The 53,685-nt window shown below is 70.6% G+C and carries 53 protein-coding genes and 1 pseudogene; 26 read left to right on the top strand and 28 right to left on the bottom strand.

Annotated elements, in window-relative coordinates:
- Positions 1 to 8: 8 nt before the first annotated feature.
- The 4 genes from ACEN9J_RS29205 to ACEN9J_RS29190 all read right to left on the bottom strand — a co-directional run bounded on the left by ACEN9J_RS29205 (position 9) and on the right by ACEN9J_RS29190 (position 5,524).
- Positions 9 to 764: a helix-turn-helix domain-containing protein gene (locus tag ACEN9J_RS29205; RefSeq protein ID WP_413762743.1), complete on the bottom strand. Its 756-nt coding sequence runs from the start codon at positions 762 to 764 to the stop codon at positions 9 to 11.
- Positions 765 to 870: 106 nt separating this feature from the next.
- Positions 871 to 1,803: a dimethyl sulfoxide reductase anchor subunit family protein gene (locus ACEN9J_RS29200; RefSeq protein ID WP_057597038.1), complete on the bottom strand. Its 933-nt coding sequence runs from the start codon at positions 1,801 to 1,803 to the stop codon at positions 871 to 873.
- Between the two features lie 5 nt (positions 1,804 to 1,808).
- Positions 1,809 to 2,588: a 4Fe-4S dicluster domain-containing protein gene (locus ACEN9J_RS29195; RefSeq protein WP_413762742.1), complete on the bottom strand. Its 780-nt coding sequence runs from the start codon at positions 2,586 to 2,588 to the stop codon at positions 1,809 to 1,811.
- Positions 2,585 to 5,524: a molybdopterin-dependent oxidoreductase gene (locus ACEN9J_RS29190; RefSeq protein ID WP_413762741.1), complete on the bottom strand. Its 2,940-nt coding sequence runs from the start codon at positions 5,522 to 5,524 to the stop codon at positions 2,585 to 2,587. Before ACEN9J_RS29190 ends, ACEN9J_RS29195 begins: the two co-directional genes overlap by 4 nt.
- An 82-nt stretch (positions 5,525 to 5,606) precedes the next feature.
- On the opposite strand from ACEN9J_RS29190, the gene ACEN9J_RS29185 reads away from it, so the two are divergent.
- Positions 5,607 to 6,548 (top strand): LysR family transcriptional regulator, encoded by a 942-nt coding sequence (locus tag ACEN9J_RS29185; RefSeq protein WP_413762740.1) that lies wholly within the window; start codon positions 5,607 to 5,609, stop codon positions 6,546 to 6,548.
- On the opposite strand, the gene ACEN9J_RS29180 is transcribed toward ACEN9J_RS29185, so the two are convergent.
- Both ACEN9J_RS29180 and xsc read right to left on the bottom strand, forming a co-directional pair.
- Positions 6,545 to 7,735, bottom strand: coding sequence for an acetate/propionate family kinase (locus ACEN9J_RS29180; protein ID WP_413762739.1), 1,191 nt, complete (start codon positions 7,733 to 7,735; stop codon positions 6,545 to 6,547). The genes ACEN9J_RS29185 and ACEN9J_RS29180 overlap by 4 nt on opposite strands.
- Before the next feature lie 16 nt (positions 7,736 to 7,751).
- Complete coding sequence (gene xsc, locus ACEN9J_RS29175) at positions 7,752 to 9,563, bottom strand: sulfoacetaldehyde acetyltransferase (protein ID WP_413762738.1); 1,812 nt, start codon at positions 9,561 to 9,563, stop codon at positions 7,752 to 7,754.
- Between the two features lie 184 nt (positions 9,564 to 9,747).
- On the opposite strand from xsc, the gene ACEN9J_RS29170 reads away from it, so the two are divergent.
- The 8 genes from ACEN9J_RS29170 to ACEN9J_RS29135 all read left to right on the top strand — a co-directional run bounded on the left by ACEN9J_RS29170 (position 9,748) and on the right by ACEN9J_RS29135 (position 19,148).
- Positions 9,748 to 10,569, top strand: a complete 822-nt coding sequence (locus ACEN9J_RS29170; RefSeq protein WP_413762737.1) for an IclR family transcriptional regulator — start codon at positions 9,748 to 9,750, stop codon at positions 10,567 to 10,569.
- Between the two features lie 22 nt (positions 10,570 to 10,591).
- Positions 10,592 to 11,566 (top strand): AAA family ATPase, encoded by a 975-nt coding sequence (locus ACEN9J_RS29165; RefSeq protein WP_413762736.1) that lies wholly within the window; start codon positions 10,592 to 10,594, stop codon positions 11,564 to 11,566.
- A gap of 12 nt (positions 11,567 to 11,578) precedes the next feature.
- Positions 11,579 to 13,306 (top strand): cobaltochelatase CobT-related protein, encoded by a 1,728-nt coding sequence (locus ACEN9J_RS29160; protein WP_413762735.1) that lies wholly within the window; start codon positions 11,579 to 11,581, stop codon positions 13,304 to 13,306.
- A gap of 284 nt (positions 13,307 to 13,590) precedes the next feature.
- Positions 13,591 to 14,382: an IclR family transcriptional regulator gene (locus ACEN9J_RS29155; protein ID WP_413762734.1), complete on the top strand. Its 792-nt coding sequence runs from the start codon at positions 13,591 to 13,593 to the stop codon at positions 14,380 to 14,382.
- Positions 14,379 to 15,371, top strand: coding sequence for a tripartite tricarboxylate transporter substrate binding protein (locus tag ACEN9J_RS29150; protein WP_261217494.1), 993 nt, complete (start codon positions 14,379 to 14,381; stop codon positions 15,369 to 15,371). Before ACEN9J_RS29155 ends, ACEN9J_RS29150 begins: the two co-directional genes overlap by 4 nt.
- Before the next feature lie 17 nt (positions 15,372 to 15,388).
- Positions 15,389 to 16,837 (top strand): acylating sulfoacetaldehyde dehydrogenase, encoded by a 1,449-nt coding sequence (gene sauS, locus ACEN9J_RS29145; protein WP_413762733.1) that lies wholly within the window; start codon positions 15,389 to 15,391, stop codon positions 16,835 to 16,837.
- A gap of 2 nt (positions 16,838 to 16,839) precedes the next feature.
- Positions 16,840 to 18,357, top strand: coding sequence for an AMP-binding protein (locus tag ACEN9J_RS29140; protein ID WP_413762732.1), 1,518 nt, complete (start codon positions 16,840 to 16,842; stop codon positions 18,355 to 18,357).
- Positions 18,354 to 19,148: a sulfite exporter TauE/SafE family protein gene (locus ACEN9J_RS29135; RefSeq protein WP_057594980.1), complete on the top strand. Its 795-nt coding sequence runs from the start codon at positions 18,354 to 18,356 to the stop codon at positions 19,146 to 19,148. The genes ACEN9J_RS29140 and ACEN9J_RS29135 overlap by 4 nt, the downstream gene beginning before the upstream one ends.
- Here ACEN9J_RS29135 and ACEN9J_RS29130 read toward each other — a convergent pair.
- From ACEN9J_RS29130 to ACEN9J_RS29115, 4 genes are all read right to left on the bottom strand, one after another.
- Positions 19,111 to 20,349 (bottom strand): DUF2252 domain-containing protein, encoded by a 1,239-nt coding sequence (locus tag ACEN9J_RS29130; protein ID WP_413762731.1) that lies wholly within the window; start codon positions 20,347 to 20,349, stop codon positions 19,111 to 19,113. The genes ACEN9J_RS29135 and ACEN9J_RS29130 overlap by 38 nt on opposite strands.
- 82 nt (positions 20,350 to 20,431) lie before the next feature.
- Positions 20,432 to 21,679: an acyl-CoA dehydrogenase family protein gene (locus ACEN9J_RS29125; RefSeq protein WP_413762730.1), complete on the bottom strand. Its 1,248-nt coding sequence runs from the start codon at positions 21,677 to 21,679 to the stop codon at positions 20,432 to 20,434.
- A 221-nt stretch (positions 21,680 to 21,900) separates the two neighbouring features.
- A complete protein-coding gene (locus ACEN9J_RS29120) occupies positions 21,901 to 22,182 on the bottom strand; it encodes a hypothetical protein (protein WP_413762729.1) in 282 nt (93 codons plus the stop codon).
- A 9-nt stretch (positions 22,183 to 22,191) separates the two neighbouring features.
- The gene (locus ACEN9J_RS29115; protein WP_413762728.1) at positions 22,192 to 22,509 is read right to left on the bottom strand and encodes a hypothetical protein; all 318 of its coding nucleotides are present in this window, start codon (positions 22,507 to 22,509) and stop codon (positions 22,192 to 22,194) included.
- Here ACEN9J_RS29115 and ACEN9J_RS29110 point away from each other — a divergent pair.
- Positions 22,469 to 22,741: pseudogene (locus ACEN9J_RS29110) on the top strand (helix-turn-helix domain-containing protein); the annotation flags it as partial. The gene ACEN9J_RS29115 and the pseudogene ACEN9J_RS29110 sit on opposite strands and share 41 nt — an antisense overlap.
- Before the next feature lie 99 nt (positions 22,742 to 22,840).
- On the opposite strand, the gene ACEN9J_RS29105 reads toward ACEN9J_RS29110, so the two are convergent.
- On the bottom strand, positions 22,841 to 23,230 hold the full coding sequence (locus ACEN9J_RS29105; protein WP_261217506.1) for a VOC family protein: 390 nt from the start codon (positions 23,228 to 23,230) through the stop codon (positions 22,841 to 22,843).
- Positions 23,231 to 23,251: 21 nt separating this feature from the next.
- A complete protein-coding gene (locus ACEN9J_RS29100) occupies positions 23,252 to 23,842 on the bottom strand; it encodes an NADPH-dependent FMN reductase (RefSeq protein WP_093340313.1) in 591 nt (196 codons plus the stop codon).
- A 157-nt stretch (positions 23,843 to 23,999) separates the two neighbouring features.
- On the opposite strand from ACEN9J_RS29100, the gene ACEN9J_RS29095 reads away from it, so the two are divergent.
- On the top strand, positions 24,000 to 24,968 hold the full coding sequence (locus ACEN9J_RS29095; protein WP_413762727.1) for a DUF2272 domain-containing protein: 969 nt from the start codon (positions 24,000 to 24,002) through the stop codon (positions 24,966 to 24,968).
- 10 nt (positions 24,969 to 24,978) lie between these two features.
- Here ACEN9J_RS29095 and ACEN9J_RS29090 read toward each other — a convergent pair whose 3' ends face one another.
- A complete protein-coding gene (locus ACEN9J_RS29090; protein ID WP_413762726.1) occupies positions 24,979 to 25,467 on the bottom strand; it encodes a DUF4124 domain-containing protein in 489 nt (162 codons plus the stop codon).
- Positions 25,468 to 25,560: 93 nt separating this feature from the next.
- On the bottom strand, positions 25,561 to 26,373 hold the full coding sequence (locus ACEN9J_RS29085) for an IclR family transcriptional regulator (RefSeq protein ID WP_409976600.1): 813 nt from the start codon (positions 26,371 to 26,373) through the stop codon (positions 25,561 to 25,563).
- A 95-nt stretch (positions 26,374 to 26,468) separates the two neighbouring features.
- Between ACEN9J_RS29085 and ACEN9J_RS29080 the strand changes: the two genes are divergently transcribed.
- On the top strand, positions 26,469 to 28,118 hold the full coding sequence (locus ACEN9J_RS29080) for a GMC family oxidoreductase (protein ID WP_413762725.1): 1,650 nt from the start codon (positions 26,469 to 26,471) through the stop codon (positions 28,116 to 28,118).
- A gap of 76 nt (positions 28,119 to 28,194) precedes the next feature.
- Entirely contained in the window at positions 28,195 to 29,514 is a 1,320-nt protein-coding gene (locus ACEN9J_RS29075; RefSeq protein WP_057594990.1) for an MFS transporter, read from the top strand.
- A 15-nt stretch (positions 29,515 to 29,529) separates the two neighbouring features.
- Here ACEN9J_RS29075 and ACEN9J_RS29070 read toward each other — a convergent pair whose 3' ends face one another.
- Complete coding sequence (locus ACEN9J_RS29070) at positions 29,530 to 30,210, bottom strand: DJ-1/PfpI family protein (RefSeq protein WP_057594991.1); 681 nt, start codon at positions 30,208 to 30,210, stop codon at positions 29,530 to 29,532.
- Complete coding sequence (locus ACEN9J_RS29065; RefSeq protein WP_413762724.1) at positions 30,207 to 30,560, bottom strand: DUF6616 family protein; 354 nt, start codon at positions 30,558 to 30,560, stop codon at positions 30,207 to 30,209. Before ACEN9J_RS29065 ends, ACEN9J_RS29070 begins: the two co-directional genes overlap by 4 nt.
- A 163-nt stretch (positions 30,561 to 30,723) precedes the next feature.
- On the opposite strand from ACEN9J_RS29065, the gene ACEN9J_RS29060 reads away from it, so the two are divergent.
- A complete protein-coding gene (locus tag ACEN9J_RS29060) occupies positions 30,724 to 31,704 on the top strand; it encodes a helix-turn-helix domain-containing protein (RefSeq protein ID WP_413762723.1) in 981 nt (326 codons plus the stop codon).
- On the opposite strand, the gene ACEN9J_RS29055 is transcribed toward ACEN9J_RS29060, so the two are convergent.
- Both ACEN9J_RS29055 and ACEN9J_RS29050 read right to left on the bottom strand, forming a co-directional pair.
- Complete coding sequence (locus ACEN9J_RS29055) at positions 31,683 to 32,585, bottom strand: transporter substrate-binding domain-containing protein (RefSeq protein WP_413762722.1); 903 nt, start codon at positions 32,583 to 32,585, stop codon at positions 31,683 to 31,685. The two genes, ACEN9J_RS29060 and ACEN9J_RS29055, sit on opposite strands and share 22 nt — an antisense overlap.
- A gap of 16 nt (positions 32,586 to 32,601) precedes the next feature.
- Positions 32,602 to 33,936, bottom strand: coding sequence for an aspartate aminotransferase family protein (locus ACEN9J_RS29050; protein WP_093340332.1), 1,335 nt, complete (start codon positions 33,934 to 33,936; stop codon positions 32,602 to 32,604).
- Between the two features lie 175 nt (positions 33,937 to 34,111).
- On the opposite strand from ACEN9J_RS29050, the gene ACEN9J_RS29045 reads away from it, so the two are divergent.
- A complete protein-coding gene (locus ACEN9J_RS29045) occupies positions 34,112 to 35,011 on the top strand; it encodes a LysR family transcriptional regulator (protein WP_413762721.1) in 900 nt (299 codons plus the stop codon).
- A 7-nt stretch (positions 35,012 to 35,018) separates the two neighbouring features.
- On the opposite strand, the gene ACEN9J_RS29040 is transcribed toward ACEN9J_RS29045, so the two are convergent.
- Entirely contained in the window at positions 35,019 to 35,921 is a 903-nt protein-coding gene (locus ACEN9J_RS29040; RefSeq protein ID WP_261217525.1) for a LysR family transcriptional regulator, read from the bottom strand.
- Between the two features lie 123 nt (positions 35,922 to 36,044).
- On the opposite strand from ACEN9J_RS29040, the gene ACEN9J_RS29035 reads away from it, so the two are divergent.
- Complete coding sequence (locus ACEN9J_RS29035) at positions 36,045 to 37,376, top strand: amidohydrolase (RefSeq protein ID WP_413762720.1); 1,332 nt, start codon at positions 36,045 to 36,047, stop codon at positions 37,374 to 37,376.
- A 22-nt stretch (positions 37,377 to 37,398) separates the two neighbouring features.
- Here ACEN9J_RS29035 and ACEN9J_RS29030 read toward each other — a convergent pair whose 3' ends face one another.
- Both ACEN9J_RS29030 and ACEN9J_RS29025 read right to left on the bottom strand, forming a co-directional pair.
- Positions 37,399 to 38,373, bottom strand: a complete 975-nt coding sequence (locus ACEN9J_RS29030; RefSeq protein ID WP_413762719.1) for a Bug family tripartite tricarboxylate transporter substrate binding protein — start codon at positions 38,371 to 38,373, stop codon at positions 37,399 to 37,401.
- 115 nt (positions 38,374 to 38,488) lie between these two features.
- Positions 38,489 to 39,172, bottom strand: a complete 684-nt coding sequence (locus ACEN9J_RS29025) for a Crp/Fnr family transcriptional regulator (RefSeq protein WP_413762718.1) — start codon at positions 39,170 to 39,172, stop codon at positions 38,489 to 38,491.
- A gap of 99 nt (positions 39,173 to 39,271) precedes the next feature.
- Here ACEN9J_RS29025 and ACEN9J_RS29020 point away from each other — a divergent pair, with 99 nt between their 5' ends.
- Genes ACEN9J_RS29020 through ACEN9J_RS29005 form a run of 4 tightly spaced genes read left to right on the top strand, consistent with a single transcriptional unit; the run spans position 39,272 to position 43,076 of the window.
- The gene (locus ACEN9J_RS29020; protein ID WP_057595000.1) at positions 39,272 to 39,802 is read left to right on the top strand and encodes a thiamine pyrophosphate-binding protein; all 531 of its coding nucleotides are present in this window, start codon (positions 39,272 to 39,274) and stop codon (positions 39,800 to 39,802) included.
- Positions 39,803 to 39,813: 11 nt separating this feature from the next.
- On the top strand, positions 39,814 to 40,443 hold the full coding sequence (locus ACEN9J_RS29015) for a thiamine pyrophosphate-dependent enzyme (RefSeq protein ID WP_413762717.1): 630 nt from the start codon (positions 39,814 to 39,816) through the stop codon (positions 40,441 to 40,443).
- Positions 40,440 to 42,071 carry a GMC family oxidoreductase gene (locus ACEN9J_RS29010; RefSeq protein WP_413762716.1) on the top strand — a complete coding sequence of 544 codons (1,632 nt, stop codon included), beginning with the start codon at positions 40,440 to 40,442 and terminating at the stop codon, positions 42,069 to 42,071. The genes ACEN9J_RS29015 and ACEN9J_RS29010 overlap by 4 nt, the downstream gene beginning before the upstream one ends.
- Before the next feature lie 27 nt (positions 42,072 to 42,098).
- The gene (locus tag ACEN9J_RS29005; RefSeq protein WP_413762715.1) at positions 42,099 to 43,076 is read left to right on the top strand and encodes a Bug family tripartite tricarboxylate transporter substrate binding protein; all 978 of its coding nucleotides are present in this window, start codon (positions 42,099 to 42,101) and stop codon (positions 43,074 to 43,076) included.
- On the opposite strand, the gene ACEN9J_RS29000 is transcribed toward ACEN9J_RS29005, so the two are convergent.
- From ACEN9J_RS29000 to ACEN9J_RS28990, 3 genes are read right to left on the bottom strand one after another with little or no spacing between them, the layout of a single operon-like run.
- Complete coding sequence (locus tag ACEN9J_RS29000) at positions 43,077 to 43,739, bottom strand: DUF6134 family protein (RefSeq protein WP_413762714.1); 663 nt, start codon at positions 43,737 to 43,739, stop codon at positions 43,077 to 43,079.
- Complete coding sequence (locus ACEN9J_RS28995; RefSeq protein WP_057595004.1) at positions 43,736 to 44,542, bottom strand: DUF1295 domain-containing protein; 807 nt, start codon at positions 44,540 to 44,542, stop codon at positions 43,736 to 43,738. The genes ACEN9J_RS29000 and ACEN9J_RS28995 overlap by 4 nt, the downstream gene beginning before the upstream one ends.
- A 10-nt stretch (positions 44,543 to 44,552) precedes the next feature.
- Positions 44,553 to 45,596, bottom strand: a complete 1,044-nt coding sequence (locus ACEN9J_RS28990) for an SAM-dependent methyltransferase (protein WP_057595005.1) — start codon at positions 45,594 to 45,596, stop codon at positions 44,553 to 44,555.
- A 182-nt stretch (positions 45,597 to 45,778) separates the two neighbouring features.
- Between ACEN9J_RS28990 and ACEN9J_RS28985 the strand changes: the two genes are divergently transcribed.
- On the top strand, positions 45,779 to 46,804 hold the full coding sequence (locus ACEN9J_RS28985; RefSeq protein ID WP_413762713.1) for a LysR family transcriptional regulator: 1,026 nt from the start codon (positions 45,779 to 45,781) through the stop codon (positions 46,802 to 46,804).
- Here ACEN9J_RS28985 and ACEN9J_RS28980 read toward each other — a convergent pair.
- From ACEN9J_RS28980 to tauA, 3 genes are read right to left on the bottom strand one after another with little or no spacing between them, the layout of a single operon-like run.
- Positions 46,722 to 47,603 (bottom strand): ABC transporter permease subunit, encoded by an 882-nt coding sequence (locus ACEN9J_RS28980; protein WP_057595007.1) that lies wholly within the window; start codon positions 47,601 to 47,603, stop codon positions 46,722 to 46,724. The genes ACEN9J_RS28985 and ACEN9J_RS28980 overlap by 83 nt on opposite strands.
- On the bottom strand, positions 47,596 to 48,384 hold the full coding sequence (locus ACEN9J_RS28975) for a taurine ABC transporter ATP-binding protein (RefSeq protein WP_057595008.1): 789 nt from the start codon (positions 48,382 to 48,384) through the stop codon (positions 47,596 to 47,598). The genes ACEN9J_RS28980 and ACEN9J_RS28975 overlap by 8 nt, the downstream gene beginning before the upstream one ends.
- Positions 48,385 to 48,410: 26 nt before the next feature.
- Positions 48,411 to 49,427, bottom strand: coding sequence for a taurine ABC transporter substrate-binding protein (tauA, locus tag ACEN9J_RS28970; protein ID WP_057595009.1), 1,017 nt, complete (start codon positions 49,425 to 49,427; stop codon positions 48,411 to 48,413).
- 502 nt (positions 49,428 to 49,929) lie between these two features.
- On the opposite strand from tauA, the gene ACEN9J_RS28965 reads away from it, so the two are divergent.
- The 5 genes from ACEN9J_RS28965 to ACEN9J_RS28945 all read left to right on the top strand — a co-directional run bounded on the left by ACEN9J_RS28965 (position 49,930) and on the right by ACEN9J_RS28945 (position 53,287).
- The gene (locus ACEN9J_RS28965) at positions 49,930 to 51,060 is read left to right on the top strand and encodes an IS481 family transposase (protein ID WP_413762712.1); all 1,131 of its coding nucleotides are present in this window, start codon (positions 49,930 to 49,932) and stop codon (positions 51,058 to 51,060) included.
- A gap of 171 nt (positions 51,061 to 51,231) precedes the next feature.
- Positions 51,232 to 51,747, top strand: coding sequence for a GNAT family N-acetyltransferase (locus tag ACEN9J_RS28960; protein WP_057597762.1), 516 nt, complete (start codon positions 51,232 to 51,234; stop codon positions 51,745 to 51,747).
- 39 nt (positions 51,748 to 51,786) lie between these two features.
- Positions 51,787 to 52,065, top strand: coding sequence for a DUF2277 domain-containing protein (locus tag ACEN9J_RS28955; protein WP_057597764.1), 279 nt, complete (start codon positions 51,787 to 51,789; stop codon positions 52,063 to 52,065).
- Positions 52,066 to 52,211: 146 nt separating this feature from the next.
- Positions 52,212 to 52,613, top strand: a complete 402-nt coding sequence (locus ACEN9J_RS28950) for a GFA family protein (protein WP_057597766.1) — start codon at positions 52,212 to 52,214, stop codon at positions 52,611 to 52,613.
- 47 nt (positions 52,614 to 52,660) lie between these two features.
- Positions 52,661 to 53,287 (top strand): LysE family translocator, encoded by a 627-nt coding sequence (locus tag ACEN9J_RS28945; protein WP_057597767.1) that lies wholly within the window; start codon positions 52,661 to 52,663, stop codon positions 53,285 to 53,287.
- A gap of 4 nt (positions 53,288 to 53,291) precedes the next feature.
- Here the strand turns inward: ACEN9J_RS28945 and ACEN9J_RS28940 are convergent, their stop codons facing one another.
- Complete coding sequence (locus tag ACEN9J_RS28940; protein WP_057597769.1) at positions 53,292 to 53,513, bottom strand: hypothetical protein; 222 nt, start codon at positions 53,511 to 53,513, stop codon at positions 53,292 to 53,294.
- Between the last annotated feature and the right edge of the window lie 172 nt (positions 53,514 to 53,685).

Genomic DNA, 53,685 nt, shown 5'->3' with positions numbered 1-53,685 from the left:
GGGCGCGCTCAGGAGAAGAACTTCACCGACTCGCGGTCGCGCGAGTACGACGGGCTCTGCCCGTACCAGTGCCGGTAGAAGTGCGAGAGATGGGCCGAGTCGCTCAGGCCCGCCTCGTGCGCGATGTCGGTGAGCGAGCGGCCCGAGTACAAGAGCTTGCACACGCGCACCTGCTTGCGCCAGCCCTGGTAGGCACGGAACGACAGCCCGAGCGAATCGGAGATCAGGTGCGACATGCGGTACGGCGAAAGCTCGAAGGCACGCGCGAGTTCGACCAGCGTGGCCTCGGGCTCCTCGTCGAGGTAGCGCAGCACCTGCATTACGCGCGCGTCGATGCGCTGCGTGCACGGCAACTGCTCCACCGCCGTCGAGACCAGGTCGCGAAAGATCTCCTCGGCCTGCGCGGGCTTGCGCGCGCCCTCGTGCATGCCCGCGAGAAAGCCGTCGAAGGGCCTGAAGGCCCTGCGCTCGAGCACATGCGCGCCCAGCGGCACGATGCCGCTGAAGGCGCTGAAGAAGGGCGAGGACGGCGGCAGGTTGATGCTCACCAGGCCCGCGTTCGACACGCTCAGCGTGCGCACCGTCTGCGGCGCCACCGCGATCGCGCCGCCCACGAACTGACGCCGCGGCGTGCGCAGCGTGAGCGGCGTGCCGTCGACGGAGAACAGCAGCACCGCATGGGGCCTGGAGGTGGCGGGGAAGTCGTCCTTGCGCGAGGCGTAGACGTAGGAATTCGCACTGAAGAAATACAGGTGGTCGGTCATCGGAGGGGGCAACCTGTCGTTCGGAAAGCAACGCGTGTTTGTGCATCACCACCCGGCATCCGGCCAGCGTGCTAACCCCTAGCGAGCCCGACGACGGGCGCTGGTCCTACGACACGACCTGGTAGTACAGGTTCTGCGGATGCCGTGCCTGCGCGAAGAAGAACCAGCGCTCGGCCAGCAAACCCGGCGCCTGCACCAGCACCGCGAGCAGCCACGGCAGCGCGGCCGCGCTCGCGAGGCCCCAGGCCAGCAGCAGCGCGGGCAGCGCGAAGGCCAGCAGCAGGAAGCCCAGCTTGACCTGGCGCAGCGCGAGCTGCGAGGCGCCATGGAAGAACTCGCGCGTGTTGAACGAGCCCGCCGACATGCCCATCGACTTCTGCACCAGCTTGTGCGTGCGGATGCCGGTGGCCGACTGCAGGGTCGAGCGCGGGCGCAGCCGCGCATTGCGGCGCAGCGTGAACGCGCGCACGGCCCAGGCCACGAGCGTGAAGGCCAGCGCCCACGGGCCGAAGGCCTGCACGAAGCGCGCCTCGCCGGCCACGGCGGCGAGCGCGCAGGCCAGCACCAGGCCCGACGACAGCCCGATCAGCATGAAGTTGGCGATGGTCAGCGGATGCGCCCACTCCTGGATGAAGCGCAGGCAGGCATAGATCATCGCGGTGCAGTACCACAGCGCGACGGCGCCCCCCAGCACCAGCACGGGCAGCAGCACCGACCACGGCGCGGCGACCCCGAGCCGCAGCGCGAGCCACCACAGCGCGACCAGCGCGATGAAGGCCGGCAGCACGATCACCTCGCGCGACATCCACGAGGTGCGCCACATCAGCACCGCGCGCCAGGCGCGCGTCTTGCGGCCCAGGTGCATGAACGAGGCCGCGAGGCCCGCGACCAGCAGCAGCTCGGCCAGCGCCAGCGCGCCGCCGAGGAAGGCCGGCGACAGCCCGAGGCCGAACAGCACCGCCAGCGCGAGCGCGGCCACCAGGCCCTGCGCGGCACCGGCCAGCGTGGTGAAGAAGAGGATCGAGAAGGCGGGATGCATGCGCGCTACTCCGGCGCGCCCTGCGCGGGCGCGGCCATGTTGCGGCGCGGCAGGTAGCGGTTGGCGGGGTTGGTCTCCCACTCGGGCATCAGCGGATAGCCGCCGCGCTCGCGGATCGCGCGCGAGACCTCGGAGTCGGGATCCTTCACGTCGCCGAACAGGCGCGCGCCGGTGGGGCAGGCCTTCACGCAGGCGGGCTTGCGGTCTTCCTGGGGCAGCTGCTCGTCGTAGATGCGGTCGACGCACAGCGTGCACTTGGTCATGACCTGGCGTTCCTCGTCGAGCTCGCGCGCGCCGTAGGGACAGGCCCAGGCGCAGTACTTGCAGCCGATGCACTTGTCGTAGTCGACCAGCACGATGCCGTCTTCCTTGCGCTTGTAGCTGGCACCGGTCGGACAGACCGGCACGCAGGGTGGGTCCTCGCAGTGCAGGCAGCTCTTGGGGAAGTGCACGGTGTCGGTGCCGGGGAACGAACCGGCCTCGTAGGTCTGCACGCGGTTGAAGAAGGTGCCCGTGGGGTTGGCGCCGTAGGGCTCGAAGTCCGCGAGCGGGCCCGCGCTGCCCGAGGTGTTCCACTGCTTGCACGAGGTCACGCAGGCATGGCAGCCGACGCAGACGTTGAGGTCGATCACGAGGGCGAGCTGCCTGGCGAGGGTTTCGCCGGGCTCGGCGCGCTGGCTCGTCGCCGCCCCGCCCGTGGAGGCCGGCAGGAATGCACCGGAGGCGCCGGCCACTGCCTGGGGCTGCGCGGCCCCCGCCACCAGGTCCTTCAACCACTGCATCATTTCCGCCCCCTCCCCGCAAAGTACGTCAACACCTGCGCCGCCTTGCCCCGCACCCCGGGCGCGCTCGGCATGCTCGCGAACTGCGGATAGCTCTGCTCGGGCTCGCCGGGCTCGGCCGGCCGGATGCGCACGCGCACGTCGTACCAGCCGGCCTGGCCGGTGATCGGATCCGAATTGCTGATGCGCCCGCTGGCCGTGCCCGCGCACGGCAGCTCCTCGCTGATCAGGTGGTTGAGCAGGAAGCCCTTGCGCGCCTCGTCGGCGCCCGGTGCGAGCTGCCATGCGCCGTCGGCCTTGCCGATGGCATTCCAGGTCCACACCGTGCCGGGTTCCACCGCCTCGCTGTAGCGCAGCATGCAGCGCACCTTGCCCCACTGGCTCTCGACCCAGCACCAGCCGCCATCGGCAATGCCCGCGGCTTCGGCCGTCACGGGATTCACGTGCAGGTAGTTGTGGCTGTGGATCTGCCGCAGCCACGCGTTCTGCGAATCCCACGAGTGGTACATCGCCATCGGCCGCTGCGTGAGCGCATTGAGCGGATAGGCCGCGGTGTCGGTCGCGGCCTCCTCGAGCGGCGCATACCAGAAGGGCAGCGGATCGAAGTAGGTGGCGATGCGCTCGCGCAGGCCCTCGGGCGGCTGGCGGCCCGGGCTCTTGCCCTGCGCGGCGAGGCGGAAGCTCTGCAGCGTGTCGGAATAGAGCGCGAGCTGCACCGGGTCGTTGCGCTGGCGCCAGCCCTTGTCCTTCGCGAAGTCGAGGTACTCGCGGTTCCAGTTGCGCATGTAGTGCATGGTCTCGGGCATGTGGTACTGGAACACGCAGTTGTTCTGCGCATAGGCCTCCCACTGCCTGGGATTGGGTTCGCCGCGCAGGTGCTCGGTGCCGTCCTTGCCGCGCCATCCCATCAGGAAGCCGATGCCCGGCTGCGGCTGGAAGTTGACGACGAAGTCGGGATAGTCGGCGTACTTGCGGCCACCCTCGGCCGTGGTGAAGGCGGGAAACTTCAGCCGCGAGGCCAGCTCGATCAGCACCTCCTGGAACGGCCTGCACTGCCCCGCGGGCGGCACCACCGGAATGCGCACCGAATCCACCGGCCCGTCGAACTCCGAGATCGGCCGGTCGAGCATGCTCATCGCATCGTGGCGCTCGAGGTAGGTGGTGTCGGGCAGCACCAGGTCGGCGAAGGCCACGGTCTCGCTCTGGAAGGCATCGCACACCACCAGGAACGGGATCATGTACTCGCCCTGGTCGTCCTTGCGGTTGAGCATCTCGCGCACGGCCATCGTGTTCATGCTCGAGTTCCAGGCCATGTTGGCCATGAAGATCAGCAAGGTGTCGATGCGGTAGGGATCGCCCTTCACCGCGTTGGTGATGACGTTGTGCATCAGCCCGTGGGCCGACAGCGGATGCTCCCACGAGAAGGCATGGTCGATGCGGATCGGCGAACCGTCGGGGTTGATCGCGAGCTCGTCGGGGCTGGCCGGGAAGCCCAGCGGCGCCGCATTGAGCGGCGTGTTCGGCTGGATCATCCCGGGGTCGTTGAAGGCCCGGTAGTTGGGCACGATGTGGCGCGGGTACGGCGCCTTGTGGCGAAAGCCGCCGGGCGCGTCGATGGTGCCGAGCACGCTCATGAGGATCGCGAGCGCGCGCACGGTCTGGAAGCCGTTCGAATGCGCCGCCAGCCCGCGCATCGCATGGAAGGCCACGGGCCGCGCCTGCGTGGTGGCGTGCCGCTTGCCCCAGGCATCGGTCCAGGCGATCGGCAGCTCGAAGGCCTGGCGCAGCGCGGTCTCGCCCATCTCGCGCGCGAGCTTGCGGATGCGCGCCGCATCGATGCCGGTGATGGCCTGCGCCCATTCGGGCGTGCAGCTGGCCACGCGCTCGCGCAGCAGCTGGAACGAGGGCGCGACGCGCGTGCCGTCGGCCAGCGTGTAGTGGCCCTCGAGCGCCGGGTCGCAGCCGTCCGCGATGCCCTCGGGGTAGGCCGGCTTCACGCTGCCGCTGGCCTTGTCCCACACCAGCTTGTTGTGCGGGTTGCGGCCGTCGCCCGGCGGGCCGCGCTCGGGGTCGAAGGCGAACAGGCCCTCGCGTTCGCAGTCGTCGAGCACCACCAGCTGCGGCGCGTTGGTGAAGCGCTTCAGGAACGCATGGTCGATCAGCTCGCTCGCGATCAGCTCGTGCAGCAGCGCCATCAGCAGCGCGCCGTCGGTGCCGGGCTTGATCGGGATCCATTCGTCGGCGATGGCCGAGTAGCCGGTGCGCACCGGGTTGATCGAGATGAAGCGGCCGCCATCGCGCTTGAACTTGCTGATGGCGATCTTCATCGGGTTGCTGTGATGGTCCTCGGCGGTGCCGATCATCACGAACAGCCTGGCGCGCTCGAGGTCGGGGCCGCCGAACTCCCAGAAGCTGCCGCCGATCGTGTAGATCATGCCCGCGGCCATGTTGACCGAACAGAAGCCGCCGTGCGCCGCGTAGTTGGGCGTGCCGAACTGGCGCGCGAACAGGCCGGTGAGCGCCTGCATCTGGTCGCGGCCGGTGAACAGCGCGAACTTCTTCGGATCGGTGGCGCGGATCTTCGCGAGCCGCTCGGTCAGGATCTCGAAGGCGCGGTCCCAGCCGATCGGCTCGAACTCGCCGGCGCCGCGCTCGCTGCCGGGCTTGCGCAGCAGCGGCTGCGTGAGCCGCGCGGGCGACACCTGTTTCATGATCCCCGAGGAACCCTTGGCGCAGATCACGCCCTTGTTGAGCGGATGGTCGGGGTTGCCGTCGATGTAGCGCACCTCGGGCCCGTTCTCGCCCTCTCGCAGGTGCACGCGGATGCCGCAGCGGCAGGCGCACATGTAGCAGGTGGTGGTCTTGACCTCGGTCCGGTCGGTCGGCGTGGGCGCCGCCAGCGGGTCGTGCACGGGCTCGCGGGACAGGAAACTGAACACTGGCGGTCCTTTGTTTTCAAGCGTGGCCCGGTCGATGGTAGGCAGCATCGATCGAACGGAAAAGCGCAGAATATTGCTCACGATGACCGGAAAATCAGATCAGCACTCCTCGACCCGCCTGCGCCTCAACCTGCGCCAGCTCGAGGTCTTCGTGGCCACCGCGCGCGGCGGCAGCACGCGGGCCGCGGCCGACCGCATCGCGCGTTCGCAGTCGGCCGCCAGCAGCGCGCTGGCCGACCTCGAGGGCTCGGTCGGCGCCCTGCTGTTCGACCGCATCGGCCGCCGGCTGGTGCTCAACGAGAACGGCCGCGCGCTGCTGCCCAAGGCGCAGGCGCTGCTCGACCAGGCCGCGGAAGTGCAGGCCCTGTTCAGCGGCGAGCATGCGGCGCCGCTGCGCGTGGCGGCCAGCTTCACCATCGGCGAATACCTGCTGCCCGAGCGGGTGTCGGCCTGGACCGCGCTGCATCCGCAGAGCCAGGTGCACCTGCACATCGCCAACACGCGCGACGTGATCGACGCGGTGGCGGGCTTCGATGTCGATGTCGGCTTCATCGAGGGGCCGCAGACCCATCCCGACCTGGTGGTGCGCGCCTGGCGCACCGACGAGCTCGTGATCGTGGCCGCGCCCGGCCATGCGCTGGCCGGCCGTGTCGCCACGCACCGGCAGCTGTCGCAGGCCACCTGGGTGCTGCGCGAGCACGGCTCGGGCACGCGCCAGGTCACCGATGCCTGGCTGATCCAGAACCTCGAGCAGGTGCAGGTGGGTTTCGAGCTCGGCAGCACCGAGGCCATCAAGCGCGTGGTGGCCTCGGGCAGCGGGCTGGCGTGCCTCTCGCGCTACACGGTGGCGCAGGCGCTGGAGGACGGGCACCTGATCGAGCTGCGCACGAGGCTGCCCGCGGGCACGCGCCGGCTCGCGACCGTGATGCACCGCGACAAGCTGCTGGGCCGCGCGACCGCGGACTTCCTGCGCCATTGCGGCGCGAGCGTGCCGCGCGGGGCGGTGGCGCCGCTGCCGGCTTAGGCCAGCACGCGCGCCGTGTGGCGCGCGATCACCGCTTCCTCGTCGGTGCGCAGCACCCACGCACCGATGCGACTGCTACCGGTCGAGATCCGCGCCTGCCCCCCGGCATTGGCGCCAGCATCGAGCTCCACCCCCATCCAGGCGCAGTCCTCGAGCACCCGCGCGCGCAACCCGGCACCGTTCTCGCCGATGCCGCCCGTGAACACGATCGCATCGACACCGCGCAGGGCCGCCGCGAGGCTGCCCATGTGCTGCACCACCTGCTCGACGAAATGGTCGATGGCCTCGGCGGCCGCGGGTGCGTCCGATGCTTCGAGCGCGCGCATGTCGCTCGACACGCCCGAGAGCCCGAGCAGGCCCGATTCGCGGAACAGCAGCTTCTCGACCGCGTCGGCCGACATGCCGCGCGAGCGCATCAGGTAGAGCACCACGGCCGCATCGAGCCGGCCGCAGCGCGTGCCCATGGTGAGACCGTCGAGCGGCGAGAAGCTCATGGTGGTGGCGACCGAGCGCCCCTGCGCGATGGCGCACATGGAGGCGCCGTTGCCCAGGTGCGCGACGATCACGCGGCCGTTCGCCACCTCGGGCGCCTGCCGCGCAAGCTGGTGCGCGATCGATTCGTACGAGAGCCCGTGGAAGCCGTAGCGCCGCACGCCCGCGTCGTGCAGTTCGCGCGGCAGCGCGAAGCGCCGGTTGAGTTCGGGCTGCACCGCATGGAAGGCGGTGTCGAAGCAGGCCACCTGCGGCACGCCGGCGAAGGCCTGCATCGCGGCGCGCACGCCCGCGAGGTTGTGCGGCTGGTGCAGCGGCGCGAGCGGCTCGAGCGCGGCCAGGTCCTCGAGCACGGCGTCGTCGATGCGCACCGGCGCCACGAAGTCCATGCCGCCATGCACGATGCGGTGGCCCACGCCCGCGATGCGGCCGGCACCGCCCTGTTGCGCATGCCAGTCGAGCAGCGCGGCCAGCGCGCCGCGGTGCGAGCGCGCATCGCCCTCGAGCTTCGCGTCGTGCAGCGTGCGGCCCTGCGCATCGCGGATGCGCAGCCGCGCATCGAGGCCCGCGCCCAGGCCATCGGCCTGGCCCGACCAGTGCGCGGCGGGCAGCGCGCCGTCGGCACCGGCCGCGTCGAACAGCGCGACCTTGATCGACGACGAGCCCGCGTTGAGCGTCAGCAGCTGGTCGGTCATGCGCGGCGCCGCCCGATCAGACGTAGTCCTTGTACTTGTCGAGGAAGCGCACGGGCTTCGCGAGCGCATCGCGGCGGAACGGATCGCCGAGCTCGCGCGTGCACATGATCTCGATCACGCAGGTCTTGCGCTGGTTCATCTGCAGGTCGATGGCCTTCTTGAGCGCCGGGCCCACGTCCTCGAGGCGGTCGACCACGATGCCCTCGGCACCCATGGCCTTGGCGATGCCCGCGAAGCTCTCGCTCTCGAGCTCGCCCGCGACGAAGCGGCGGTTGTAGAAGTCGACCTGGTTCTTCTTCTCGGCGCCCCACTGGCGGTTGTGGAACACGACCGCGGTCACGGGAATGTCGTGCCGCACGGCGGTCATGATCTCGACCATGCTCATGCCCCAGGCGCCGTCGCCCGCATAGGCCACGGCCGGGCGGTCGGGCGCGGCGCACTTGGCGCCGATCATGGTGGGCAGCGAGTAGCCGCAGTTGCCGAAGCTCATCGGCGCGAAGAAGGAGCGCGGCTCCTCGAAGCGCAGGTAGCTGTTCGACACGGCATTGATGTTGCCGATGTCGGTCGAGACCATCACGCGCGGCGGCATCGCCTTCTCGAGTTCGCGCAGCACCTGGCGCGGATGCAGGTAGGTGCCGCCGGTGGGCGTCTTCTCGCCCTTGGCTTCCTCGATGACGTCGAGGCTGAACTGGTCGCGCTCGTGGGTCCAGGCGTCGAGCTCCTTCTCCCAGGCCTCCTTCTCGGCCTTGATCTTCGCGGCGCGCTCGGCCTTGGTGGCGTCGCAGGCCAGGGTCTTGGCCGCGAGGCGCTCGAGCAGGGCCTTGGCCGTGGCCTTGGCGTCGCCGTGGATGCCGACGGTGATCTTCTTCACCAGGCCCAGGTTGGTGTGGTCGGCCTCGACCTGGATGATCTTCGCCTCCTTGGGCCAGTAGTCCATGCCGTGCTGCGGCAGCGTGCCGAAGGGGCCCATGCGCGAACCGAGCGCGAGCACCACGTCGGCCTGCGCGATCAGCTTCATCGCGGCCTTGCTGCCCTGGTAGCCCAGCGGGCCGGCCCACAGCGGATGGCTCGCGGGGAAGGAGTCGTTGCGCAGGTAGCCGTTGGCCACCGGCGCGCCCAGGCGCTCGGCGAGCGCCTTGCACTCTTCCACGGCATCGCCCATGACCACGCCGCCGCCCGAGAGGATGACGGGGAATTTCGCGGTGGCCAGCAGCTCGACCGCGGCGTTGAGGCTGTTCTCGCCGCCGGCGCCGCGCTCCACGCGCATCGGCTTCGGGATCTCGGTCGTGATCTCGCCGTAGAAGTAGTCGCGCGGGATGTTGAGCTGGGTCGGGCCCATCTCGGAGATGGCGCGGTCGAAGCAGCGCGCGGTGTACTCGGCCATGCGCTTGGGGTTGTTCACATGGCCCTGGTACTTGGTGAACTCCTGGAACATCGGCAGCTGGTTGGCCTCCTGGAAGCCGCCCAGGCCCATGCCCATGGTGCCGGTCTCGGGCGTGATCATCACCACCGGGCTGTGCGCCCAGTAGGCGGCCGCGATGGCGGTCACGCAGTTGCTGATGCCGGGGCCGTTCTGGCCGATCACCACGCCGTGGCGGCCCGACACGCGGGCATAGCCGTCGGCCATGTGGGCCGCGCCCTGCTCGTGCACCACGGGCACGAGGCGGATGCCGGCGGGCGCGAAGATGTCCATCGCGTCCATGAAGGCCGAGCCCATGATGCCGAAGATGTCGGTCACGCCATTGGCGACCATGGTCTCGACGAAGGCCTCGGAGGGCGTCATCTTCTGCACGCCGGTGACGGCTTCGCGGGTGGGTTGCTTGCTCATGGGTCGGTGTCTCCTGCGGATGAAGGGCTGGACGGCGGACTGCAAAAAGCCGGAACGGAAAGTTCCGTATTTCGGGGTTGGCGAATCGGGCGGACTATAGGACGGGTGCCCGGCGGAGTCAAACAAATTCCGAAAATCGGTACGTAATGTTCTATTTTTTGCAAAAGGACTATGATCCGCCGCCATGAAGATCGTCAAGTCGCTTCCGCCCGCCACCGAGGCCACGGGCGCCGACACCCCGGCGATGCGGCTGTTCGCGCTGCTCGAGGTGATCGCCGCCAAGGACCAGCGCTACTCGCTGCAGGGCCTGGTGGAGGAGACCGGCCTGCCCAAGCCCACGCTGCACCGCATGCTGCAGCAGATGGAGGGCGCGGGCCTCTTGCAGCGCGAGGGCGACGGGCGCCACTACGGCATGGGCACGCGGCTGCGCCGGCTGGCCGAGAACCTGCTGTTCAACGACAGCCTGCACGGCGCGCGCCACACGGTGCTGCGCCGGCTGGTCGAGGAGATCGGCGAGAGCTGCAACCTCACGGCCCTCTCGGGCAGCGAGGTGGTCTACCTCGACCGCGTGGAGACCGCGGCGCCGCTGCGCTTCTACCTGCACCCGGGTTCGCGCGTGCCGGTGCACTGCTCGGCCAGCGGCAAGATGTTCCTCGCGCAGATGGGCCAGGCGCAGCGCCGCCGGCTGCTGGCGAATGCTTCGCTCGAGGCCTACACGGCGAGCACGCTGACCGATGCCGCGGCGCTCGAGGCCGAGATCCAGCGCGTGCGCAAGAACGGCTTCGCGATCGACAACGAGGAGTTCCTGCCCGGCCTGCTGTGCATCGCCGCGCTGGTGCCGGCCACGGGCGAGAGTCCGTCGAACCTCTGCATCGCGGTGCAGGCGCCCGTGATGCGGCTCGACATCGCGAAGGCGAAGACGCTGCTGCCAGCGCTGCAGCGCGCGGCGCTGGCGCTGAGCCGCATCGATGCCGATGCGGCGCCCGCGCGCCGTGCGCAGGCCTGACACCCCCACACCCACCCGCCCCATGAACGACATCGCCGCCCTCCAACCCACGCGCCTCGTCGGCGTGCGCGAGACCTTCGGCATCGACGCCGACCTGCAGGTGCCCGCCTTCGCCGAACGCGACGCGCACGTGCCCGAGATCGACGCGGTCTACCGCTTCAACCCCGACGTGACGCTCGCGATCCTCGCGGGCTTCATGCGCGACCGGCGCGTGATGGTGCAGGGGCTGCACGGCACCGGCAAGTCGACCCACATCGAGCAGGTGGCGGCGCGGCTGAACTGGCCCTGCGTGCGGCTCAACCTCGACGGCCACATCAGCCGGCTCGACCTGGTCGGCAAGGACGCGGTGGTGCTGCGCGACGGCAAGCAGGTCACCGAGTTCCAGGAAGGCATGGTGCCCTGGGCACTGCAGCGGCCGGTGGCGCTGATCTTCGACGAGTACGACGCGGGCCGGCCCGACGTGATGTTCGTGATCCAGCGCATCCTCGAGCGCGACGGCCAGTTCACACTGCTCGACCAGAACAAGGTGCTGCGCCCGCATCCCTTCTTCCGGCTGTTCGCCACCGCCAACACGGTCGGCCTGGGCAACCTCAACGGCCTGTATCACGGCGCGCAGCGGCTCAACCATGCGCAGATCGACCGCTGGAACATCGTCGCCTCGCTCGACTACCTGCCCACGGCCGAGGAGATCGCGATCGTGCAGGCGCGCGTGCCCTCGCTGGCCGACGCGGCGGGCCGCGCCACGGTCGCGGCGATGGTGGCGGTGGCCGACCTCACGCGCAAGGGCTTCGCGGCCGGCGACCTGTCGACGCTGATGTCGCCGCGCACCGTGATCACCTGGGCCGAGAACCTCGAGATCTTCAAGGACGTGGCGCTGGCCTTCCGCCTCTCGTTCGTCAACAAGTGCGACGAGGCCGAGCGGCCGCTGGTGGCCGAGTACTTCCAGCGCTGCCTCGACCGCGAGCTCGCGGAATCGCACCGGCTCGCGGACGGCTGAGCGCGGCGCGCCATGACGCAGCAGGACATCCGCAAGGTTCGGCAGGAGGAACGCGTCGCCGAGCTCTGCGCGGGCGTGGTGCGCGCCTTCAGCGGCGAGCGCGACCTGCACTTCCGCGGCCGGCGCCTGCACCGCGGCCGCATGCCGCTGCCGTGGTTCGCGCCGCACCTGCATCCCTCGCCCGAGACCGACGACTTCGAATCGTTCCGCGGCGTGGCCGATGGCCTCGCGCTGCGCATCGCCGGCTCCGATGCCGCGCTGCACCGCACGCTGCAGCCCGAGGAGCCGGTGGAGCGCATGCTGTTCGAGATGCTCGAGCAGTTCCGCGCCGAGGCGCTGGTGCCCGAGGCCATGGCCGGCATGCGGCGCAACCTGCGCCATCGCCACGAACAGTGGTCGCTGGCCTTCCACCACTCGGGCCTGACCGAGACCGCGCGCGGCCTGCTGCTGTACGCGGTGGCGCAGATCTGCCGTGCGCGCGTGAGCGGCGAGCAGGTGGTCGAGGAAACCGAGGACATGCTCGAGGCCACGCGCTTCGCGCTGGCGCCGCGCATCGGCCATGCGCTGGGCGGGCTGCGGCGCGATCGCTTCGACCAGGCCGCGTATGCCGTGCATGCGCTGGCGATCGCGCGCACGGTCGCCGCGATGCTGCACGAAGCCGGCGGCGATGACGAAGCACCCGATGCGCGCCAGAACGACACCGACGACAAGCGCAGCGTGTTCAGCCTGGTCGCAGAGATGGACCGCGAGATCGTCGAGCAGCATGTCAGCGCGCAGTCGGGGCGCAGCCGGCTGCTCGAGGAGGCCGGCGCCGCCTACCGCGTGTTCACCACCGAGCACGACCGCGAGCACGAGGCCGCCACGCTGGTGCGCCGCGAGCTGCTGGCCGAGCTGCGCGAGCGGCTCGACCGCCGCATCGCGGCGCAGGGCGTGAACCTGGCGCGGCTCGCGCGCGAACTGCGCGCGCTGCTGGCCGAGCCCGTGCGCGAGGGTTGGGACGGCGGCCAGGAGGAAGGCCGCATCGACGGCCGCCGGCTCGCCCGGCTCGTGGCCTCGCCGGCCGAGCGGCGGCTGTTCCGCATCGAGCGCGAGGAGCCGTTGGCCGATTGCGTGGTCAGCTTCCTCATCGATTGCTCGGGCTCGATGAAGGAGCATGCCGAATCGGTCGCGATGCTGGTCGACGTGCTCGCGCGCGCCCTCGAGCAGGCCGGCGTGGCCAGCGAAGTGCTGGGCTTCACCACCGGCGCCTGGAACGGCGGCCGCGCGCAGCGCGACTGGCTGCGCGCGGGCCGGCCCGCGCACCCGGGCCGGCTCAACGAGCGCTGCCACCTGGTGTTCAAGGCCGCGGGCACGCCCTGGCGCCGCGCGCGCGCGCCGATGGCCGCGCTGCTGCGGCCCGAGCTGTTCCGCGAAGGCATCGACGGCGAGGCCGTGGACTGGGCCTGCGCGCGGCTGCGCGCGCGCGGCGAGGAACGCAAGCTGCTGCTCGTGATCTCCGACGGCTCGCCGATGGACAGTGCGACCCATCTCGCCAACGATCCGCACTACCTAGACCACCACCTGCGCGAGGTGCTGGCGCGCCAGGAGCAGCAGCGCGACATCGCGATCGCGGGCATCGGCGTGGGGCTGGACCTGAGCCCCTACTACAGCCATAGCCACGTGCTGGACCTCGCGGCTTCGACGGGCAACGCGATCTTCCGCGAGGTGATCGGGTTGATGGCGGGGCGGCATAGGCACTGAATACGGGGGCAGAACGCAGAGGGCGCGAAGGTTTCGCAGAAGTCGCAGAAAAGAAATCAAAAAATTTCTTTGGCTTCCTTCTGCGACTTCTGCGTCACTTTGGTTTTCCTTCTGCGTTCGGCTGTCCGCATTTGGCTGCTTGAATCCGACAGCCTCCCAGAGCCCATGTCAGCCGAAAGTGTCGCGTTGACAAGCGTCATCGGCGTTTGTACATTGAGTTTCAATTATCCGAACGCTGTTCCAACATTTGGAACAAGCAAAAAAAATCGGACGAACGGAGACGCATGGATTCCACGCTCGCCAAAGGCCTCGCCGTCATGGATTGGATGGCACGCCAGGCACGCGCCTGCCGCGTGACCGACGTCGCCAATGCCTTCGGCATGGCGCGCAGCAATGCCCATCGCACGCTGCAGACGCTGGTGGAATGCGGCTGGGCGGTGCAGGACGCCGACACCAGCGCCTACCGGCCGAGCCTGCGCTTGTTCGAGCTCGGCGCCATGGTCTCCGAGGCGGCCGACATCGGCGCGCTGCTGCGCCCGCACCTCGCGGCACTGGCGCAGGCCAGCGGCGAGACCATCCATCTCGCGGTGCTCGACGGCGCCGAGATCGTCTACCTCGACAAGTTCGACAGCCCGCTGCCCGTGGCCGCCTATTCGCGCATCGGCGGCCGCGCGCCGGCCTGCTGCGTGGCCTCGGGCAAGGCGATGCTGGCGGCCGCGCGGCTCGATGCCGCCGCGCTGCGGGCGCTGTTCGGCACGCTGCAGCCCCACACGCCGCACAGCATCGTCGACTTCGATGCGCTGCAGGCCGAGCTCGAGCGCAGCCGCGCGCGCGGCTATGCCGAGAACCGCGAGGAATGGCGCCTGGGCGTCTGCGGCCTCGGCGTGCCGGTGTTCGACGCGCGCGGCACGGCCGTGGCCGCCGTCGGCATGAGCGTGCCCTCCATCCGCTTCGCGCGCACCCAGGCGCGCGAACTCTCCGAACGCATCATGGCCTGCGCGCGCGACGCCAGCGCCACGCTGGGCTACCGCCCCGCCACCGCCCCCGCCACCACAACGAGAAGGAGACCCGCATGAGACTGTCCTTGTTCGCCCCCTGGTTGCGTGCGGGGCTGCTGGCCGCCGCGACGCTGGCATCGCCGCTGGCCGCGTTCGCGCAGAACGGGAGCGACTACCCCAGCAAGCCGATCAAGCTGATCGTGCCCTACCCGCCCGGCGGCGGCACCGACGTGATCGCGCGCATCGTGCAGGAGCGCTTCCAGGCGCTGCTGGGCCAGCCGGTCGTGATCGACAACCGCGGCGGCGCGGCCGGCTCGATCGGCACCGAACTCGTCGCCAAGTCGCCGGCCGACGGCTACACGGTGCTGTTCACGCTGTCCTCGCACACCATCAACCCCGCGATCTACGCCAAGCTCTCGTTCGACACCGCGAAGGACTTCGCGCCCGTGGGCCTGGTGGCCTCGCTGCCGCAGATCCTGGTGGCGAATCCGCAGTTCCCGGCCAGCACGGTGGCCGAGTTGGTCGCGCTGGCCAAGGCCAGGCCCGACAGCATCTCCTTCGCCTCGGTGGGCAACGGCTCGCCCGGCCACCTCGCGGGCGAGCTGCTGAAGCTGCGCACCGGCACGCAGATGACGCACGTGCCCTACCGCGGCGGCGGCCCGGCGGTCGTCGACGTGATGGGCGGGCAGGTGCCGCTGTTGTGGGTGTCGATTCCCGCCGCGGCGCAGTTCGTGAAGGCCGGCAAGCTCAAGGCGCTGGCCGTGTCGACCACCAAGCGCAGTGCCGCCTTTCCCGAGGTGCCGACGATGCAGGAGGCCGGCGTCCCCGACTTCGACGTCGACTCCTGGTACGCGGTGTTCGTGCCCGCGAAGACGCCGCAACCCGCGATCGACCGGCTCAACCGCGTGATCAACACGGTGGTGAAGGAACCCGACATCCGCGACAAGCTGCTGGCCCAGGGCAGCGAAGGCGTGGGCGGCACGCCCGAGCAGCTCGGCAAGGTGGTCTCCACGGAACTCGTGCGCTGGAGCAAGCTCGCCAAGGAAGCGAACATCCGCGTCGACTAGTTTTTCTTCTTCATGCCATGAATCCCTCCGCATCCTCCTCAGAAGCCTCCAGCCCCATCGTCGACCTCGTGGCACGTGCCCGCGCGGCACAGCGCATCTACGAGACCTGGTCGCAGGCCCAGGTCGACATGGCGGTGACGGCCGCCGGCTGGGCCATCATCGAACCCGCGCGCAACCGCGAACTCGCCGAACTGGCGGTGGCCGACACGGGCGTGGGCAACGTCGAGGACAAGGTGCGCAAGAACCACCGCAAGACCTTCGGCCTGCTGCGCGACCTGCAGGGCGCGCGCTCGGTCGGCGTGATCGCCGACGACCCGGCGCGCGGCATCGTCGAGATCGCGCGGCCGGTCGGCGTGGTGTGCGCGATCACGCCCTCGACCAACCCGGGCGCGACGCCGGCCAACAAGATCATCAACGCGCTCAAGGGCCGCAACGCGGTGATCGTCGCGCCCTCGCCCAAGGGCTGGAGCACCGCGGCGCGGCTCATCGAATTCATCCACCAGCAGTTCGACCGCATCGGCGCTCCGCGCGACCTGGTGCAACTCCTGCCCGCGCCGGTCAACAAGCAGTCGACGGCCGAGCTGATGCGGCTGTGCGACCTGGTGGTGGCCACCGGCTCGCAGGCCAACGTGCGCGCCGCCTATGCGAGCGGCACGCCGGCCTTCGGCGTGGGCGCCGGCAATGTCGCGGGCATCGTCGACGAGACGGCCGACACCGAGGCCGCGGCCGACCGCATCGTGCGCTCGAAGACCTTCGACAACGCGACCAGCTGCTCGTCGGAGAACAGCCTGGTGGTCGTCGATGCGGTGCGCGCGCGCCTGCTCGCCGCCCTCAAGGACCGTGGTGCCGTGATGCTCGGCGAGGCGCAGAAGGCCACGCTGCAGCAGCTGATGTGGCCCGGGGGCAAACTCTCGCCCGCGGTCATCGGCCAGTCGGCGCGCGCCATCGCCGAGCGCGCCGCCGAGGTGGACGGCGCCAACCGCGCGGCCTGGCAGGCAATCGCCGAGGCCGACCCGCGCATCCTGATGGTGGCCGAGGACGGCGTGGGGCATGACCATCCGTTCTCGGGCGAGAAGCTCAGCCCGGTGCTCGCGGTCTATGCGGCGCGCGACTTCGCGCAGGCGGCCTCGATCGTCGAGCGCATCTACGGCTACGAGGGCGCGGGCCATTCGGTGGGCCTGCATTCGGCCGTGCCCGAGCGCGCGCTCGAGCTCGGCCTGACGCTGCCGGTGTCGCGCGTGATCGTCGACCAGGCGCACTGCATCGCCACCGGCGGCAGCTTCGACAACGGCCTGCCGTTCTCGCTCTCGATGGGCTGCGGCACCTGGGGCCGCAACAACTTCTCCGACAACATGAACTACCGGCACTACCTGAACATCACGCGCGTGTCGCGGCCGATCGCCGAGCAGGTGCCGAGCGAGGAACAGATCTTCGGCGCCTTCTTCGCGCGGCACGGAGCGCACTGAGCATGGCGGCGGGCGACGGCGACACCGTCCATGGCCTGATCGAGCAGGTCGCCGCGCGCCAGCCGGGCGCGGTGTATGCGCTGTCCACCGAGAGCGAGGCGCGCATCGACTGCGCCGCGCTCGCGCAGGGCTGCCGCCGCGTGGCCGGCGCGCTGCAGGCCGCCGGCGCGCGGCCCGGCGACACCATCTCGGTCGTGATGCCCAACGGCCTGCAGACGCTGCGGCTGCTGCTGGGCGCGATGCATGCGGGCATGGTCGTGAACCCGGTCAACCTGCTGTCGCAGCCCGAGCAGATGCGCTACGTGCTCGCGCACTCCGACTGCCGCGTCGTCTGCGTGGCGCCCGAGTGGGAAGAACGCGTGCGCACGATGCTCGCGGACATCGGCCGGCCGGTGTCGGTGCTGGTGGCCGATCCCGACGGGCTCGCGCTGCCGGGAGAAGGCGAAGCGAAGGAGCATCCCGCGCCCTCGCCCGACGCGGTCGCGTTGCTGATGTACACCTCGGGCACCACGGGCCAGCCCAAGGGCGTGATGCTCACGCAGCGCAACCTCGCGGCCAACGCGCATGCCATCAGCGCCGAGCATGAACTGGGAAGCGCCGACCGCGTGCTCGCGGTGCTGCCGCTCTATCACATCAACGCCTTCTGCGTGACCATGCTGGCGCCGCTCGCGCACGGCGGCAGCCTCGCGATGCCGCCGAAGTTCTCGGCCGGCCGCTTCTGGGAGCAGGCCACGCAGGCCGGCTGCAGCTGGATCAACGTGGTGCCGACCATGATCTCGTACCTGCTCGAGGGCGAGGCGCCAGCGCGCGAGCGCACGGCCGCCATCCGCTTCTGCCGCTCGGCCTCGGCCGCGCTGCCGCCCGAGCACCACCGCGCCTTCGAGCGCCTGTTCGGCATCGGCATCGTCGAGACCATGGGCCTCACCGAGACCGCCGCGCCCTCGTTCTCGAACCCGCTCGACCCGGCGCGGCGCAAGCTGGGCTCGGTCGGCCGCGCCTCGGGCTGCGAGGCGCGCGTGATCGACGCGTCACTCGCCGAAGTGCCCGACGGCAGCACCGGCGAGCTCGCGATCCGCGGGCCCAACGTGATGCGCGGCTACTACAAGAACGAGGAGGCCACGCGCGCCAGCTTCACGCCCGACGGCTGGCTGCGCACCGGCGACCTCGGCCACCGCGATGCCGACGGCTTCTTCTTCGTCACCGGCCGCATCAAGGAACTGATCATCAAGGGCGGCGAGAACATCGCGCCGCGCGAGATCGACGAGGCCCTGCTGCGGCATCCCGCCGTGCTCGAGGCCGCGGCCGTCGGCGTGCCCGACCGCCATTACGGCCAGGAGGTCGGCGTGTGCATCGTGCTGCGCGAAGGCTGCGCCTGCGGCGAGGACGAGCTGCGCGCCTTCAGCGCCGAGGCGCTCGGTCGCTACAAGGCGCCGGGCCACTACCGCTTCGTGACCGACCTGCCGCGCGGGCCCTCGGGCAAGGTGCAGCGGCTCAAGCTGCTGCCGCTGTTCGCGGCATGAACCCGGCCGACCTGCTGACGCCGCCGCTGGCGCCGCTGCTGCTCGCCTACAGCCTGTGCGTGGTGTTCGCGGCCGGCGTGGTGCGCGGCTTCGCGGGCTTCGGCTTCTCGGCCATCACGGTGGCCGGCATGTCGCTCGTGGTCTCGCCCGCGCTGGTGGTGCCCGCGATCTTCATGCTCGAGATCCTCGCGAGCCTGAGCCAGTTGCGCGGCATCGCGCGCGACGTCGACATGCCCTGGCTGGGCTGGCTGATGCTCGGCAACCTGCTGTTCATCCCGCTCGGCGTGGCGTTGCTGGCCTGGCTGCCCGAGACGCCGCTGCGGCTTCTGATCGGCGCGCTGCTGATGGCCGCCGCGCTGCTGCTGCGCAGCGGCGCGCGCGCCACGCTGGTGCCCACGCGCGCGGTACGCTTCGGCGCCGGCCTGGCCTCGGGCTTCATCAACGGCGTGGCGGCCATCGGCGGCATCGCCATCGCGGTCCTGCTGAGCACCACCGCGATGGCACCGGCCGCCCTGCGCGCCACGCTGATCGCACTGCTGCTGTTCAGCGACGTGGTGTCGCTCGCGAGCGCCGCGCTGATGCCGGCCGCGCATGCCACCGGCAGGCTGCTCGGGCCCGACACCTTCAAGTGGGCGCTGTGGCTCGCGCCCGCGATGCTGGCCGGCATCTGGTGGGGGCAGCGCTCGTTCAAGGGGGTGTCGCCCGAGCAGTTCAGGCGGCATGTGCTGAACCTGCTGATCGTGCTGGCGGCGGTCAGCGTGGTGCGCTCGGTGGTCGGGCTGGTCGGGTGAGCAGCGCACCCGCGTCGTAGGCCTCGCAGTACAGCGCCCAGTCCGTCGCCACCTGCGCGGCGCACTGCTGCGCGGCGTCGAGCAGGTCCGCGCGCCACGACTTCGCCGAAGCGCCGAAGTCGACCAGGGCGTCCGCGATGGCCGAGCCCTGCCGGCCCGCGCTGCGCAGTTGCGCCCAGGCCATGAGCTGCCCCATGTCGTCGATCACCGCGCGGATGTCGGCGGGCCGCGTGCGGTGCGCGTCGAGGCTCACGCGGTCCTCGCTGGGCTGCAGGCCGCGCAGCACATACGAGCTCTTGCGCGTCACGATGGGATGCAGGAAGGCCATCGACACGGCCTGCATGCGGCGCTGCAGCGCGACCACGCGGTGCGCCTCCGATTCCCAGACGGGCTGCGCCGTCTTCCTCAGGTGCGGCGCGAGCGAGGACGGCAGTGCCTGCTTCAGGTCGAGCAGGTAGTTGGCATCGGGCGAGCCCTTGCCCTCGACCAGCACGATGTAGCGCTCCACGCCCAGGCTGCCGGTGCCGGCGATGCGCCGCGCCACGTCGAGCACCTTGAAGAAATCCGGATTCGGCTGCGAGGCCGCGAAGCGGTCGACCAGCTTGACGACGCGCTCGCGCTGCGCGTCGCTCGCCGGCAGCGCATGCCTGCCATCGCAGCGGATCAGGCGCCGGCGGCCCTTGCGCTCGGTGCGCCGGTCGAGGAAGGCGGGACGGGTGCGCGCCTTGAGGGTGTCGAGCAGTTCGCGCACGAGGCCGGTCGCGGTGTCGCGCTCGACCCAGCGGGCCTTGCCGAGTGCGAGCGCGCCCGCATAGGCGTCGACGAAGACCCTGCACAGCGCGGCGGACTCGGCGGCGCCGCGGCCCAGGCCATCGCCGGCCACGAGGATGCTCGTGAGGAAGCGCACCAGTTCCCAGGTCACGGGCGCGAGCGCGGCCTCGTCGAAATCGTTGAGGTCGAAATAGACCAGCCGGTTGTCGCCCTTGTAGCTGCCGAAGTTCTCGAGGTGCGCGTCGCCGCAGAGCCAGGCCGGCGGCGCCTTGGCGAACAGCGCGCCCGAGGGCAGGCGGTCGTAGAACAGGTGGCAGGTGCCGCGCAGGAAGACGAAGGGGCTCGAGCGCAGGTTGGCGTACTTCATCGCCAGGCGTTCGGGATCGCGGTCGGCGTTGAAGGCGCGGATGGTCTTGACGGCATTGGGCATGGTGCTTTGCTTCCCGCTTTCTTGGTGACGGGATTCTGCGGCCCCCATGCCCAGCCGAAGCTGACCGGCGCGTCACACCTTGTCAGGCGATGCCGGCGGCCGTGAGCGGGTCGTAGTCGGCCGCGCGCAGCAGCGCATGCAGTTGCCGCCGGCGCACGCCCATGTTGCCGCCGTCGAACAGCGGCAGCGCGATCGCGTCCTGCAGCAGGCCCGCGAGCGGCAGCTCGTGGTCGTAGCTGTCGATGCCCACCACGCGCATCAGGTCGGTGATCACGCGCACGGCCGCCTCGGAGCCGAAGATCTTCGACTGCAGCGCGAGCTCGAGCGCGCCGGGCAACTGGCGATCGATCGCATCGCAGGCCTTCCAGCCCAGATAACGCGCGGCCTCGATGGTGGTCTTGGCATCGGCCAGCGCATAGCCCACGGCCTGGTGCTCGACGATGGGCAGCGCGCCGCCGCGGCACTCGGTCTTCGCGAAGCGCAGCGCCACGTCGAAGGCCGCGCGCATCAGGCCCACGCCCATGATGCCGACCAGCGCCGCCGTGCCCGAGAAGCTGGCCTCGACGATGTCGCGCGCGCCGCCCACCGGACCGACCACGTCGGCGTCGGGCACGGCGACGCCGTCGAGCCTGAAGCGCGGCACGAGGTGCGCGCGGTGGCCCATGGCATCGATGTCGTGCAGCGGCACCAGGCCCGGGGCGCCGCGCCGCACCACGAGGATCGAGAGCGCGGCCTCGGGCGGCGCCTCGGGGTCGGTGCGACAGACCACGCTGAGCAGGTCGGCGCCCTCGCCGTCCCAGCCGGTGGCGGCCGACACCCACTGCTTGGTGCCGTGGATGCGCCAGCCGCCCTCGCCTCGCACAGCCGTCGTGCGCACGCCCTCGCCGGGCCGCGGCGCGGCGAAGTTCGCGCTGCCGCCCGGCTCGCTGTTGGCCAGCGCGGCCAGCGGCGCGCCCTCGCAGGCGAGGAAGGGCGCGAGCAGGCGCCGGTGCTGCTCGGGCGTGCCCGCGATGAACAGCGGCGCCAGGCCCAGCAGGTTGGCGAACAGCGTCAGCGAGACATTGCAGTCGACCGCATGGAACTCCTCGGCCACGATCGCGAGGTCGACCATGCCCGTGCCCTCGCCGCCGAAGGGCTGCGGCATGAGCCGGCGCAGGAAGCCGCGGCGGATGATCTCCTCGTACATCGGCCGCGTGGCGCGAAAGCGCTCGCCGGGCGTGTGCAACTCGCGCGTGGCGCCGCGCACCTGCGAGAGCACCTCGCTGGCGGCACGCCGCGCATCGAGCTGGAGCGCGCGGCGCGCGGGGTCGAGGGTGAAGTCGATGGTCATGGGAAATCCGGTCGGGTGATGGGTGGGGCCGCAGTCTGGCCGCGCCACCCCCGGTCGGCCTTGTCGTTTCGTGCACGGCGCCTTGCCGGAACGCGCAGCACGGGCGCGCGGCTTGCAAGGCCCGCGTGCCGTCGCGATGATGGGAGTCCCAACCGCCCGCCCACAGGTGCGCACATGAAGTCCTGGTCCACCGAAGCCGTCGCCGCGCCCGAGCAGTTCGCCTACTGGCGCGAGGTGGTGTGCGAAGCCTTCGCGGCGCTCGATCCGCGCTCGGCCGAGCGCGGCGCGGGCTTCGCGAGCCGGGTCGACATGGAAGGCATCGGCGCTATCAACGTGGCGCGCATCCGCGCCGAGGCCCACACCGTGGTGCGCGACTTCTCGCAGATCCGGCGCGATCCGCAGGACAGGCTGTTCGTCAACCTGCAGGTCGCGGGCCAGGGCATCGTGTGCCAGGGCCACCGCGAGACGCGCGTGACGCCCGGCGCCTTCAGCATCGTCGACACGGCGCGGCCCTACACGCTGCATTTCGACACGCGCTTCGAAGTGCTGTCGCTGCGCGTGCCGCGCGAGCTGCTGCTGCCGCGCGTCAGCGAGCCGCGCGCCCTGTTCGCGCGCGCGCTCGGCGGGCCGGCCGGCATCGGGCGCGCGGCCTCGGGCTTCATGCAGTCGCTGATGGACGGCGGCGGGCTACCCGCGGGGCCGGCGGCCGAGCGGCTGGCGGCGCTGCTGTGCGAACTCGTGGCCGAGTCGGCACGCGCGGCGGATGCCGGCGTGGCGCCTGCGCCGCCGATGCGCGATGCGCACCGCCAGCTGCTGGTGCGCCGGGTCAAGGCCCACGTGCTCGAGGCGCTCGATTCACCCGAACTCGACGTGCCCTCGATCGCGCGGCGCTTCGGCGTCTCGGTGCGCTACCTTCACCTGGCCTTCGCGCACGAGGGCAGCACGCCGGCCGCGTGGATCCGCGCGCAGCGCATGGCGCGCTGCGCGCAGGACCTCGCGAACCCCGCCGACCGGCGGCCGGTCTCGGCCATCGCGCTGCGCTGGGGCTTCCAGGACATTCCGCATTTCACGCGCACGTTCGGCGCGGCCTTCGGCTGCACGCCCTCGGCCTATCGCCTGCGGCACGGAGGCAGCCCCCCGGCGACGAAAGCAGCGCGCGCCTCAGGGCAGGTTGAGCTGCCACGAGACGCCGAAGCGGTCCTGCACCCAGCCGTAGAGGCGGCTGAACGGATAGGCATCGACCGGCATCAGCACCTGGCCACCCTCGGCCAGCCCGTCGAACAGGCGCCGCAGCTGCGCCTCGTCGTCGCAGTCGATGAACAGCGAGATCGACGGCGTGAAGCCGAAGGCATGCACGGGCGGGCTGTCGATGCACAGCAGGCTGTGGCCGCCGAGCTCGAAGCGCGCCTTGAGCACCGTGCCCTCGGCGCCCGGGCCCGCGGGGCCGTAGCGCTCGATCTCGGTGATGCGTGCCTCGGGAAACAGCGAGAGGTAGAAGTCCATCGCGGCCTGGGCCTGGCCGGTGAACATCAGGAAGGGCGTGAGCCGCATGGCGGGTCTCCTCGAAGAAGGTCAATAGGGCGGTGCCTTGCGCGCGCGCTGTTCGCGCGCCGCTTCGGTCCACCACGCGAGGTCGTCGGCGAAGCGGCCGAAGGCCCGGTCGAGCGAGGCGCCGGGCGCGCCGGTGGGCTGGCCCTGCGCGTCGAGCGTCTGCGAGATCGGGCCGACCGAGAGCGTGCTCGACACCACGATCATGCCCATCTCGGAGAGGATCGAATGCCACACCGTGCCCGAGCGCACGCCCGAGAAGCGGCCGGCCGAATAGCTCGCGATCGCCGCGGGCCGCCAGAACCACTCCTCGAGGAAGTGGTCGGTGAGGTTCTTGAGGCCGGGCTGCGGGCCCCAGTTGTATTCGCCGGTCACGAAGACGAAGGCATCGGCCGCGCGGATCTTGCGCGCCAGCGTCTCCATCGCCTCGGGCGCCGTGCCCGCCGGGTACTCCTTGTACATGCGGTCGAGCATCGGCAGGTCGACGGCCTTGGCATCGATCAGCTCCACCTCGGCGCCGCGCGCGGCCAGCCGCTCGACCAGATAGTCCGCGAGCCGCACGCCCATGCGGTCGGCACGGTAGGAACCGTAGAACACCAGGATCTTGTCTGCCATCGTCGCTCCGTTTCGCAGGGCCGCCGGGGTGCGGCCCTCTCGCGAAGGGTAACGCGCCGAGGTGGCAGCCCGATGCTTCGCCCAGCCGCATGGCGGGCTATGCTTGCCCGGCATGCCGCTGCTTCGCCGCCCTTCTCCTTCGTTTCGCTCCTGGCTCATGGCCACGTGCCTGCTCGTCGGCGCACCGGCCTTCGCCGCGACGTCCTGCCCGATGACGGCCGAAGCCCCGTCGCCGCCACGCGCCCTCGCGATGGCCGCCGCCGCGCAGCGCGAGCACGAGGCCTTCGGCGCCCAGACCCTCGATGCCGAAGGCCGCATGGTCGACGCGGGCAGTTCCGAGGCCGAGGACGGACGCGTCTCGCGCTTCGCGCCCGCGCCATGGCAGCGCGTGCTCGGCTACTGGGACGCGGTCGACCAGCCGCGCGTGAAGCTGCCCTCGCTGGTGCGCTTCGGTGCCCTGCGGCCGGCCGATCGCACGCTGCTGCTGGAGGCGCTGAACCAGGCCAGCGCCACGCGGCTGATGGGACTGGGCGTCGGGCCCGACCAGGGCCTCGACGCGGCCGAGCTGCATGCGATGGCGACGGCCGTGAACCGGGTCGCTGTGATCGACACGCCCTGGTCGGCCGCCTTCATCAGCTGGCTCGCGCGGCAGGCGGGCCTGGGCGCGGACGAGTTCGTGTTCTCCGAGGCGCACGTGGACTACGCGGGCGCGGCCTGGAAGGCCGGCGCCGACGAAGCGGCGGGCCGTGCCACGCGCTTCGCGCTGCGGGCCTGCGATCTCGCACGCACGCCGCCGCGCGTGGGCGACCTGGTGTGCCAGACGCGCGGCGCGCGTTCGGCGCTCGACAGCTTCGCCAAGATCGGCACGGTGCTCGCGACGCGGCCCACGGGCGGCGCGGCGCTGCCGATGCATTGCGACGTGGTGACGGCCGTCGACGCACGCGGCTTCGACGCGGTCGGCGGCAACGTGCTGCAGTCGGTCACCTTGCGCCGGCTGGACTTCGCGCCGGGCACGCGGACGCTCGATCCGAGCTACCTGCCCGAAGGCTGCGCGACGGACGCGGCGGGATGCATCGATCGGCACATGAGCCGGCAACCCTGGTCGCTGCTGCTGCAGTGGCGCTGAAGCGGGCGCCTCAGCAGTTGTTTCGGCGCAGCCCCGCCATGTGGGCGCAGGGCCGGCGACCCGGACCGGGGTCGTGCACATGCGGGGGCGAAGGCTGCACGCGCCGCCTCGGCGGCGGGTAGGCGTACGGATCGGGGCCCCAGAGATAGACCGGCTCGGGATCGGCCTGTGCCGCGCGCCCTTCGTCGGGATAGCGCGGAATGATCGACAGCCCCGGGTTCGAGGGCGGCGCCGGCGCGGCGGCGGCAGGCGGCGGCGCGTAGTCGGGCGCGCGCGCGGGCGGGGCCGGCTGCAGGGCCGAAGGCGGCGGCGGCTCGGCGATCTGCACGGGCCGCGACGAACGCGTGCCGCTCGGGCAGGCACCGTCGGTGTAGACGGTGGCGCCATTGGCGTCGAGGCAGCGCACCACCTCGGCCGAGCTCGCCGATGCGCCCAGCGCGAAGACCGCCGAGACGATCAGCGTGCGCAACGACGTGGCGGCGAGCAGAGGGGTTCGCATGAAGATGAGAAGGAGGCCGTGCCGGAACGACGCACGGGCAGGTTCATTTTGTGCGCTTTGTCGCGGCCCGCCAAGCGCCGCAGGCCCCGTCGCTCACAGCAAGCCGCCCATGCGCAGCGCCGCGGCCTTCAGCGCATCGATGCGGCGCTCGGCATCGGCCATCGACATGCGCGCGGTCGGCGCATGCACGGCGAGCGCGGCGCGCACCGCGCCGGCCGCGTCGCGCACCGGCACGGCCACGGCCACCAGGCCGGCCATGAACTCCTCGCGGTCGCGCGAGAAGCCGTCCTGCGCGATCGCGTCGCACTCCGCGCGCAATGCGGCGGGGTCGGTGAGGGTGCTGGCCGTCATGCGCGGCAGCGGCAGGCCGTCGATCATCGCGTCGCGCGCCTTCTTCGGCATCTGCGCGAGAAAGAGCTTGCCGCTCGCGGTGCAGTGCAGCGGCACGTGCGAACCCACGTCGAGCGTGAGCCGCAACGGCCACTGGGCCTCGACGCGGTCGAGGTAGAGCACGCGCGCGCCGTCGAGCGTGGTGAGGTTGCAGGTCTCGCCGACCTCCTGCACCAGCGCGGCCAGCACCTCGTGGCGCAGGCCGCGCACGCTGCCGTGGTTCAGCGTGTCGAAGGCGAGCTGGCGCAGCGCGGGGCCAACGACGAAGGAGCGCTCGTCGAGGTCGCGCGCGAGAAAACCGGTGGCCAGCAGCTGGGTGCAGATGCGGTGCGCGGTGCCCTTGGGCAGGCCCAGCTGCGCCGCGAGATCGGCCAGCGACAGCGCGCGGCCCTCGTGGGCCAGCAGCGCGAGCAGGCGCAGGCTGCGCTCGGCCGAGGAACCGGAAACGGGCTCCTCGACAGGGGCAACCACGGGCGCGGCAACAGGGGCGGCAGCGGAACGCGCGGGACGGGGCATGCGGGTAAACCTCTAAAGTGGAACATTGCGTTCCGAAAATCAATAACCTAGGATGCGACGGACCGAGGCCATTGTTCCATCGCCGGACCGCACGCATGCCTGACTCTCGCAGTGAAGAAGTCTTCGACTACATCGTGGTGGGCGCCGGCTCGGCCGGCTGCGTGCTGGCCGCGCGCCTGAGCGAGGACCCGGCCACGCGCGTGCTGCTGCTCGAGGCCGGGCCGCGCGACAGCTCGCCGTGGATCCACCTGCCGATCGGCTACGGCAAGACCATGTGGAGCCCGGTCTACAACTGGCGCTTCGAGACCGATCCCGATCCCAACATGAACGGCCGCCGCATCTACTGGCCGCGCGGCAAGACGCTGGGCGGCTCGAGCTCGATCAACGGCCTGATCTACATCCGCGGCCAGCGCGAGGACTACGACCACTGGGCCGCGCTCGGCAACCCGGGCTGGGGCTACGACGAGGTGCTGCCCTACTTCGTGCGCTCCGAGGGCAACCAGCGCGGCGCGAACGAGTTCCACGGCGGCGACGGGCCGCTCAAGGTGTCGGACATCGGCGCGCGGCACGAGCTGATCGAGGCCTTCATCGAAGGCGCCCGGCAGACCGGCGTGCCGCGCACCGAGGACTTCAACGGCGCCGCGCAGGAAGGCGCGGGCTACTACCAGCTCACCACGCACCGCGGCCTGCGCTGCAGCACCGCCAAGGCCTACCTCGCGCCGGCGCGCCACCGCCCCAACCTGCGCATCGAGACCGAGGCGCTGGCCACCGGCCTCGTGTTCGAGGGGCGGCGCGCGGCCGGCGTGCGCTATCGGCAGGGCGGCGTGGAGAAGACCGCGCACTGCCGCGCCGAGGTGCTGCTTTCGGCCGGCTCGATCCAGTCGCCGCAGTTGCTGCAGCTCTCGGGCGTGGGCCCGCGCGCGCTGCTCGATCGCTTCGGCATCGCGCCGGTGCACGAACTGCCGGGCGTGGGCGAGAACCTGCAGGACCATCTGCAGATCCGCCTCGGCTACGAGTGCACCAAGCCGATCACCACCAACGACCAGCTCAACTCCTGGGCCGGCCAGCTCGGCCTGGGCCTCGAATGGCTGCTGCACCGCAGCGGCGCGCTCGCGATCGGCATCAACCAGGGCGGCTGCTTCATGCGCGCGCTCAAGGACGAGGCGGGCCGCCCGGTGGCCGCAACGCCCGACATCCAGTTCCACGTGGCCACGCTCTCGGCCGACATGGCCGGCGGCAAGGTGCACCCCTACTCGGGCTTCACCTTCTCGGTGTGCCAGCTGCGGCCCGAGTCGCGCGGCCACATCCGCATCCGTTCGACCGACGCGGCCGAGCCGCCCGAGATGCAGCCCAACTACCTCGCGACCGAACTCGACCGCGCCACCGCGGTGGCCGGCGTGAAGGCCGCGCGCGCCATCGCCGAGGCGCCCGCGATGCGCCCCTACGTCAAGCGCGAGGTGAAGCCCGGCGCGCAGGCCGCGAGCGATGCCGAGCTGCTCGAGTTCTGCCGCAACAACGGCGCCACCATCTTCCATCCCACCGGCACCTGCCGCATGGGGCACGACCCGCTCGCGGTGGTCGATGCGCGGCTGCGCGTGCACGGCATCGGCGGCCTGCGCGTGGTCGACTGCTCGGCCATGCCCACGCTGGTGTCGGGCAACACCAACGCCCCCGCGGTGATGATGGCCGAGAAGGCCGTCGACATGATCAGAGAGGACCACAGGGCGGCTTCGGCCGCGCACTAGCAGCAACGCATCCCGCACGGCCCGCCGAGAGCGAAGACCAAGAGGCCGCCACGACAACACTCATCGGAGACAACACATGAGCAGTGCACGCGACGACGAGAAAACGATTCGCAGGGTGGTGATTTCGGCGCTGGTGGGCGCCACCATCGAGTGGTACGACTTCTTCCTCTACGGGGTGGTGGCCGGCATCGTGTTCAACAAGCTCTACTTCCCGGGCAGCGACCCGGTGGTGGCGACCTTGCTGGCCTACACCACCTTCGCCGTGGGCTTCGTCACGCGGCCCCTGGGCGGCGTGATCTTCGGCCACTTCGGCGACAAGATCGGGCGCAAGAGCATGCTGATCATCACGCTGATGATCATGGGCGTGGCCACCTTCCTGATCGGCCTGGTGCCCACCTACGCGCAGATCGGCATCGCGGCGCCGCTGCTGCTGCTGGTGCTGCGCGTGGCGCAGGGCATCGGCCTGGGCGGCGAATGGGGCGGCGCGGTGCTCATGGCCTACGAATACGCACCGAAGGAGAAGCGCGGCTTCTATGCCTCGCTGCCGCAGATCGGGCTGGCCATCGGCCTGTGCCTGGCCTCGGGCGTGGTCGCGCTGCTGTCGTGGCTGCTGACCGACGAGCAGTTCATGGCCTGGGGCTGGCGCATCGCCTTCCTGATCTCGGGGCTGATGGTGGCGGTGGGCATGTACATCCGGCTGCACGTGAAGGAAACGCCCGAGTTCGCCGCGGTGAAGGCGCGCAACGCCGAGCTGCGCATCCCGTTCATGGACATGCTGCGCCGCTACCCGGGCAATGTGCTGAAGGGCATGGGCGCGCGCTACATCGACGGCGTGTTCTTCAACATCTTCGGCGTGTTCTCCATCGCCTACCTCACGGGCACGCTCAAGCTCGGGCGCACCGACGCACTGCTCGGCGTGATGGCCGCGGCCATCGTGATGTGCTTCGCCATCCCCTTCTTCGGCCGCATGTCGGACCGGCTCGGCCGGCCCCGGGTCTACATGTGGGGCTCGCTGATCACGGCGGTGTCGGCCTTCCCGGGCTTCTGGCTGATGACGCACAGCGAGGGCAACGTGCTGCTGGTGTGGCTGTCGATCGTGATCCCCTTCGGCATCCTCTATGCCTCGGTCTACGGCCCCGAGGCCGCCCTGTTCTGCGACCTGTTCGACGCCAAGGTGCGCTACACCGGCATCTCCTTCGTCTACCAGTTCTCGGGCATCTTCGCCTCGGGCATCACGCCGATCATCGCCACCGCCCTGCTCAAGTCGGGCGGCGGCGAGCCGTGGCAGATCTGCCTGTACGTGCTGTTCGCGGGCGTGGTGTCGGCGCTGTGCGCCTGGATGATCGGGCGCAGTCCGTCGCCGGCGGATGCGCCGGTGGTGGCGCCCGCGCGCTGACGCGGCGCAGGACCACTACCTGCGCGCCGCCGCGACCCGCTCGATCGTGCCCAGCGGCATGAGCTCGCGCAGCGCCTCGCGCGCACCGGCCACCAGGGCCTCGTCGCACAGCTCGGGCCGCCCCGTGCCATAGGGCGGCTGCGGCGCGTATTCCATCAGCAGCTCCACCATGCGGCCCGTGGCCTCGCCGGCGATCTCGCCAACAACGCGCACGCCGAAGTCGATGCCGGCGGTCATGCCGCCGCCGGTCATGCGGTTGCGGTCGATCACGATGCGGCCGGGGCTCGGGATCGCGCCCAGCAGCGCGAGCCGGTCTCGCGCATACCAGTAGCAGCCCGCACGGTAGCCGTCGAGCAGCCCGGCCGCCGCCAGCAGCAGCGAGCCGTTGCACACGCTGGTGATCCACGTCGAACGCGCGCCGATACGGGCGAGGAAGGCCTTGGTCTCCTCGTCCTCGAGCAGCGCGAACAGTGCCTTGGTGTTGCCCGGTACGAACAGCAGGTCAGGCGCCTCCCAGCAATCGTCGAAGCCATGCGTGGCGACGACGCTGACGCCGGCATCCGAGGGCAGCGCGCCGGTGCGCTTCCACGCGAGCTGCGACTCGAAGCCGGGGATGAAGGACAGCGCCTGCAGCGGACCCGCGAGGTCGATCAGGGTCATGCCCGGAAAGACCAGCGACAGCACCTTGAAGCTCATGACGGGATCCCCGCCAGCAGTTCGAGCACCTGGGCCGGGGTCTGCGCCACGCCGGTCGTGTTGCGCTGCTCGAAGAGGGTGTACCAGCCCGAGGCTTCGACGCCCTGGCAAAAGCCCGCGACCGCCTCGGCGCTGTCCATCTCCCACACGGCCCAGAACGAGACGGCGGGATCCGCATGGTCGACGCCGCGGTCGGCCACGCCCCAGCCCAGCGTGCGGATGCCACCGGCCTTCATGGCTTCGATGGCGCCGAGCACGGCGTCGGCGAAGGCCCGGCGCTCGGCCGGCGTGCGGGCGATCCAGGCCGGCCTGGGTGTCCATTGTTCGATGAAGAGATGCTTGCTGCTCATGGGATTCCTCGGGTTGGATGAAGGGGCCGGCCGACGATAGCCAGCGCAGCGCCGGCGGCACGACTGCCGGTGCACCGTGTCTTGCACCAGCGTGCACGGCGTGGGGCCGCACGGCCCCGCCTCGCTTGTGGGGCGCCGCCAGACCGGCTGCAATGCCCGGACCATGCACGCCCAGTCCTGTTCCACGCTCGACGTTCCCGCCGCCCAGCGGATGCGCTACTGGGAAAACGCGATCGCGCCCTACTTCGGCCGGCTGCGCGGCGACGACGACGCGGGCGGTCCGGACTTCGAGGCCCGCTGCGACATCTACGACGTCGGCGGCCTGGGCGCGGTGCGCATGCAGGTGCCGCTCTCGCGCGTGACGCGCGAGGCCCGCGATGCGCTCGACAGCGGCGGCAGCTATTTCAAGCTCTCGATGCAGATCGCCGGCGCCGCCGACGTGCACGCGGCCAACCGCACGGTGCACCTGGGGCCGGGCGACTGGATCATGCTCGACCAGCGCCTGCCCTACACCTGGGAATCGGCCGCGCCGGCCTCGCTGTTCGGACTGCAGATTCCGCGCGAACGCCTCGCGGCGCTGGGCCTGCCGTCCCTGGTGTGTTCCAGCGACGAGGCGCTGGCCGACAGCGGCATGGCACCGATCCTCGGCGGCCATCTGCGCACGCTGAACACGCAGCTCGCGCACGTGACCGGGGATGCCGCCCACCTGCTGGCCGAGGCCTCGATCGGCCTGCTCGCGACCACTCTGTCGAGCGGTCGCCCGCATGCGCGCGCGCCGGTCGATGCGCTGGCCGCCGTGCGCCTGCGCGCGGTGCAGTACGTGCGGCTGCATGCGAGCGAGGCCACGCTCTCGGTCGATGCGATCGCCCATGCCCTGCGCTGCTCGCGGCGCTACCTCTACAAGGCCTTCGACGGCAGCGACGCGAGCCCCGAGCGGCTGATCTGGCAGACCCGGCTCGAGCGCTGCCACGAGGCGCTGCGCGATGCGCGCAACCATGCGCGCCCGGTCTCGTCGATCGCCTTCGAGAACGGCTTCAACAGCGATGCCCATTTCGCGCGCATGTTCCGCGCGCGCTACGGCCAGTCGCCCGCGCGGCTGCGGCGCAGCCTGCGGGCGCAGGCTCAGGGCAGCCGCTCCTCGTAGGCCTCGGCCGGCCGGTCGTTGGGCGACTGGAAGGCCGCCTTGAGCGAATCGCTCAGCGGGATGTTGATGACGGCGTTGCGCGGCGGGATCGGCGCCATGAACCAGCGCGCATAGAGCTTCTCGAGCGCGCCCGAGGCCATCGCGCTCGCGAGGTAGCCGTCGACCGCGCGCTTGAAGGCCGGGTCGTCCTTGCGGATCATGATCGCGATCGGCTCGATGCCCAGCGGCTTGCCGACGATGCGGAAGTCCGCCGGGTTGCGCGCGTTCGAGATGTTGCCCGCGAGCGTGTTGTCGTCCATCGCGAAGGCATCGGCGCGGCCACTCTCGAGCAGCAGGAAGCTCTCGGCATGGTCCTTGGCCAGCACGATGTTCAGCGCCATGCCCTTGTTGTCCTGCTCGAGCTTGCGCAGCCGCTGCACGAGCGTGGTGCCCACGGTCGTGACCACAGTCTTGCCCTTGAGCTGCTCCGCCGACTCGATGCCGCTGGCCGCACGCACCGCGAAGCGCGCCTCGGTGATGTAGGTGGTGCTGCCGAAGGCCACCTGCTGCTGGCGCGCGGCATTGTTGGTGGTGGAGCCGCACTCGATGTCGACGGTGCCGTTCTGCAGCAGCGGCACGCGGTTCTGCGAGGTCACGACCATCGGCCGCACCGCCACGCCAGGCAGCAGCTTCGCGAGCATCTGCTCGCAGAGCTCGACGTGGTAGCCGACGTAGCCGCCGCCCACCGCGTACGACAGCGGCGGCGAGGCTTCGCGCACGCCCATCACGAGGGTGCCGGCGGCCTTCGCCTTGGCGAGCGTGCCGCCGGGTTCCTGCGCGAGCGCGGCCAGCGCGGCGGTCGCGAGCAGCGCGCCCGCGAGCATCCGGTTCGGGGTCTTCATGGCGTCCTCCGGCGCGTCAGGCCGCGAGCGCCACCGGCGCGGGATGGGCGATCTCGTCCAGGCTCTCGCGCAGCGCGCGGTCGAGGATCTCGATGGCGCGGTCGATCTGCTCGTGCGCCACGTTGAGCGGCGGCGCGATGCGCCACACCGAGCCGCGCTCGGGCCGGCGCCGGATGTTCATGCTCAGGCCGAGCTCGAAGCACTTCTTCGTGGTGCGCGCGCCGAGCTCGTGATGGGGCAGCCGCGAGTCGCGGTCCTGCACCAGCTCCACGCCGAGCAGCAGGCCCTCGCCGCGCACGTCGCCGATCGCCTCGTAGCGCCGCTGCAGCTCGAGCAGTTGCCCGCGCAGGTAGGCGCCGGTGGTGCGCGCGCGCTCGATCAGGCCCTCGCTGCGGATGGTGTCGAGCACCGCCAGGCCGACGGTGGCGGGCAGCGGGTCGGAAACATGGCTGGTGTAGAAGGTGAAGCCCTTCTCGTGCACGTCCTGCTCGATGCGCGGGCTGGTCGCCACGGCCGCCAGCGGCAGGCCGCCGCCCATGGTCTTCGACACCGACATGATGTCGGGCACCACGCCGTAGAAGTCGGAGGCCGTGCGATGGCCGATGCGGCCGAACGCGGTCTGGGCCTCGTCGAAGATCAGCAGCATGCCGCGCTCGTCGGCGGCGCGGCGCAGCGCCTGCATGTACGACCGGGGCGGCACCAGCACGCCGCCCGCGCTGATGATCGGCTCGATGATGATCGCGGCGCGCCGGCCGGTCGAGGCCATGTCGTACATCTTGAGGCCGAGCTCGAGGCAGGCCAGCGCCGATTCCTCGCCCGACATGCCGCGGATGTAGGGCCGGTAGGCGTTGGGCTCGGGCATCAGGTAGACGCCGGGCACGTGCACGCCGTAGCCCTTGCGGTCGCTCGCGAACGACACCGCGCTGGTGCCGCCGGTCACGCCGTGCCAGGAGCCGCCCACGGCCAGGATCTCGAAGCCGCCGGTGTACATCTTCGCCATGCGCAGCGCGACCTCGTTGCTCTCGGAACCGGTGTTCACGAACAGCGACTTGCTCAGCGGCGCGGGCATCCAGTCGGTGGCCATCTTCTGCGCCAGCTCGGCCACCACCTCGGGGATCATGCCGCTGAACAGGTGGAAGGCCTTCTCGCCGGCCTCGTGCACCGCGCGCACGATGGCCGGATGGTTGTGGCCGATGGTGGCGCACATCTGGCCCGAGGTGAAGTCGAGGATCTCGCGGCCCGTGTCGTCGACCACCACCGCGCCGCGGGCGCTGCGGAACAGGTTGGGGAAGGTGTCGCCGCCGTAGCGCACCATGTATTCCTTGGCGGCCGCGCGCAGTTGTTCGCTCATGTCCGAATCCTTTGCTGAAGTGGTGAGTGGATTCGCCAATGGTCGCGAGGCCCGCGCACGCGGTCCAATGTCGAGTTTGCATCCGGGCGCGATGCGCCGCACGCATCGCCCATGCACGCAACCGATGGGCACGCGGCTTGCAGAATGCGCCGCACGCAAAGGAGCAAGAGGCGCGATGGACACACGCTGGTTTCAGGATTTCGTCACCTTGGCCGAGGTGCAGAACTTCACGCGCGCGGCCGAGATGCGCAACGTCTCGCAGGCCGCGTTCAGCCGCCGCATCCAGGCGCTCGAGCAATGGCTGGGCGCCAAGCTGATCGATCGCGCGGCCTATCCCACGCGGCTCACGCCCGCGGGCGAGCGCTTCCGCAAGGTGGCCGCCGGCCTGCTCGACCAGATCGCCGATGCGCGCGCCGAGATCGGCGACGCGCCCGCGCGCAACCACGTGCGCATCGCCTCGACCTATGCGCTGGCCAGCACGCGGCTGCCCGGCTGGTGGGCGCGCTGGTCGGGCGCGGGCGACCTCAGTTGCAGCCTCGAGGTCGGCAACGTGCACGACACGCTGACGGCCTTCAGCGCGGGCTCGGCCGACGTGCTGATCGGCTTCCACCAGGCGGCGCATCCGCTGCAGCTCGATGCGGCGCGCTTCGAGCGTCGCGAGCTCGGCCTCGAGCGCGTGCGGCCCTACGTGTCGCGCGCGCTCGCCGCCTCGGAACGCTTCGCGCTGCCGGGCAGCGCGGCCAGCCCGGTGCCGTTGCTGATGTACTCGCCCAGCGGCTACTTCGCGCGCGTGGTCGCGACCGCGATCGAGCAGTCGGCGCAACCGCTGACCGGCTACCGGGCTTTCGAATCAGAGATGACCGACGTGCTCGGCGACCTCGCGCAGCAGGGCATGGGCATGGCCTGGTTGCCCGACAGCTCCTTCGTCGCGGGCCGGCTCGGCGAACTGGTGCCGGTGGGCGACGGCGCCTGGGACGTGGAGGTCGCGATCGTGGCCTGGCGCGCGCAGCTCAATGCGCGGCCGGCGGTCGCGCGGCTGTGGGAGCGCATCGGCGCCGACGCGCTGCCTGCCTGAAACGACTTCAGCCGGGCTCGGCCGGCATGCGCTCGGCGATCACCTCGCGCAACAGCGGCAAGGCAGGCGCCTCGCTGCGGCCGGCCAGGGTCACGAGGCCGAAGCGCGCGCGGCCCAGCGGCGGGTGCACCGGCAGTGCGACGAGGTCGGGCGCCACCGCGCGCACCGCGAGCAGGATCGCGTCGCTGTCGCGCGCGAGCTCGACCAGGTTCGACAGCTCCGAGCAGCGCAGGGTCACGCACTGGTCGGGATGCGCCTCGGGGCCGTAGGCATCGACCATCGCGCGCACCACGTCGCGCCCAAGGCCGGTGGACGCGAGCGGGTAGTCCTTCAAGCTCTGGAACGTCATCGGCCCGCGCTTGCGCGCGAGCGGATGGCCGCGCCGGCACATGAAGGCGCCGCCCATCTCCACCAGCGGCTCGACGCGCAGATCGATGCTCGGCGTGACGGTGCGGAACTCCACCACCACCGCATCGAGCGCGCGCTGGCGCAACGCCTGCACCAGCCGGTCGGTGTCGCCGCGCAGGATGTCGATGCGCACCGGCGCGCCACGGTAGGCCATGCGCTGCAAGAGCGGCGTGGCCAGCAATGCGCCGGGCCCGGCGCCGAGCCCCACGCGCAGGTGGGCGCCGCCGCCGCCGCGCGCGCTGGCCACCAGTTCCTGCGCATCGCCGACCAGGTGGCGCGCGCGCTCGAGCATCTCGCGCCCGAAATGCGAGAGCTCGCTGCGCCGGCCCACGCGGTCGAACAGCGCGCGGCCGAGCACCTCCTCGAGCGCATGGATGCTGCGGCTCAGCGCGGGCTGCGTGATCGACAGCGCCTTGGCCGAGCGCGTGAAGGAGCCCGTTTCGGCCACCGACAGGAAGTGGCGCAACTGCACGAAGGTCATGGCATGGAGGGGCCTGTTCATGCATCGGAATTATGGCTGTGGATAGAACAATGCATTGGACGCCTGGCAAGCCATTGCCTAGATTCGCGGCCGGTCCCTTTCCAGAACAAGCAAACACACCTCACCCAGGAGACAGGTCCCTTCATGCATTCCCTTCGCCAGCTTTCCCTCGCCGCCTGCCTCGCCTGCGCCGCCGTGCCCGCCGCCATGGCGCAAGGCGCCGCCCCCAACGCCCAGCGCATCGAGTCGCTCGCGCGCGAGGCCTATCCGCAGCTCGACACGCTCTACAAGGACATCCACGCCCATCCCGAACTCGGCTTCCAGGAGGTGCGCACGGCCGGCAAGCTCGCCGAGCAGATGCGCGCCCTCGGCTTCGAGGTGACCGAGCACGTGGGCCGCACCGGCGTGGTCGCGGTCCTGCGCAACGGCGCCGGCCCCACGGTGCTGGTGCGCACCGAGCTCGACGCGCTGCCGATGCAGGAGAAGACCGGCCTGCCCTACGCGAGCCAGGCCAAGGCCACCTGGCAGGGCCGCGAGACCTTCGTCGCCCACAGCTGCGGCCACGACGTGCACATGGCGAGCTGGGTCGGCACCGCGCGCACGCTGCTCGCGCTCAAGGACCAGTGGCAGGGCACGCTGGTGTTCGTCGCGCAGCCGGCCGAAGAGGCCAGCGGCGGCGCCAAGGGCATGCTGGCCGACGGGCTCTACAAGCGCTTCCCCAAGCCCGATGCCGCCTTCGCGCTGCACACCTCGCCCTCGTCGTACGGCTACGTCGGCTACCGCGCGGGACCGATCACCTCGGCCTCCGACGGCTTCGAGATCGACTTCAAGGGCCGCGGCGGCCACGGCTCGGCACCGCACCATGCGATCGACCCGATCGTGCAGGCGGCCCATTTCGTGACCGACGTGCAGACCGTGGTGAGCCGCGAGAAGGATCCGGCCGAATTCGGCGTGGTGACGGTCGGCGCGATCCAGGCCGGCACCGCCGGCAACATCATTCCCGACTCGGCGCTGTTGCGCGGCACCATCCGCAGCTACAAGCCTCAGGTGCGCAAGCAGCTGATCGACGGCGTGCGCCGCACCGCGCTGGCCTCGGCCGCGATGGCGGGCGCGCCCGAGCCGGCCATCGGCCTCGACCCGGCGCGCGGCAACGCCGCGGTGATCAACGACCAGGCGCTCGCGCAGCGCACCGTGGCCGCGCTCAAGGCGCAACTCGGCGACGCGAAGGTGGTGCAGGTGCCGCCGATCACCGCCAGCGAGGACTTCTCGGACTTCGCGGTGGAGGGCGTGCCCACCTTCTTCTTCTTCATCGGCGTGAACGATCCGAAGGAGGTCGCCAACTCGCAGAAGGAAGGCGGCAAGCCCCTGCCCTTCAACCACTCGCCGTTCTTCGCGCCGGTGCCCGAGCCCTCGATCACGACGGGCGTGCAGGCGATGACGGCGGCGGTGTTGAGCGCGCTGGCGCCGAAGAGCTGACAGGGGCGCGCGGCGCGGCCGGCTACTCCACGCGGATGCCGGCCTCCAGGGCAACCTTGCTCATCCACGACCAGTCGGCCTGCATCAGCTGCGCGAAGGCCTCGGCGCTGGCGCTGGTCACCACGCTCGCGCCCCGGTCGGCCATGCGCCGCTTCATCTCGGGCTCGTCCATCACCGCGATCACCTCCCGGCGCAGCTGCTCCAGCACCGGCAAGGGCGTGCCCCGCGGCGCGGCCAGGCCGCTCCAGAACTCCATGGGCGGCATCGAGACGCCCTGCTCCTTGAGGGTCGGCAGGGCCGGCAGCGCGGGGGTGCGCTCATCCGACAGCACGCACAGGGCGCGCAAGCTGCCCTTCTGCACGAAGGGCAAGGCGGAGGACATCACGCAGGGCACGAAGTCCAGCTCGCCCTGCACCAGCGCCGTGATCGCATCGGGCATGCCCTTGAACGGGATATGGGTGAAACCGGCGCCGGTGGTTCGGCCGAGCATCGTGACCCACAGGTGTTCCAGCCCGCCCGTGCCCACGGAACCGTAGTTCAGGCGACCGGGATTCGCGGCGGCGAACGCGAGCAGCTCGGAGAAGCTGCCGAAACGCGATCGCGCCGGGACCACGAACAGCGTGGGCGTCTTGCTGTACTGGGAGACCGGTGCCAGCGACTTCAGCATGTCGTAGCGCTTCATCGTGACCTGCGCGGCCATCATGCCGGTGTTGATGGAGATCAGCGTCTGGCCGTCGGGCGGCGCCGTCGCCAGGGCCTGCATGCCGATGACGAAGCTGCCGCCGGGCTTGTTGTCGACGATGACCGGTTGCGCGATCCGGCGCTGCAGGCTGTTCGCGATCAGGCGCGTGCTGGTGTCGGCGGATCCGCCCGCCTGCAGCGGCACGATGATCTTCAAGGGACGGCGCAGGAAGCCGGACTGTGCCGCGGCCAGGCGGGGAATGGCCTGCGCCACCAGGGGCGCCAGGATCAGGGTGCGGCGTCGAATCGTTGCCAAGTTGCGCTCCTTTCTTGCGATGGAGCGCAGTCTGGTCGCGCCGGCCCGGCAAGACTGTCGGCGAGCCGACACAGCGCTTGGGGACAAACCATGAGCCGCGCGCCGCGGCCCCGCATCAGTCGGGGCCGCCGGCCAGCTCGAGCAGGCGCGCCCTGTCCCGGATCTCGATGCGGCCCCGGCCCAGGCCGATCATTCCCTCGCGCTCCAGGCGCTTGAGCTCGATGTTCAAGCTCTGGCGCGTGGTGCCTAACATGTCGGCCAGGTCCGCCTGGGTCATGACCAGCAGGCGCGTGGCGGCACCCCGCAGCTGCGACAGCAGCACGCGCGCGAGCCGGGTCGACAGGCCCGCGAGCGACTGCGCGGCCAGCGCCTGGTAGGTGTCGCGCGCCCGCGCGCACAGCAGCCGGATGATGCGGTCGTTCAGTTCGGGATGCGCGCGCATGGCCAGCCGCAGCGCGGCCTGAGGCACGCGCACGATCTCGCAGGCGCCGCGGGCCACCGCGTCGTGGATCGCGGCCGAGTCGTCGAGCACGGGAATCAGGCCGAAGACCTGCCCGGGCTCCTGCCGGTTGATGACATGCCGCTTGCCCTGCGCGTTGGTGATGCTGAGCTCGAGCGTGCCGCGCGCGGGGATCAGCAGGTGCGTCATCTGGTGCCCGCGCCACGTCACGGTGGTGCCGTCGGCCACCTGCTCCAGCGTGGCGTGCGCGGCGAGATGCCGCAGCGCCGCCTCGCCGCTGGCGGCGAGCCACGGCACGTTGGCGAGGACCTTCTCGATGCGGAGCGTTTCTTCAGGCACTACGAACAAACCCTCAGTGGCTGTGTCGGCCGGCCGACTGACCGAAGAGGGCTTGCATTTCCATACTGCGCGCACCCTTCACTCAGCGACAAGCTTTCCGTGACTCCAGCCTTTCCTTCCATTGCAGCCTCGGTGGCCGTTCGCGCGCTGCAGCGTGCCGACGTCGATCACGTGGTGACCGTTCCCGACTGGGTTCAATTATCGCTGCACGCCCGCCTGCAGCAGCCGGACACGGGCATCCGCGTGCTCAATGCCTGCAACGAGAACCAGTGCGTCACCACGGCCGCCGGCCTGGCGATCGGCGGCCGCAAGCCGCTGCTCGTGATGCAGAACCAGGGCTTCTACAACTGCATCAACACGCTGCGCGCCGTCTGCCTCGATGCGCGCATTCCGCTGGTGTTCCTCATCGGGCAGTTCGGACGCGAGTTCGACAACATCGGCCGCGATCCGCGCCAGTCGCGCCGCTCCATGGTCCGCCTCATGGAGCCGGTGCTCGCCGCGCTCGAGCTACCCTGGTTCGCCCTCGATTGCGATGCCGATGCCGGACGCATCGAGCAAGCCTGCGAGGTCGCGCAGCGCCGGCGCACCGCCACCGCCGTGCTCGTCGGCGCCCCCATGGCCTGGAGATGAACAAGATGACGATGAACGTACGACAGGCCTGCGCCGTGATCGCCGCGCGGCGCGACGAAGACTCCCTCGTGGTCGCGACCATGGGCGCCATGCGCGCCTTCGACCTGCTGGAGGCGGATCCGGCCTGCGCGGGCCGCGCGCCCCGGGCCTCGCGGCTCAGCTCGGTGCCGCTGATGGGCGGCGCCGCCGGCCTGGGCCTGGGACTCGCGCTGGCACGGCCGCGGCGCAAGGTGATCGTGGTGGATGGCGATGCCAGCCTGCTGATGGAGCTCGGCAGCCTGGTCACCGTGGCCCAGGCGGCGCCGGACAACCTGCTGCACCTGGTGATCCGCAACGGCACCCAGTTCACCGGCCTGGCCAACCTCGATGCGCCGGCGCGCGATTTCGATTTCGCGCAGGCCGCGCGCCATGCGGGGTACAGGCATGCGCGCAGCGTGGAGGACGAAGCGGCATGGGCCGCGTGCTTCGACGAGGTCCGGCAGCTGCGGGGTCCGGTCTTCGTGGAGCTGCGCGTGCAGCCGGCGCCGGCGCTGGCCGGCGAAGGCTTCGCGCAGTCCGAGATGCCCGACCATCAGTTCGAGCGCATGGGCCTGGAGGCGAGCGCCATGCGGGAGCTGCTGGGCGCGGGAGACGCACGATGAGCACGGCCGATTCCTTCGATTACATCGTCGTCGGCGCGGGTTCCTCGGGCGCCGCCGTGGCGCGCGGGCGGGCCGAGCGCCCCGGCACCCGCGTGCTGCTGCTGGAGGCCGGCGCGCCGCGCCACAACGACTTCTGGGTCCGCGTGCCGCTGGGGATCGGCAAGCTGCTGACGAACCCGAAGTACGTGTGGCCGTTCCACACCACGCCGCAGGACCGGCTCGACGGCCAGTCGATCTACTGGCCGCGCGGGCGCATGCCCGGCGGCTCGAGCTCGGTCAACGGCATGATCTTCGTGCGCGGCGAGCCGCGCGAATTCGACCACTGGCGCGAACTGGGCAATCCGGGTTGGGGCTATGCCGACCTGCTGCCCTACTTTCAGCGGCTGGAGTCCTGCCGCTTCGGCGATGCCGCACTGCGCGGGCGCGACGGCCCGATCGGCATCACCAGCCTCGCGGACGATCCGCATCCGCTGGGCACGGCCTTCGTGGCCGCCTGCGAACAGGCCGGTATCGCGCGCACGCCGGACTACAACGGCCAGGCCTACGAGGGCGTGTCCTTCCTCCAGCTCAGCACGCGCGGGGGCCAGCGCTGCAGCACGGCGCGCGGCTACCTCGGCGCCGGCGCTCCGGCGGGACTCGAACTGCGCACCGAATCGCAGGCCCTGCGCATCCTGTTCGAAGGGCGGCGCGCCGTGGGCGTGGAGTACCTGCGCGACGGGCAGCGCCGGCAGGCGCGCGCGCGGGCGGAAGTGATCCTCAGCGCCGGCCCGATCAAGTCGCCGCAGCTGCTGGAGCTGTCGGGCGTGGGCCAGTCGGAGCGCCTGCGCGAGCTGGGCATTCCCGTCGTCGCGCATGCGCCGGGCGTCGGCGAGAACCTCAGCGACCACCTGCAGGCGCGCATCACCTTCGAGGCCAGCCAGCGCGTCACGCTCAACGAAGTGATCGCGAGCCCGTGGCGCCAGGCGCTGATGGGCGCGCAGTATGTGCTGACCCGCCGCGGCATGATGACCTCGCCCTCGGCCTCCGCCCATGCGCTGGCCCGCACCGACGCGGCGCAGGACCGCCCGATGGTGAAGATCCAGATGCATCACCTCAGCGGCGCGGACCGCTACTCGCGCACCAAGGGCGCCGGCGCCGACCTGTTCCCGGGCTTCGGCATCGGCCTGTTCCAGCTGCGCCCCGCCTCGCGCGGCTGGGTCCATGCGAAGTCGCCTTCGGCGCTCGACGACCCGGTCATGGATCCGCGCTACCTCGACGCGCCCGAGGACGTGGAGGTCATGCTGTCGGCGCTGCGCCTGGCCCGCAAGGTCGCGGCCCAGTCCGCGCTCGCGCCCTACGTGAAGCGCGAGACCCGCCCCGGCATCGACGTGCAGGCCGAGCACGAGCTGCTGCGCTACATCCGCAGCTGCGGCCAGACGTCCTGGCATCCGATCGGCACCTGCAAGATGGGACCGGACTGCGATCCCGACGCGGTGGTCGATGCCGCCCTGCGGGTGCGCGGCGTCGCCGCCCTGCGCGTGGTGGACTCTTCCATCATGCCGACCATGCCCTCCTCCAACACCAACGCTGCATCGATCGCGATCGGCGAGAAGGCGGCCGACCTGCTGCGCGACGACGCGGGCCGCTGACCGACATCGCAAGTACCTGGAACCGACATGACAAGACTCCTCTCGCGACGCGCCGCCGTCGCCTCGCTCCTGTGCCTCTCGCTGGCCGCCGCCGCGCAGGCCGACAGCGGCTATCCGGCGCGTCCCATCAAGCTCGTGGTCCCGGCCAGCGCCGGCGGCGAGCCCGACATCCTCGCGCGCCTGGTCGCGCATCGCATGGCGGCCGACCTGGGACAGCCCATCGTCGTCGACAACAAGGTCGGCGCGGGCGGTTTGATCGGCGTCGCCTCCGTGGCCTCCGCCAAGGCCGACGGCTACACGATCGGCATCGTCTACCAGGCCGTGCTGGCGCTGTCGCCGCACCTGATCGCGAAGAAGCTCTTCGATCCGCTCGCCGACATCGCGCCGATCGGGCTGATCTCGGTCTCGGGCAATGCGCTGATGGTGCCGGCGAAGTCGCCCATCGGCTCCTATGCCGAACTGGTGGCGCGCGCCAAGGCCAGCCCCGGCAAGCTCAGCTTCGGCTCGTGGGGCGAAGGCAGCGCGGGCCACATCAGCGGCGAGATCATGAAGAAGGCCGCGGGCCTGGACATCCAGCACATCCCCTACAAGGGCTCCAACGAGGCGCTGATGGGCATGCTCGGCGGCGAGATCGACGCGATCTTCGGCGGCTGGGGCCTGGCCTCCACGCAGCTCAAGGCCGGCACGGTGCGCGTGCTGGCCGTCACCTCGCCGCAGCCGTCGCCGATGTTCCCGGGCGCGCCGACCTTCAGGGAGCTCGGCATTCCGTTCGGCCTCAACTCCTGGTACGGGCTCGTGGCGCCGCGGGACCTGCCGGCCCCGGTGCTGAAGCGGCTCGAGGGCGCCCTGCGGAAGGCCGTCGGCCAGCCGGAGATCGCGGCGAAGCTGCAGGACATGGGCATGCAGGCGCAGTCGTCGAGCGCCGCGCAACTGGGCGAGCGCATCCGCGGCGACCACGAGACCTGGGGCCGGAAGATCAAGGAGGTCGGAATCGAGGCACGCTAGCTACTTCAACCGGTAGCTGAGCTTCTTGCCGCCACGCACCTGGGCATCGAGGCCCAGCCATTCGCCGTCGGCCACGGCATACCAGAGGTCGATCGGCTGCTCGGGCCCGCTGACGCGCCAGCGCCGGGCCGCCACGCCGCGGCCGCGCACCTCGACGCGTCCCTCGTCGAGCGCGACGATGCGCACCGGCTCGAGCTTGCCGGTCTGCGCATTGAGCAGCTGCTGCTGCGCGCGCATCGCGGGGTTCCAGTAGGCGAAGCTCATCACGCAGCCCGGCAGCGCGCTGCGCCCGCGCGGCGTGACGACCACCAGCGCGGGGCCGTCGCCCTCCGCCTCGCGCTCGGCGCGCACCTCGGAGCGGTCGCCGCCGTCGTTGGTGTCGGCATCGAGCCGGCGCAGGCAGTCGCCGCGCCAGTGCTCGACCGCCGAATGCCGGTAGCGGTAGACCGTGACGCCCAGCAGCTTGACCGCGAACGCGGCCTCGCTGCTCAGCCGGCGCTCGTCGCCCGCGGCCGTGAGCACGAAGCGGTGCTCGCCGATCGGCGCGTCGTCGAGCAGCACGCGGAAATTCCATTCGCCCGTGGCGGGCGAGGCCACCGGCTGCGCGCCCGCCGCGAAGGCCAGCACGCACAGCAGCGCCAGGCCGGCATGGCGCACCCTCATTTCGGCGGCCGGCGCACCGGCCCCGGCACGAAGGCGTTGGTGCGCGCGATGTAGTCGCGGTAGGCCGGCCGCCGGTGGCCGATGTCGGCCTCGAGCAGGCGCACGCCCGACACGCGCAGCAGCAGCCAGGTCATGAGCAGCGGCGAGACCACGCTCCAGGCGCCGCCGAGGCCGGCCGCGCCCAGCGCCATCAGCCACAGTCCCCACCAGACGCAGGCCTCGCCGAAGTAGTTGGGATGGCGGCTGTAGCGCCACAGGCCGCGGTCCATCACCTGGCCGCGCTGCGAGGGGTCGGCCTTGAAGCGCGACATCTGGGCATCGGCGATGGCCTCGAAGCCGATGCCGAAGGCCGCCAGCGCGCCGCCCGCGATGTCGAGCCAGCCCAGCGGCCGCGCGCCCGCCATGCCGACGAACAGCGGCGCCGAGACGATCCAGGCCAGCACCGCCTGCAGCCCGAAAACGAGGTACAGGCTCTTGAGGCCGAAGCCCGGCTGGTTGCGCGCGCGGATCGCCTCGTAGCGCCGGTCCTCGCCGTGGCCCCAGTTGCGCGCGGCCACATAGAGCGCCAGCCGCAGCCCCCACAGCAGCGCGAGCACGGCCATGGCCAGGCCGCGCGGCTCGTGCAGCGGCGCGTTCGGCAGCAGCACCAGGTAGACCAGGCCCGCGCCCGCGATCAGCACCGGCCAGAAGCGGTCGATCAGGCTCGCGTCGCGCCGCGCCAGGCTCTCGAGCCAGACCACCAGCGCGACCGCGGCGGTGAAGGCGAGGCCGGCGAAGGCGGCTTCCGGTGCGCTGAATCTCATCGTGCCGGCTTCAGGCGCGCCGCTCGAACAGGTAGTGGCTGACCCACCAGCGCTGCCCGTGCTCGTAGCCGAACAGCTCGGCCACCGACATGAAGAACAGGCGCCAGCGCGTCCACCAGACGTTGGCCTGGTCGCCGTAGGTGGCCTGGAACAGCGGGCGCAGCGCCTCGCGGCGCTGGTCCATGTTGCGCAGCCAGGCCTCGGCGGTGCGCTGGTAGTGGCGGCCTTCCCAGCGCCAGCGGCGCAGCAGCCGCAAATCGTCCTGGCAGTGCAGCGCGAGGTCGTCGCTGGGCATCATGCCGCCCGAGAAGAAGTGCTCGCTCATCCAGTCGCTGGCGTCGCGCACCTCGAAGGGATAGGGCGCCTCGCGGTGCACGAACACGTGCATGAAGAAGCGCCCGCCGGGCCGCAGCCAGCGCGCCACGTTGGCGAAGGCCTGCGGCCAGTTGCGCAGGTGCTCGAACATCTCGACCGAGACCACGCGGTCGAAGCGCTCCTCGGTGTCGAACACGTTGATGTCGCGCGTGAGCACCCGCACATTGGCCAGCCCGCGCCGCGCGGCCTCGGCCTCGATGTATTCGCGCTGCGAAGCCGAGTTCGACAGCGCCGTGATCCGGCTGCCCGGGTAGTGCGCGGCCATCCACAGCGTGAGCGAGCCCCAGCCGCAGCCCAGCTCGAGGATGTCCTGCCCGTTGTCCAGCCCGGCGCGCTCGCAGGTGCTGGCCAGCGCAGCCGATTCGGCCTCCTCGAGCGTGCGCGTGCCCTCGGGCCAGTAGCAGCTGCTGTACTTGCGGTGGTTGCCGAGCACCTGGCCGAAGAAGGCGGCCGGCACCTCGTAGTGCTGGGCGTTGGCCTTCTCGGGCAGCGGCGCCAGGCTGGCCGAGCGCATGCGGCCGACGAAATCCTGGGTCAGCTCGGCCACGGCCGGGGTGTTGCCGGCATACAACTCCGACAGCCGGTCCTTGAGCAGGCGCCGGATGCCGCGGCGCACCACGGTATCGGGCACCAGGCCCTTCTCGACCCAGCGGATGGCGAACGCGATGTCCTGCGGCATGGCTTCTTCTTCCTTCTCGTGCGTGTTGGCGGGCCCCGCCGTCCGGGACCGATCACCCCCTGTACGCAGCCGGCGGCGATCCGGATGCAACCGGATGCATCCGGCGGGCACAAACCAAAGTTGCGCCATGCCCCTGCGCCGGCGCGGGCCTCTGGCCGAACTGGAACAATGCGCCCACTCTCATGGACGGACTCGATCTCATCAAGACATTTCGCGAAGTCGCGTTCCGGCGCAGCTTCTCGCGCGCGGCCCTGTCGCTGGGCATGTCGAAGGCCACCGTCAGCCGCTACGTGGCCGAACTGGAGGAGCGCAGCGGCGTGCGGCTGCTCAACCGCTCCACCCGCTCGCTGAGCCTGACCGACGCCGGCGAGGTACTGCTCGAGCGCAGCACCCAGCTGGTCGACATGGCCGAGAACACGCTCAACGACCTGCAGGCCCACGGCGCCCACCCGCGCGGCCGGCTGCGCATGAGCGCGCCGCACGGGCTGATCGCCGGCTGGCTCTCGGACGTGATCGCCGAATTCATCAAGCGCTACCCCGACGTCTACGTCAGCCTGGTCTTCACCAACAGCGCGGTCGACCTGATCGGCGAGGGCATCGACATCCACCTGACCGGCGGGCGCATCGACGACATGAACCTGATCGTGCGGCGGCTGGTGCAGTTCGACATGGTGGTCTGCGCCACCCCGGCCTACTGGGCGCTGCGCGGCATGCCGCGCGTGCCGGCCGACCTGAGCCGGCACGACGTGCTCAGCTATTCGGCCGCCCCCACCACCCACCTGCCCTTCGAGACCGAAGGCGAGGCCTACGAGGTGCCGGTGCACAGCCGCATGGAGGCCAACGACGCGGTCGCGCTGATCGAACTGGCGCTGCGCGGCGTGGGCGTGGCCTACGTGCCCGAGCCGCTGGCCCAGTCGCACCTGGAGCGCGGCGCGCTGGTGCCGGTGCTGCGCGAGCACATGCCGCACGACCACTGGCTCTATGCCGCCTATTCGCAGCGGCGCCACAACAGCGCGGCGATGCGCGCGATGCTCGACTTCCTCGAGCAGTCGATGGGACCCGACGGCGGGTTGCCCTCGCCGATGCCGCCGGCCGTGCCGGTCTCGCCGCCCGCCGCGCCTTCCGCTACATGCGCCCTTTCCAGGGAACCAGGCGCCGCTCGAGCCAGCGCATCAGCAGGTCGAACAGATACGCCACCACCCCGATGACCACGATCCCCATGATCACGATGTCGGTACGCAGGAAGTTCGACGCGTTGAGCACCATCTGACCCAGCCCCATGTTGGCCGCCACCATCTCGGCGGCCACCAGCGTGGTCCAGCCGAAGCCGATCGCGATGCGCATGCCGACCAGGATGTCGGGCAGCGCCGAGGGCAGGATCACGTGGCGGATCACCTGCAGGTAGCTCGCGCCCATCGAGTAGGCCGCGTTGATCTGCTCCTGCGAGGCGCTGCGCATGCCCGAGCGCGCGGCCAGCGCCAGCGGCGCGAAGCAGCTCAGGAAGATCAGCAGCACCTTGGGCAGCTCGTCGATCCCGAACCAGATGATGATCAGCGGCAGGTAGGCCAGCGGCGGCAACGGCCGGTAGAACTCCAGCGGCGGATCGAAGATGCCGCGCCAGAAGCGGCTCATGCCCATCGCGATGCCCACGGGGATGGCCGTGACGCAGGCCAGCAGGAAGGCCGAGAACACGCGGAACATGCTCGCGAGGAAGTGCTGCCACAGCGGCTTGTCGTTGGCCTGGCCGGTCAGGTATTCGTAGAACTGCTGGAACACCGCCTGCGGCGTTGGCAGGAACAGCGGCTTGACCCAGCCCATGTTGGTGACCAGGAACCACAGCGCGATCAGCGTCAGCACCGTGACCACGCTGATCGTGAAGCTCGAGCCCTCGCCCGGCACCTTGAAGGCGCTGGTCTTGAGCTTGGCGCCGGGCGCGGGCGGCGGGACGGCGGTGGGCTTGGTGGGAGGCGTCATGGGAACCGGCGATGCGATGCTGGCCTCAGGCATGGGCGGCCTCGCGGTGGTGGATGATGGAGAGCACTTCCTCGCGCATGCGGATGAACTCGGGCTCGGACTTCACCTTGCGCGAATCGCCGTGCGAGAGGTACTGGCGCGAGAACGGCACCTCGTCGTAGACGTGCGAGATGCGCCCCGGGCTCGGGCTCATCACGATCAGCCGGGTGGCGAGGAACAGCGCCTCCTCCACCGAGTGGGTGATGAAGAACACCATCTTGTTCGAGGTCGACCAGGCCTGCAGCAGGATCTCCTGCACCTGCTCGCGCGTGAAGGCGTCGAGCGCGCCCATCGGCTCGTCCATCAGCAGCACGGCCGGATCGCTGGCCAGCGCGCGCGCGATGCCCACGCGCTGCTGCATGCCGCCCGAGAGCTCGTACACCGCACGGTCGGCGTACTTCTGCAGCCCGACCAGCGCGAGTTTTTCTTCCGCCACGCGGTCGCGCGTGGCGCGGTCGACGCCCGCGAGCCTCAAGCCCAGCGCCACGTTGTCGCGCACGTTGAGCCAGGGCATCAGCGCATGCTTCTGGAACACCACGCCGCGGTCGGCGCCCGGGCCGGCCACGGGTTGGCCGTCGAGCAGGATCTCGCCGGTGGACGGCGGCAGGAAGCCGGCGATGCAGTTCAAGAGCGTGGTCTTGCCGCAGCCCGAGGCGCCGAGCGCGACCACGAAGTCGCCGTCGTGCATGCGCAGGTTGACCGGCGCGAGCGCCTGCAGGGTGCCGCCCTTGACGGCGTAATTGACCGTGAGGTCGCGGATGTCGAGCGTGGGCATGGGCTTTTTTATTTACCGGGCCGCGCTCACTTGGCCGCCAGGGCCTTCTCGACGTAGGTGGTGGTCACGTAGGCCGAGTAGTCGGGCTTGACCTCCTGCACCCGGCCCTGTTCCTTGAGGAACACCGCCGTGTTGGCCATCGCCTTGGCCGCGCCGCCGCCGAGCCAGGTCGGCGAGAGCTGCTCGGACAGGGTCGGGAAGCTGTAGAGCGCCATCGCCGGGCCCACGTCCTGCGGATTGGCCTTGGTCCACTTGGCCATCGCCTTGGTCTGCGGCGAGTCGGGCGTCCAGCTCTTGCCCGAGGCCTTGTACTCGTCGTTGGCGCGGTTGAGCGCCTTCACGAACGCCACCATGAAGGCCTCGTTCTCGGCCGCCCACTTGGCATTGACCACGATGCCCTCGAAGGTCGGTGCGCCGCGCTTGCCGATGCTGCCCGAGGTGGCGATCACCTTGCCGCTGGAGCGGATCTTGGAGAGCACCGGGTCCCAGATGAAGGTGGCGTCGATGTCGCCGCGCTCCCAGGCCGCCGCGATCTCGGGCGGGCGCATGTTCATCACGTTGACCTTCTTCGCGTCCACGCCGTCCATCTTCATCGCGGCCATGAGCTGGTAGTGGGCGGTGGAGACGAAGGGCGTGGCGACCTTCTTGCCCGCGAGGTCCTTGAGGCTCGCGATGCCCGAGGCATTGCGCGCCACCAGCGCCTCGGCGTCGGCGATGTCGGCCGAGATCCAGAACAGCTTGATGTCCTGCCCCTGGCTGGCCGCGGCCGTGAGCGGGCTGGAGCCGGTCTCGCCCATCTGCACGTCGCCCGAGGCCATGGCGCGGATCACGTCGCCGCCGCCCGAGAACATGCGCCAGTTGATCTTGTAGCCGGTGGCCTTCTCGACCTCGCCCGACTCCATGACCAGGCGCAGCGGGACGAGCATGTCCTGATGAGCGAAGGTGAGCTCCTTGGCCTTCTGGGCGAAGGCGGTGCCGGTGGTGGCCAGCATGAGCAGCGCTGTGGCTGCGATTGCACGGTGCAGGGATCGACGCGTGTTCATCCGGGTTCTCCTTGTCTGTTGCGGGCGGCGCTGGCCGAGGCTTCGGGGCGAGGGGTACTGTGCATGGTTGGGGGTGGGGTGCAAAGTGCCAGGGGTGGAAGGGGGAGGTGCCAGTGGACTGGGACTTACCCTTGTTTGGTGCCTTGGGGCACGGGGGAGGTGCGTTTTTTGTTTTGGGGTTGTTTTCTTTGGTGAGGCTGTTGGCCGGGTCTCGCCCCGGCGGGCGAAGCGATGGCCCGACCCACCCCCTCTGGCTGCGCCGAGGAGCGCAGCGTTTCGCGGATCAGGGCTCGCAGCTGTTTGAGCGAAGCGAGTTCTGCGAGACCCCGCGAAACGCGAGCACCGCAGGTTGCCCCGTAGCGCAGCGGAGGGGTCGCAGACAGTGGGGTCGCCTTCTTTTGCTTACTTTTCTTGGCGAGATGTATGGACCGGGCACATGGTGGACAGGTGTGCGAGGACATGGTGGACACCATCGGGCGTATCGCCCGATCGGAAGACGACCATGCCCTGGAGCACCCGAGACACCATGAGCCTGAGAGAAGAGTTCGTTGCCCTGGCACGCCAGGAAGGTGCCAATCGGCGTGAGCTGTGCCGGCGCTTCGGCATCAGCCCGCAGACCGGCTACAAATGGCTCGCACGCAGCGCCACGCTGGGTGCCGCCGGCCTGGGCGATGCCAGTCGCCGCCCGCACCACAGCCCCGGCGAGACCTCGCCCGAACTTCAACAATCCATCGTCTCGCTGCGCCAGCAGCACCCTGCCTGGGGCGCACGCAAGCTCGCACGGCGCCTGAGCGACCTCGGACAGGGTTGCCTGGCTCCGAGCACCGTCAACTCCATCCTCAAGCGCCACGGCCTCATCAGCGCCCAGGCCAGCAGTGCGGCCACCGCCTGGCAGCGCTTCGAGCACGAGGCGCCCAACAGCCTCTGGCAGATCGACTTCAAGGGCTACGTGTCCACCGCAGCGGGGCCCTGCCATCCGCTGACGCTGCTGGACGACCACTCTCGCTACAACCTGGCCCTGCGCGCCTGTGCCCGCCAGCAAACGGCCAGCGTGAAGGAGCAGTTGCAGGACGTCTTCTCCCGCTACGGCCTGCCGGTGCGCATCAATGCGGACAACGGCGCACCCTGGGGCAGTCCGCGCGAGCCGGGCCAGCTCAGCGAACTCGCGCTGTGGCTCATCCGCCTGGGCGTGCGGGTGAGCTTCAGCAGCCCCTATCACCCGCAGACCAACGGCAAGGACGAGCGCTTCCATCGCAGCCTGAAGGCGGAGTTGCTGGCCGGGCGCAGCTTCCAGGATCTGGCTCAGGCACAGCAGCAGTTCGATCGCTGGAGGCGTATCTACAACCATGAGCGCCCGCACCAGGCGCTGGGCATGAACACCCCGGCGAGCCGGTATCGCGCCAGCGAGAGGGCCTATCCGAGGACGCTGCCACCGCTCGAGTACGGCCCGAACGACACGGTGGTGAAGGTCGGCTGGCTGGGGGAGGTGCGCTTCAAGAGCAAGCGCTTCAAGGTGTCCGCAGCACTCAAGGACCACGAGATCGCGCTGCGCGCGCAGCCCGGGCGAGAGGGCTGCTACGACGTCTACTTCGTGCACCACAAGCTGCGCGAGATCGACCTGCGCGAGGCCTGAGCCACCATGCAGAATGTGTCCACCATGTCCTCGCACATGTGTCACCCATGTCTCCGGTCCATACAGCGAGACAAGAAAAGTGAGTCGCCCGCCGGGGCGAGTCCCGGCCGACAACCTCAACAAGAAGAGCACCGTCACACAACCAAGACCGCTGGCAAACTGCCCCACACCATGCCTCAAGCCGTCATCCTCCCCGCAGAAGCGCATCACTACCCTTCCCTCCACCAGACCCTCGACACGGTGGCCCGAGAAAAAAAGTACCTGGCCCTCACCGAGGCCCCGCCCTACGACTCGACCACCGACTTCTACCGCCACCTGCGCGCCACCCACTCCCCTCACTTCGTAGCCGTAGAAAACAACCAGGTCATAGGCTGGTGCGACATCGCCCCCACCTTCGGCCAGACCCGCGCCCACGCAGGCACCCTCGGCATCGCGATGCACCCCCAGGCACGTGGCCGCGGACTCGGTCCGCAGCTGCTGCGCGCCGCCATCGAAGCCGCCTGGCTCAGGGGCCTCACCCGCATCGAACTCACGGTGCGCGACGACAACCTCCCCGCCAAGGCCCTCTACGAACGCTTCGGCTTCCAGCACGAAGGCCTGCAACGCCAGGCGATGCGCGTCGACGGCATCTACCACGACGTCCACGCCATGGCCCTGCTCGCCACCGAGGCCACCGCGCCCCACTAGACTGCTCCGTACCCGACAAGAGCCCGGAGACACGACACCATGTGCAGGAGCATCAAGACCCTCTACAACTTCGAGCCGCCCGCCACCGAGCAGGAGATCCGCGCCGCGGCCCTGCAGTTCGTGCGCAAGCTCAGCGGCTTCAACGTCCCCTCGCGCGCCAACGAGGCCGCGTTCGAACGCGCCGTCGAGGAAGTCAGCGCCAGCGCCGCGCGGCTGCTCGAATCGCTGGTGACCACGGCCGAGCCGCGCGACCGCGAGATCGAGGCCGAGCGCGCCAGGGCCCGCTCGGCCGCGCGCTTCGGCACGCAGCTTTCCTGACCGCCACCGGCGCACGCGCCCGAGCCCGCCGCGTTCGGCCTTTGCCGCGCACGGTTTTTGCGCCTGCCGCGGCGCAGGTCCAAAAGGCCTTTGGTATCGTGCCTTGCAAGCCGAAACACATTCAAGAAGACGCGGACATCGACCGAATGAGAAAGACCTATATCGGAGGCTGCCACTGCGGCGCCGTGCGCTTCGAAGCCGACATCGACCTGAGCCTGGGCACGCTGCGCTGCAACTGCGCGATCTGCACCCGCACGCGCTTCTGGCCAGCCATCGTCGAGCCCGGGGCCTTCCGCCTGCTCGAGGGCGAATCCGAGCTCAGCGAGCAGATGCTCGACACCCGCAACAGCCACTACATCGTCTGCAAGCTCTGCGGCGTGCGCTCCTTCGGCGTGGGGCATTCGCCCGAGACCGGCGCCCATGCCTACGGCGTGAACGTGACCTGCCTCGACGACGTGGACCTCGACGACCTCGTCAACTCGCCGCTGCAGTACGTGGACGGCCACCGCGGCACCTGGCACGTGGCGCGCACGGCCATCGATCCCTGAGACGACGATCAACAGACAGACAACCACAATCCACAGGAGACACCCTCATGCCTTTCGAACTCTGGCTCGCCTTCGTGGCCGCCTCGGCCGTGCTGCTGGTCATTCCAGGTCCGACCATCCTCACGGTGATCAGCTACTCGATGTCGCACGGCCGCCGCGCCAACGTGCCGCTGGTGGCCGCGGTGGCGCTCGGCGACTCGACCGCGCTGGTGGTGTCGCTGCTGGGCCTGGGCACGCTGCTCGCGGCCTCGGCCTTCTGGTTCAACGCGGTGAAATGGGTGGGGGGGCTGTACCTGCTGTACCTGGGCATCAAGCTGCTGCGCGCGGGCGTGTCGAGCGCCGAGATCGCGACACCGGAAGCACCCGCCTCGCGCTGGCGGCTGTTCGCCAACACCTACCTGGTGACGGCGCTCAACCCGAAAGGCATCGTGTTCTTCGTGGCCTTCCTGCCGCAGTTCATCAGCCAGAAGGCCGCGGTCGCGCCGCAGATGTGGGTGCTGGCGCTGACCTTCGTCGCAATGGCCACGCTCAACGCCACGCTCTACGCGGTGTTCGCGGGCTCGGCGCGGCGCCTCCTGTCGTCGCCGCGCGCGCAGCGCCGCTTCAACCTCGGCGGCGGCGCGCTGCTGAGCGCCGCGGGCCTGTGGGCGCTGATGGCGCGCCGGCCGGCCTGATCGCTCAGTTGCGCGTCGGATCGCCGGGGCGGCGGTCGTAGCGGTTGGGCACGCCATCGCCGTCGCGATCGCGGTCGTAGCGGTTCGGCACGCCGTCGCGGTCACGGTCGCCGTAGCCGGCGCGCGGCGGCGGCGGACGGTCGTAGCCGGGGGCGACGACGCAGCCGGCCAGCACGGCCGAGGCCGACAGCACGACGGCCAGGGTGGCGAGTCTGTTGTTCTTCATGATGCATCTCTCCTTGGAATGGTTGTGGAACACCGCACCGGCTTGCCTCTGGGCGCCGCGGCGGTAGCGCATTGAAGGTCACGCCGGTCGAGCCGCGGTGTCGCGATGGCTGCGCCACGGTGAAGTTGTGTGACCGGATGTGGCCGCTGCCGCAGACTGTGAACGACCCACC

This window comes from Variovorax sp. Varisp41, assembly GCF_047325085.1.
Classification (GTDB): Bacteria; Pseudomonadota; Gammaproteobacteria; order Burkholderiales; family Burkholderiaceae_C; genus Variovorax.
This window is presented reverse-complemented; position numbering and strand designations above follow the sequence as displayed.

What these genes read in the sequence shown, in the direction of transcription:
- ACEN9J_RS29205 (WP_413762743.1), bottom strand. Translation starts at nt 764, where the DNA reads ATGACCGACCACCTGTATTTCTTCAGTGCGAATTCCTACGTCTACGCC.
- ACEN9J_RS29200 (WP_057597038.1), bottom strand. Translation starts at nt 1,803, where the DNA reads ATGCATCCCGCCTTCTCGATCCTCTTCTTCACCACGCTGGCCGGTGCC.
- ACEN9J_RS29195 (WP_413762742.1), bottom strand. Translation starts at nt 2,588, where the DNA reads ATGATGCAGTGGTTGAAGGACCTGGTGGCGGGGGCCGCGCAGCCCCAG.
- ACEN9J_RS29185 (WP_413762740.1), top strand. Translation starts at nt 5,607, where the DNA reads ATGACCGGAAAATCAGATCAGCACTCCTCGACCCGCCTGCGCCTCAAC.
- ACEN9J_RS29180 (WP_413762739.1), bottom strand. Translation starts at nt 7,735, where the DNA reads ATGACCGACCAGCTGCTGACGCTCAACGCGGGCTCGTCGTCGATCAAG.
- xsc (WP_413762738.1), bottom strand. Translation starts at nt 9,563, where the DNA reads ATGAGCAAGCAACCCACCCGCGAAGCCGTCACCGGCGTGCAGAAGATG.
- ACEN9J_RS29170 (WP_413762737.1), top strand. Translation starts at nt 9,748, where the DNA reads ATGAAGATCGTCAAGTCGCTTCCGCCCGCCACCGAGGCCACGGGCGCC.
- ACEN9J_RS29165 (WP_413762736.1), top strand. Translation starts at nt 10,592, where the DNA reads ATGAACGACATCGCCGCCCTCCAACCCACGCGCCTCGTCGGCGTGCGC.
- ACEN9J_RS29160 (WP_413762735.1), top strand. Translation starts at nt 11,579, where the DNA reads ATGACGCAGCAGGACATCCGCAAGGTTCGGCAGGAGGAACGCGTCGCC.
- ACEN9J_RS29155 (WP_413762734.1), top strand. Translation starts at nt 13,591, where the DNA reads ATGGATTCCACGCTCGCCAAAGGCCTCGCCGTCATGGATTGGATGGCA.
- ACEN9J_RS29150 (WP_261217494.1), top strand. Translation starts at nt 14,379, where the DNA reads ATGAGACTGTCCTTGTTCGCCCCCTGGTTGCGTGCGGGGCTGCTGGCC.
- sauS (WP_413762733.1), top strand. Translation starts at nt 15,389, where the DNA reads ATGAATCCCTCCGCATCCTCCTCAGAAGCCTCCAGCCCCATCGTCGAC.
- ACEN9J_RS29140 (WP_413762732.1), top strand. Translation starts at nt 16,840, where the DNA reads ATGGCGGCGGGCGACGGCGACACCGTCCATGGCCTGATCGAGCAGGTC.
- ACEN9J_RS29135 (WP_057594980.1), top strand. Translation starts at nt 18,354, where the DNA reads ATGAACCCGGCCGACCTGCTGACGCCGCCGCTGGCGCCGCTGCTGCTC.
- ACEN9J_RS29130 (WP_413762731.1), bottom strand. Translation starts at nt 20,349, where the DNA reads ATGCCCAATGCCGTCAAGACCATCCGCGCCTTCAACGCCGACCGCGAT.
- ACEN9J_RS29125 (WP_413762730.1), bottom strand. Translation starts at nt 21,679, where the DNA reads ATGACCATCGACTTCACCCTCGACCCCGCGCGCCGCGCGCTCCAGCTC.
- ACEN9J_RS29105 (WP_261217506.1), bottom strand. Translation starts at nt 23,230, where the DNA reads ATGCGGCTCACGCCCTTCCTGATGTTCACCGGCCAGGCCCAGGCCGCG.
- ACEN9J_RS29100 (WP_093340313.1), bottom strand. Translation starts at nt 23,842, where the DNA reads ATGGCAGACAAGATCCTGGTGTTCTACGGTTCCTACCGTGCCGACCGC.
- ACEN9J_RS29095 (WP_413762727.1), top strand. Translation starts at nt 24,000, where the DNA reads ATGGCCACGTGCCTGCTCGTCGGCGCACCGGCCTTCGCCGCGACGTCC.
- ACEN9J_RS29090 (WP_413762726.1), bottom strand. Translation starts at nt 25,467, where the DNA reads ATGCGAACCCCTCTGCTCGCCGCCACGTCGTTGCGCACGCTGATCGTC.
- ACEN9J_RS29085 (WP_409976600.1), bottom strand. Translation starts at nt 26,373, where the DNA reads ATGCCCCGTCCCGCGCGTTCCGCTGCCGCCCCTGTTGCCGCGCCCGTG.
- ACEN9J_RS29080 (WP_413762725.1), top strand. Translation starts at nt 26,469, where the DNA reads ATGCCTGACTCTCGCAGTGAAGAAGTCTTCGACTACATCGTGGTGGGC.
- ACEN9J_RS29075 (WP_057594990.1), top strand. Translation starts at nt 28,195, where the DNA reads ATGAGCAGTGCACGCGACGACGAGAAAACGATTCGCAGGGTGGTGATT.
- ACEN9J_RS29070 (WP_057594991.1), bottom strand. Translation starts at nt 30,210, where the DNA reads ATGAGCTTCAAGGTGCTGTCGCTGGTCTTTCCGGGCATGACCCTGATC.
- ACEN9J_RS29065 (WP_413762724.1), bottom strand. Translation starts at nt 30,560, where the DNA reads ATGAGCAGCAAGCATCTCTTCATCGAACAATGGACACCCAGGCCGGCC.
- ACEN9J_RS29060 (WP_413762723.1), top strand. Translation starts at nt 30,724, where the DNA reads ATGCACGCCCAGTCCTGTTCCACGCTCGACGTTCCCGCCGCCCAGCGG.
- ACEN9J_RS29055 (WP_413762722.1), bottom strand. Translation starts at nt 32,585, where the DNA reads ATGAAGACCCCGAACCGGATGCTCGCGGGCGCGCTGCTCGCGACCGCC.
- ACEN9J_RS29050 (WP_093340332.1), bottom strand. Translation starts at nt 33,936, where the DNA reads ATGAGCGAACAACTGCGCGCGGCCGCCAAGGAATACATGGTGCGCTAC.
- ACEN9J_RS29045 (WP_413762721.1), top strand. Translation starts at nt 34,112, where the DNA reads ATGGACACACGCTGGTTTCAGGATTTCGTCACCTTGGCCGAGGTGCAG.
- ACEN9J_RS29040 (WP_261217525.1), bottom strand. Translation starts at nt 35,921, where the DNA reads ATGAACAGGCCCCTCCATGCCATGACCTTCGTGCAGTTGCGCCACTTC.
- ACEN9J_RS29035 (WP_413762720.1), top strand. Translation starts at nt 36,045, where the DNA reads ATGCATTCCCTTCGCCAGCTTTCCCTCGCCGCCTGCCTCGCCTGCGCC.
- ACEN9J_RS29015 (WP_413762717.1), top strand. Translation starts at nt 39,814, where the DNA reads ATGAACGTACGACAGGCCTGCGCCGTGATCGCCGCGCGGCGCGACGAA.
- ACEN9J_RS29010 (WP_413762716.1), top strand. Translation starts at nt 40,440, where the DNA reads ATGAGCACGGCCGATTCCTTCGATTACATCGTCGTCGGCGCGGGTTCC.
- ACEN9J_RS29005 (WP_413762715.1), top strand. Translation starts at nt 42,099, where the DNA reads ATGACAAGACTCCTCTCGCGACGCGCCGCCGTCGCCTCGCTCCTGTGC.
- ACEN9J_RS29000 (WP_413762714.1), bottom strand. Translation starts at nt 43,739, where the DNA reads ATGAGGGTGCGCCATGCCGGCCTGGCGCTGCTGTGCGTGCTGGCCTTC.
- ACEN9J_RS28995 (WP_057595004.1), bottom strand. Translation starts at nt 44,542, where the DNA reads ATGAGATTCAGCGCACCGGAAGCCGCCTTCGCCGGCCTCGCCTTCACC.
- ACEN9J_RS28990 (WP_057595005.1), bottom strand. Translation starts at nt 45,596, where the DNA reads ATGCCGCAGGACATCGCGTTCGCCATCCGCTGGGTCGAGAAGGGCCTG.
- ACEN9J_RS28985 (WP_413762713.1), top strand. Translation starts at nt 45,779, where the DNA reads ATGGACGGACTCGATCTCATCAAGACATTTCGCGAAGTCGCGTTCCGG.
- ACEN9J_RS28980 (WP_057595007.1), bottom strand. Translation starts at nt 47,603, where the DNA reads ATGCCTGAGGCCAGCATCGCATCGCCGGTTCCCATGACGCCTCCCACC.
- ACEN9J_RS28975 (WP_057595008.1), bottom strand. Translation starts at nt 48,384, where the DNA reads ATGCCCACGCTCGACATCCGCGACCTCACGGTCAATTACGCCGTCAAG.
- tauA (WP_057595009.1), bottom strand. Translation starts at nt 49,427, where the DNA reads ATGAACACGCGTCGATCCCTGCACCGTGCAATCGCAGCCACAGCGCTG.
- ACEN9J_RS28965 (WP_413762712.1), top strand. Translation starts at nt 49,930, where the DNA reads ATGCCCTGGAGCACCCGAGACACCATGAGCCTGAGAGAAGAGTTCGTT.
- ACEN9J_RS28960 (WP_057597762.1), top strand. Translation starts at nt 51,232, where the DNA reads ATGCCTCAAGCCGTCATCCTCCCCGCAGAAGCGCATCACTACCCTTCC.
- ACEN9J_RS28955 (WP_057597764.1), top strand. Translation starts at nt 51,787, where the DNA reads ATGTGCAGGAGCATCAAGACCCTCTACAACTTCGAGCCGCCCGCCACC.
- ACEN9J_RS28950 (WP_057597766.1), top strand. Translation starts at nt 52,212, where the DNA reads ATGAGAAAGACCTATATCGGAGGCTGCCACTGCGGCGCCGTGCGCTTC.
- ACEN9J_RS28945 (WP_057597767.1), top strand. Translation starts at nt 52,661, where the DNA reads ATGCCTTTCGAACTCTGGCTCGCCTTCGTGGCCGCCTCGGCCGTGCTG.
- ACEN9J_RS28940 (WP_057597769.1), bottom strand. Translation starts at nt 53,513, where the DNA reads ATGAAGAACAACAGACTCGCCACCCTGGCCGTCGTGCTGTCGGCCTCG.